This window comes from Nocardioides sp. YR527 (assembly GCF_900101045.1).
GTDB lineage: Bacteria > Actinomycetota > Actinomycetes > Propionibacteriales > Nocardioidaceae > Nocardioides.
The window spans coordinates 114,011-170,972 of sequence record NZ_FNFN01000008.1; the positions used below are offsets into that span (position 1 = coordinate 114,011).

Genomic DNA, 56,962 nt, shown 5'->3' on the forward strand with positions numbered 1-56,962 from the left:
GCAGCATGACGTCGTACTCGCCATCACGTGCCGAGGCGAGCGCCTGTGTGCCGGTCGCGACGGAGTCGACCACGCCGCCACGCTCGGTGAGCCCACGGGCGACGAGCGCGGCGAGCTTCTCCTCGTCCTCGACCAGCAGCACCCGCACACGCTCATGCTAGGTCCGCGGATGAGCGCCGGATGAGAGACTCATCCGCCCCTCATCCAGCCTCCGTAGCGTCGATGCCATGAAACTCACCCGCAAGCGCATCGCCGTCGTCGTCGCGGCCGCGGCCGTGGTCACCGCCGGAACGGTCGGTGCGGCACGTGCCCTCTCCAGCGACGACGAGACCCACGAACAGCCCATCCCCGCCTCCGAGCTCGATCAGGCCGAGCAGGCCGCCCTGGCCGAGACCGGCGGCGGCACCGTCACCGCGACCGAGGTCGACGACGAGGAGAGCAAGTACGAGGTCGAGGTGACCCTCGACGACGGCAGCCAGGTCGACGTCCAGCTCGACGAGAACTTCCAGGTCGTCGGCACCGAAGGTGACGACGACTCCGGCTCCGACGACTGACCCGAGGTCGTACGATGCCTCGCCTCCGCCATCTCCTCGTCTGCTGCCTCGTGGTGGTCGCCGGCTGTGGCACCGAGGGGCTCCCGCAGGCGGACGACCCGGTCGATCTCGATCCCGCCGAGTTCACCGCCGACATCACGAACCCGTGGTTCCCGCTCGAGCCGGGAACCCGCTGGACCTACCGCGAGACCACCGAGGACGGCGAGACCGTCGACGTCGACGTCATCGCCACCTCGGTGACCCGCGAGATCGCCGACGGAGTCACCGCCCGGGTCGTACGCGACACCGTCACCCGCGACGGCGACATCATCGAGGACACCCTCGACTGGTACGCCCAGGACGCCGACGGCACGGTCTGGTACCTCGGCGAGGACACCGCGGAGTTCGAGGACGGCGAGCTCACCACCCGCGAGGGGTCCTTCGAGGCCGGCGTCGACGGCGCCCAGGCGGGTGTGATCATGCCCGCCTCCCCGGAGGTCGGGATGACCTACCGGCAGGAGTTCTACGAGGGCGAGGCCGAGGACAACGGCGAGGTCCTCGCGCTCGGCCGCCGGGCGAGCGTCCCCGCCGGCGAGTACGACGACCTGGTGAAGACCGCCGACACGACCCCGCTCGAACCCGACGTGCTGGAGCACAAGCTCTACGCGCGAGACGTCGGGCTGGTGCTCACGGTCGACAAGAAGGCCGGCGGTCGCGAGGAGCTCCTCGCGGTCACGCACGTCTCCCCCGCGGAGGCACGTCGTGCCGGAGAAGCGCCGCTGGGCGAGGCGTACTGACCGCAGGCCCGGCGCGATGCGCCGGGCCTGCGGTGGTGGGGCTGCCGTCAGGAACGGGCCGCCGCGATCTGCGCGCTCACGTCGTAGGGGAACTCCGAGGTGATGCCGATCTTGTCGTACTCCATCTTCGAGGCGTCGAAACCGTCGTTCCAGTTGCCGTTGGTGACCTCGTTGCACTGGTAGGACTGGTAGGACTGGTCGGTGGTCTCACCGACCTCGATGTTGGTGAAGGAGAACCCGCAGCCGCCGGCGTCCATGTGGATGCCGCGCGTGCCGGAGTCGGGCATCTCCCCGACCGGGTCGGTCAGTACGTCGCCGATCACCATCTGCTCCACCGTGTTCTTGACGGGGTGCGGATCCTGGTTGGCCACGCCGTAGGTGTAGAACGCGCCCATGTCACCGGAGTCGAGGCCGGCGTTCTGGATCTCGATGTAACGGAAGGTGTTGTTGTCGGTGTACTGCTCGCCGTCGACGACCTCCGGACGCGACTCCAGGCTGATGCCGTACCGCGCGGAGTGGTTGACGAAGATGTTCTCGACCAGGTTGTTGCCGGTGTCCATCAGCTCGACCCCGGACGCGTCGCCGGGCACCAGCTCGCCGATGTGGTCGATGAACACGTTGGAGATCGTGTGCCCGTGGCTCAGGTCGCCCTCACCGGGCCAGCCACCCTCGATCTTGATGGCGTCCGCGCCGATGTTCTCGAACCAGCTGTTGGTGACCTTCAGGCCCTCGTTGGCGAACAGGGCGTAGACACCCATGAACCCGGTGTCGGAGACGTGCAGGTTGGTGAGCGTGATGTCCTTGGTGTTCTCCAGCGTGATCGCGCCGAACCGGTTGCGCGGCATCTCGATCTGCCGGTCGTACTCGGGATACTTGTGCGCGTCACCCGAGTCGCCCGCCGAGATCCACCCCGAGCGGTACCAGTCGGTGAAGTCGCTGTGCTGCAACCCGATGCCGTCGAAGGTGATGTTCTGCGCCCGGCGCTCCGGCGTCGCACCCTTGACGTCGATCAGCTTCTTCACCGTCGGCGCCATGATCCGCACCTTGCTGATGTCGCCCTTCGGCTTGTAGTAGACCTCGTTGTTGGCGTAGTCGAAGTAGTACTCGCCCGCCTGGTCGAGGAACGGCAGCGCGTTCTGGATGAAGTAGCGCGAGCCGCCGCCGCTGTTGACCAGCGCGTAGCGCGTCCAGTACTTCAGCGTGGTGAAGCCCTTGCGGTAGTCGGCCCCGCCGATCGGCACGATGTCGGTGAACCAGCTCCAGGAGCCGCCGGACCACACGGTCAGCTGGGCGTTGGCCAGGGGGTTGCTGGTCGGGGTGTCGTCCCATGCCGGGTCCCAGTCACCGTCCTCCCAGTAGAGCCACTGCCGTACGGCCTCCTTCTCGGGCTCACCGAGCTTGGAGAAGAGGTACGGCCCGTGGGAGTCCACCGACCCGCGGTTGGGGTAGCGGGCGACCTCGGCGCGCGCACCGTCCTCGAACAGCGTGTAGAACCGCTGGCCCGGCTCGACCTTGGTCTTGTAGATCCCGTCGCGGAACGGCTCCCACCCGGTCAGCTCCTTCGCACCGGTCAGCACCGCCTTGCCCGGCCCGTCCACCGACCGGTAGACGACGTCGTGGCCGTTGCTGCCGCTGTCGCGGTCATCGAGCTCGAGGGTGGAGTCCACCTGGTACTCGCCCGCCCGGACGTTGACCGTGACGTCGCAACCCATTCGAGCATTGAGCTTCTTGTCGCGAATCTGGTCGCGAGCACGCTCCAGGGTTGCGAACGGCGCGCTCTCCGACCCGGCCGCCTTGTCGCTGCCGTCGGGCGAGACCCAGAGAGCCTTGCACTTTCCTCCCGCCGCGTCGGCGGTTCCTGCGGTGACCGCGAAACCGGTGACCGCGACGACGGCCGCCGCGGCCAACGCGCCCAGGCGGCGCGTCATTGGTTGCTGCATGGTCCGTTCCCTTCTCTATGGGGGCGGAGCGCCCGGCGAGAGACAGAAGGACCACCCAGGGGTGGCCGTGCGGCCTCCGAGACGAGCTCCGTGTGACATGCGCCACCCTACTAGGGTGATGTCATACATATGACGTGTCAAGCCTTGGCTGGATGATGAGATGTCTCGAACGTCGACGCGGCACGGCCATGTCGCCGCTTCGGCGACGTACGATGTCCTACACTTCCGGGTATGCCGCAACCGCTCTCACGGACCACCACGGTCCTCTCTCAGCCGCGTGACCGGCAGCCGATGCTCGGCGTGGTGGTCGTCGACGAGCTCGTGGACGCGATCGTCTCCGGGCGCCTGGCGCCGGGCGACGCACTGCCGCCCGAAGGACCGCTCAGCGAACAGTTCGGCGTGAGCCGCACCGTCGTCCGCGAGTCCGTGAAGCGCATCGAGGAGAAGGGCCTGGTCACGATCGCGCGTGGGCGCGGCACCGAGGTGCGCCCCATGACCGCGTGGAACACGATGGACCGAGTGGTCCTCACCGCCCTGATCAAGCACGACGAGACCCTGGGCATCCTCGACGAGCTCAGTGTCGTCCGTGCCCAGCTCGAGTCGGTGATGGCGGCGGAGGCCGCCCAGCGCCGGTCGGAGGAGCAGGTCGCCGAGCTCGACCAGGCGATTCAGCGGATGCGGGAGAGCACCGCCGACGAGGAGGTCTTCCGCGCCGCCGACGTGGCCTTCCACGAGACCGTCATGGAGATCTCCCGCAACAGGCTGGCCAGCAACATCGCGCGCACGCTCATGGACCGGGCACTGGAGAGCTCGCGCTACCACGGGGTCGACACGCCCGACGCGTTCGCGGTGACCCTGCGCGAGCACGAGGCCGTGCTGGCCGCGATCTCCGAGGGCGACGCCGTCCGCGCCCAGGACGCGATGAACGACCACATCCTCGAGGCGTGGCGCCGCCGCCGGCTGCCACTGTCCGACGCCGGCGACCGCAAGGACTGAACCGGTCGCAGAACGAGGCTCGATGGCGTGGGGCGGTGTCGCGCCCACGCCATCGAGCACAGGTCAGCCCTTGACCGCCCCGGCGGCCATCCCGCTCATCACCCAGCGCTGGGTGAGCACGAAGATCACCAGGATGGGCAGCACGGCGAGCAGGAGCGTCGGGAACACCTGGGTGTAGTCGGCGGAGTACTCCCCCACGGACGCGTAGACACCCGTGGTGACCGTGTAGAGGCCCGAGCCGGGACCCAGGATGAGCTGCGGACTGGCGAAGTCGTTCCACACGCTCAAGGTATTCAGGATGAACACGGTCGCCAGGATCGGTTTCATCAACGGCAGGATGATCGTCCACAACGTCCGGTAGGGACCAGCGCCGTCGATCGCCGCCGCCTCGTCGAGCGAGGAGGGCAGCATCCGGATGAACCCGGTGAAGACGAAGATCGTGAACGGCACCGTCGCGGAGGCCATGAAGAGCACCAGACCGGGGAACGTCGACATCAGCCCGATCGCCCGGAGCACGAAGATCACCGGCACCAGGATCACCTGGGTCGGGATGAACATGCCCGAGATGAAGAACAGCAGCGCCGCCCCGAACACCGGGCGCGGGGAGCGCGCGATGACGTACGCCGCCGGCGCACAGACGCCTATCGAGACCAGGTTCACGCAGATGACCAGCGCGATCGTCACGGCGTAGCCGAACGCGATGTCGAAGTCCGGGTTGTTCCAGGCTGCAGCGAGATGCTCGAGCGTGAACTGACCGGGCGAGAGCGAGAACGGCCGGCTGATGATGTCGCGCTGGTCCTTGAACGCATTGACGACCAAGAGGTACATCGGCACCAGCATCACCACGCAAAGTGCCGTGACCGTGGCATACCAGAACGGCGTACGCCGCTCGCCGGTCGAGCTCCGCCGACCGGTCAGGGCTTGCAGCGCGCTCATGCCTGCGCCCCCTGGTCGTGACGGCGTCGCAGCGCGAGCACGCCGAACGCGAGGAACGCGGCCACCAGGATGAGGACCACTGCCTCGGCCGAGGCCAGCCCGACCTGCCGCTTGGGGAACTCCACGGCGAGGATCTGGTAGGCGAAGGTCTTCGTGGATCCTGCCGGTCCGCCGCCGGTCAGGGAGACGACGACGTCGTAGGTCTTGAGCAGCGAGATCATCGAGGTGATCAGGGCCACCGTCACCGAGGGCGCGAGGGCCGGCCAGGTGACGTGGCGGAAGGTCTGCCAGCGGTTGGCACCGTCCATGCGCGAGGCCTCCAAGAGCTCGGCGGGCACGGCCTGGAGCCCGGCGAGGTAGATGAGCAGCTGGACGCCGAACTGCGCCCAGGCGATGACGAGGATCAAGGTGGCGAGCGCCCAGGTCTCGTCGCTGAGGAACGGGAGTGGGCTGCGGCCCAGGTTCTCCAGCACCGAGTTGACCGCTCCCTGCGGGCCCAGGATCGCCGACCAGAGGAAGCCGACGACGATCAGGCTGAGCACGTGGGGGTAGAACATGACCACCCGGGCGAACGCGGTGAAGCGGGTGGTGCGCCACAGCAGGAGAGCCAGGCCCAGGGCCGCGGCGTTGACCACCATCGAGCCCGCGACCGCGACGATCGCGGTCACCACCATGGAGCCCCGGACGTCGGCGGACTCGAAGATCCGGACGTAGTTGTCGAAGCCGACGATCTCCGGGGTCTGGGTCGGGAAGCCGTTGTAGTCGGTGAAGCTGTAGTAGACGGCGTATCCGACGGGGACGACGAGGAGGCCGACGAAGACCACCAACGCGGGCAGCACCATCGAGGCCTCCACCCACCGCGACGTGCGCGGACGGGAGCCGGATGACCTGCCGGTCGTCCGGCGAGGCCGGGCCCCTCCCTCCCGCGGCAGGTTCGCTGCCGCGGGAGGGCTGTCGGTCTTGCTGGCGCTCATGAGAGCCATCATCGTTCTCCTCGTCGTGGCCCCGAGGGGTCACCCATTCTGTTCGGCCCAGTCGTCGAGCGCCTTCGCGGCGTCCTCGGGACTGGTTCCGGTGTAGAGGCTCTGCACGATCTCGGTGAACTTGTCGTTGAGGCCGACGACGGGCAGGCGGATGTCGCCCGCACCTTCGCCCACAGCCACCAGCGCGGGCGCCTCGTCGATGACCGCCTGGATCTCGGTCGCGACCGGGGACTGCTCGACGGCCGCGCCGGCACGGAACACGCCGTCGGCGGTCAGCTGGCTCTCGATCGCAGCCTCATCGGTCACGAGGTACTCGACGAGCTGAAGGGCCTCGTCGGAGTGCTCGCTACCGGCGTAGACCATGTAGGGGCTGGCCATGGTGGCGCCCTGGGGGCCGGGGTAGGCCATGCCGTCGTCCACCGGCGGGGAGAAGACGCCCACCTCGAAGGGAAGCTCGCCCGCGTTGTCCAGGCTCGCGACGAGCCAGCTCCCGAGCGGGTACATCCCGACCTTGCCCTCCATGAAGTTGGCGTCGGCGGTGGTCGGGTCGAGGCCGACATCGGTCTTCTTGATGTAGCCGTCGCCCAGCCAGGTGGCGTAGTGCTCGAACATCGGCTCGAAGGCGTCGCCGAGGGTCAGCTTCTCGTCGGCGACGGCCGACTGCCACTCGGGCTGCTCGGTGTTGAGCGTGGGGTGCCACAGCTGCTGGAGCTGGAGGCCGGTCTGCCACTGGCCCGCGGTCTGCAGCGGGGTGTAGCCGGCGTCGGCGAGCTGGCCGAGAGTGGCGTTGAACTCGTCCCAGGTCTGCGGCGTGGCCTTGATGCCCGCCTTCTCGAAGGCCGTCTTGTTGTAGTAGACGAGCGACTGCGCCTGGGAGCCGACACCGGCGACCAGTCGCTTGCCGTCGATGGCGTACGTGTCGACCATCGGCGTGTCCTCGACCCAGCTCTCCTCGGAGAGGTCGAGCACCTCCGGGGCGATCTGGTCGTCCGGGAAGATGGACTGCACCACGTCGGGAGCGGTGCCCGCCGCGAGCTGAGAGCTGAAGGTCTCGCCCACGTTGGTGCCGGTCGGGCCCTCGATCTTGACGTCGATGCCGGTCTCGTCCTCGAAGGGCTTCACCAGATCGTTCCAGAAGTCCTTGGTGAGGTTGTCGGTCAGGTTGACCAGCACCCGCACCTCCTTGCTGTCGTCGCTGGCGGCGCCGTTGCCTCCACAGGCAGCGGTCGCGATCAGGGGAAGCAGAACCGCTGCGACAGCACCCGCCCTCCACAAGCGTCGTGTCTCCACAGGAATCTCCGTTTCGTCGTCCGTCGATCTTCATGCGACGGAGGTTGTTCGCGTGGACTCTGGCGATTCGGACTGCCGACCACCGGAGTGAGGAAAGCGCTATCCCGGGCGCCAACGTGACGAAGATAACACATCTTATGTTTAAATGGGCAAGCCCAGATCCGGCCGTTTCCGAAACGGCCCCGACAGCCTCGACGACCCGAGAGGATCCGCCTCGTGCGCGCCGCCTTCGCGATGACTCCCCATCTCCAGCATCGGTTCTTCGATGCACCCCTCCTGGCCGAGCTGGGTGACCTCGTGGACATCGATGCCGACCAGGTGCTGACGTCCTACGACGACCCGGGTGCCGCCGACGTGGAGGTGCTCGTCACGGCTTGGGGCACACCCACCATCGACGCCTCGGCGCTCGCCCGGATGCCACGGCTGCGCGCCGTCGTCCACGCCGCCGGCTCGGTGAAGTACTTTCTCTCCCCCGAAGCCTGGGAGCGTGACCTCCGGGTCACCTGCGGCGTCGAGCCCAACGCCCGCCCGGTAGCCGAGTACGCCCTGGCCGCGGTGCTGTGGGCCACGAAGTCGGTCCTGCCGCTGACCGAGCGGTTCCGTGCCGACCGGGTGGCACCCGACCTCACCGTCGACGACACCATCGACGGTGCGTACGGCACGACGGTCGGCCTCCTGGGCGCCTCCGCCACCGGCCGGGCGCTCGTCGAGCTGCTCGCCCCCTTCGACCTCTCCGTCCTGGTCAGCGACCCGACGATCGACGCGGCCCGAGCCGCCGAGATGGGTGCAGAGCTCGTCGGCCTCGACGATCTCTTCGCACGCTCCCGGGTCGTCTCGCTGCACGCGCCGCTGCTGCCGCAGACCCGGCACCTCGTCGACGCCCGCCTGCTCGGGCTGATGGGCGACGGCACCACCCTGATCAACACCGCCCGGGGCGGCGTCGTCGACCACGACGCACTCCGCTCCGAGCTGCTCTCGGGCCGGCTGCGGGCGATCCTGGACGTGACCGAGCCCGAGCCGCTCCCCGCCGACGACCCGATGTGGAGCCTGCCCAACGTCACCCTGACCCCGCACGTCGCCGGCTCCCAGGGCAGTGAGCTGCGCCGCCTGGGCCGTGCCGCCGTGGACGAGGTGCGTGCCCTGATCGACGGCCGGCCGCCGCTGCGCCCGGTCGACCCCGCCACCCTGGCCACCAGCGCCTGACCACCATCGGAGACCCCCATGACGAAACCTGCTCCCGACCTCGCCCACCTCACCCGCTGGTTCCTGACCTGGGTCACCGATGAGGGGGCGATCAACGGCTTCCACAACCACAGCGTGTGGGGCACCAACCCCGCGACCTTCCTCGACTGGACCAGCGGCCACGCCGCCTTCTCCGCGCCGGCTCTCGGCGCCGTCGCACAGCTCCTCGCCGCGCGGCCCGATGACCGGGCCGCCGAGGTCTGGCGCCGGATGATGCGCTTCCAGAGCAGCGCCCTGCAGGACGACGACCAGTACAAGCACGTCGGCTTCCAGGTCGGGGAGTCGGCCACGACCGGCCTGATCCACAACGCGACCGGCAGCATCGGTCTGCTCCTCGGGCTCAAGCACGCCCGACACCTGCTCGATGACGCCGAGGTCGACCGGATCGTCGACGTCGTACGCCGCAACCTGGTCGCCCTGCACTCCTTCGGCGGCGGCCGCCCGGCCGAGGACGGCACCTGCAACCAGGAGTACGCCCGGGTGTGGGTCAAGCTGCTGCTCTCCGAGGTGACCGGCGACGACAGCGGCCTGGCCGAGATCGCCGAGGACCTCGACCTCCTCATCGCCCGCCACCACGAGCCCGGAGTCCCGGACGCCGACTCCTCGGGCACCTGGCGGCAGGCCGAGGATCGGGTCGCCGGCGGGATCCTCGAGCCCGCGGAGTACTACGGCCTGATGATCGTGCCGCTGCTGCTCGGCCACCTGCGCCTGGGTGAGCAGCGCTACCTCGACGAGGCCGTCCGGCTGTGCCGCCACGTCGCCCGCTCGGCGTGGACCGACGCGGACGGCCAGACCCGCTTCCACCGCTACTGGTACGTCGCACCCAGCACGACCCTGAAGAGCGACACCCCCATGCTGATCGCAGGCATGGGTCTGACGCTGCACGGCATTCGTGAGGTGTGCCGGGTGCGCCCCGACGCCGAGCTCGAGGAGTTCATGGCGCGTTGCCGGGCGACGTACGCGCACTATCAGGCGCCGGCCGGCTACTTCGCCTCGGCGACCCACTGGGGCACCGAGGCCGACGTCGCCCCGAGCACCGCGTGGCACGCCCACGACCTGGTGTTCCTCGCCGACGACGTCGAGGACCCGGCGCCGGACTTCTGGACGACGGTGCTCACGCCCGACGAGCGCCAGTCGGTGCTGATGACCAACCGGGCCGTCTGGGCCGAGCACGGCGTGCACTGGTGCATCCGCAGTCCCCTGACCGCGGGCGACCTCCACCTCTACGGCCGCAAGGACCGGGCGGTGTTCGGGCGCGACTTCTTCGCGTGGACCGACAAGGTGCCGCTCGACGACGAGCTGCGCTACCCCGAGGCGCCGCTCTTCCTCGAGACCAACGACGGCATGCGTCGCGTGGACACCTCCGAGCGCCCCACGGACGTCTCGACGCTGGGCACGACCTACCACGGCGGGCTCTGAGCATGCTGCGTCCCGGGTTGTGCTCGGTCACGGCACGTCATCTCCCGACGGACGGGGTGCTGGAGGCGGCCGCCAAGGCCGGTCTGGCCTGCATCGAGTGGGGCGCGGACGTGCACGCCCCACCGGCAGCCGACCTGCCCGACCTGGCTGCGGCGACCGCCGCGGCCGGACTGGCCGTAGCCTCCTACGGCACCTACTGGCGGGCCACGCCGGACGACGACGGGCTCGCGCTGATCGGAGCGGCCCGGGCGTTGGGGTGCACCCGCCTACGCATCTGGGCCGGCACCACCGGCTCGGCCGAGGCCTCCCCCGCCGAGCGTGCCGAGGTCGTACGCCGCGTACAGGGGCTGGCCGACGAGGCCGCCGGCCACGGGCTCGAGCTCGCCTTCGAGCACCACGACCTGACGCTGGCGGACACCGTCGAGTCCACTCTCGACCTCCTCGCCGAGGTGGACCGGCCGAACGTCGGCACCTACTGGCAGCCCCGGGTGGGCGAGCCGGCAGAGGTGGCCCTGGCCGGGCTGGCCCGGCTGCTCCCGCACGTACGGGCGGTGCACGCGTTCTCGTGGTGGCCACGCCACGAGCGCCTGCGGCTGGAGACTCGGGCCGACCTGTGGCCGCCGGCCCTGGAGATGCTGGCCGCGACCGGGCGGGCGACGGACGTACTGCTGGAGTTCCTGCCAGAGGACGATCTGTCGCTGCTGCCGAGCGAGGCAGGTCGCCTGCGCGAGTGGATCGCGCAGGCGACCTGAGGGCTCAGCCGGCGGCCGGGCCGCCCGGGAGGCCGATGCCCTCCCGGGTGACCAGCCGGTTCCAGTTCGCCACCCACTTCCGGCCGAAGGTCTGCGCGACCTCGCCGGTGTAGCTGAAGCTCAGCGTGTCGAGGTCGAGCCCGGCGGCCTCGAGCGAGGCGGGCTTGCTGAGGTTGGTGTTGATCGCGTCGCTCCACGTGGAGAGGCGATAGGTCGCGGCCGGGTCGGCGAACGAGTTCTCGCCGGCGCGGTACTCGCCGCCGCCGATGATGACCGAGCGGTCGATCGCGTTGCGGGCCGGCACGTAGAGGGAGTTCGGGTTCTCCCACACGGTGGCCCGGTCGCAGCCGTTGGTCGCGGCGGCCGCATAGTCGGCCTTCTTGCAGTCCTCGCCGGTCGCGGTGACGCGCGGGACGTACCAGTCCTTGATCTCCGGGAACACGATCGGCGTTCCGTCGGAGTAGCGGGCCCTGCCGTCGGTGTAGTGACGGTGCCAGCGGGCGACATCCTCCGCGGTGGCCGAGTACTTCTCCCCCGGCCGTACGTCGAGGAACGAGTTGTAGCGGCTCTGCACCACCCAGCCGTTTGGCACGGGAAGACCGGTCTCGCCGTTGCGGTGGTAGAGCTGGTCGTGGCCGGTCTGGTCGACGTCGATGAACACGTTGTCCGTCGCCTTGTTGCTGTGGCCCGACTGGAAGAACACGCCGGAGTGCGCGTTCTTCACGACGTTGTGGTGGAACCGCATCCCCGAGACGCCGTCGTCCATGTAGAACGCGTCGTTGGAGCCACCGATGGTGTCGAAGAAGTTGTACGCCACCTCGTTGCCCAGATAGGTGTAGTCACGCCCGGTGTAGACGACGCCCTGGTCGCCCGCGTTCTTCACCAGGTCGTAGAAGAAGTTGTTGTTGACCTTCATGTCGTTGCCCATGATCTGCACCGCCATGTGGGGCGCGTCGTGGACGTAGTTGTTCTCGAAGCTGTTCCCGACGCCGTAGAGGTAGCCGGCCGGCGTGTAGGTCGCCAGCCGCGAGAAGCGCGCGATCTCGTTGTTGCGGGCCACGTTGTCGCCGCGCTCCAGAGTCTTGCGGTCACCGCCGCCGAGCAGGACTCCGCCGCCGCCGAGATCGTGGAGGTAGGAGTTCTGCACGATGTTGTCGTGGCCGCCGCGTACGGTCTCGTAGTCGGGCAGCGCGGTGATGGACTCGGTGGTCTCGCCGATGCGGATCGCGTCCATGCTGACGTTGGAGATGTCGACGCCGTCGATCAGCGTCTTCTCGGCGTCGAGCAGCTGGACCGCGCTGATCAGCGAGTCCGACATCGACAGGCCCTTCAGCGTCACGCCTGTGGTGCCCTCGAGCCGGAAGATGTTGTCGTCGAAGGCGCGCAGCGTCGCGCTCTTGCCCTCCATCGTCCCACCCGCCGGCTTGTAGTAGACGACGTCGTTGCCCGCGTGACGGTCGATGTAGTACTCGCCCTCGGTGTCCATCTCGGAGAGGATGTTGAGCGCCTTGACCTTGGTGTAGTCGTTGCGGGGCCAGTACATCGAGGGGTACTTGGCGTACATCGTGGTGCCGCTCCAGGAGACCAGCCGCACCATGTCGTTGGCGTAGTTGTTGCCGAGGTAGCCCGAGAGCCACGCCTCGGTCTCGTACGTCGTGTTGTCGACGTCGGTGAGCTCCTGCGGGTCGGCCTGGACCGGGATGTTCGAGTAGGCACCGAAGCCGCGGGTGCCATTGTCGACGATCTCCGGGACTCCCTGCGGAGCCCAGCCCTGGTAGCGGTCGCCCTCGAGCAGCCGGCCACCGACCTCGTAGAGGGGAGGCGTCATCTTGCGCATCTCGTCCTGGGACCAGGTGTCGCGGTCCGCGGGGTTCGCGAGCTGCTGCTTCTTGTCCTCGAACTGCGCGCGCGGGGTGGTCCCGCTGATCGCCCAGTCCGGCTCCATCCCGAACCGGTCACGCAGCGTCCACTGGATGAGGTCGTTGGTCGCCGGGACCTTCCACTTGCCGCCGTCGCCGTAGAGGTAGCAGCTGCTGTCAGCTCCCGTGCAGTCGTTCGGGTTCGGGTACTGCGCCAGCGTCTGGGTCCCGCCGTCGACGACGAGCTCGGGCGCGAAGGGCTGCGGCAGCCAGTTGAACCCGTTCTTGTAGAGGGTGCCGGGATCGATGTTCTCGGCACCGAGGTCGTAGACCCACACGCCCTCGCGCAGGGCCGGCGAGTCGAGCCGAGTGTTCGAGGAGAACCGCGGCTGGGCGAGCTCGTCGGCAGACAGGTCCGCGAGCGGCCGCCAGCCCTGGGCACCCAGCGCGTGCGCGCCCGTGAGGCGGACCTTCTCCCCCGCCGCGGCGCGGTAGGTGACCCAGGAGTGCTCGGGACCGGTCAGGTCGATCGCGTCGTCGAGGACGTACTCGCCGCCGTGCACGATCACCGTGCCTCGGTTCTCCGCGGAGGTACGTCCGGCCAGCGCGTCGCGGGCCGCTTCCACCGTCCGCAGCGGCTGGCTCTTCGTGCCCGGGTCGGCGTCGTCGCCGTCGGGGGCGACGTGGATCGTGAGGGTCCTACCGGCCGCGGTGGCGGGCTGCGTACCGGTGACGAGGACCGTCGAACCGAGTGCCGCCAGGACCACGGCCACCGCCGCGCGGGCGCGGCGTGTCGTGCGAGTGTGCATGTCCGTCTCCTTGAGATATGACGTATGACATGTGTCTAACATCACAGACAAGGTTCGAGCAAGCGTTTTCCAATGTTTCCGGGGCGCGCGACGCCGATCAGGAGCCGAGGCCGTAGACGCGAGCGGCCGTGCCACCCCAGACGTCGGCGCGGCCGGTGTCGTCGAGCCCGGCGAGCACCGTGTCGGCCAGGTCGACCACCTCGTCGTAGGACGAGCGCAGCAGACAGACCGGCCAGTCCGAACCGATCATCGTGCGCGCGGCGCCGAAGACATCGATGACGTGCGCGGCCCAGGGAAGCACCGCCTCGATCGGCTGGTCCGGGGCGAGCTCGGTGACCAGGCCGGACAGCTTGCACGCCACTGAGTCGTGGCGGGCGAGCGCTGCGACGTGTCCCGCCCACTCGTCGAAGGCGGCAGGGTCGATCACGGGCTTGCCGACATGATCGAGCACCCAGCACCCGCCGGGGACCTGCTCGACAGCGCCGACGGCCGCCCGCAGCTGAGGCTGGCGCACCAGCAGGTCGTAGACCAGACCGGCATCAGCGACGGCGGTGAGCCCCCGCAGCACGTCCTCACGGAGCAGCCACTCGGGATCGGGCTCGGACTGCACCAGGTGCCGGATGCCGACGAGGAGGTCTCCCCCGGGCCCCTCGCGCAGTCCGGCGAGCCGATCGGCGACGTCGGCGGCGGTGAGGTCGACCCAGCCGACCACCCCGAGGATCTCGGGGGTGGCCGCCGCCAGCGCGAGCAGCTCGGGGGTCTCCTCCGCGACCGCGACGGTCTGGACGACGACGGTCCCGTTGATCCGGTGGTCGGCCAGATGGGGCCGGAGGTCGTCGAAGGAGAACGAGCGCCGGATGGCCGGGAGATCGCGCGTCCAGTCCTGGTCGCGTACCTCGAGGTCCCACAGGTGGTGGTGGGCATCGAAGCGGCGGGGCCCGATCGACGGCTCAGTCAAGATGGAAGACCTCGGTCATCGTGGACCACTGCTCGTCCTCGGAGGCGGTGGGCAGCCGCTCCTGGCACGGGGCGGTGACCTCCCACCACCGCTGGGTCACGTCGTGGGAGGCGATCGCGGCCATGTCCGCCTCGTAGTCCTCCCCGACGTGCTCGAAGTAGCTGAAGAGCCAGCCGTCGCGCAGGAAGATGGAGTAGTTGCGGATGTTGCTGGCGGTCAGGCGCTCGAGCACCTCGGGCCACACGGCGGCGTGCAGCTCGACGTACTCCGCCTCCTTCTCGGGGCGCAGTCGGACCACGGAGCCGTAGCGGGTCATGTGGGGGTCCTCTCGGTGTCTGATGGACGGACGGTCAGAGGTCGTCGACGAGGACGACGTGCAGGGTGCGCGGGCCGTGGACGCCCTCGACGCGGTCGAGCTCGATGTCGCTGGTCGCCGACGGGCCGCTGATCCAGGTCTGCGGGCTCGCCGGGTCGAGGCGGGCGACGGCCTGCGGGACGCCGGCCACGACCTGGGCGGCCCCGAGGACGCACACGTGCAGGTCCGGGACGAGGGTGAGCGCGCGACGCCCTTGGCCGGGGCCGTGGTCGAGCACGACCGTGCCGGTCTCGGCGATACCGAGCGCGGCCGCGGAGACGACCGCGTCGATCGCATCGAGCTCGGCGGCAGACTGCCCGGTGTCGTCGACGGATCCGGGGACCGGCCACGGCAGGCCCGGGGGTACGACGACGCTCCGGCCGGTGACCGCCGCCGCCAGCACCTCGGCGACCTCTGCCGCGCGGCACCGGGTGACCGTGGCGCGATAGTCCTCGACCCTCTCGACGAACCGGGCGAGCACGGCGGACCGGTCGAGGCCTTCGCCCACACCCCGGTAGCCGCGGGGCACCTCAGCGGTCGGGCGGGGCGTGTCACCGATCGCCTGGCGGACTCGGCCCAGGATCTCCTCACGGGTGCTCATCGCTCATCTCCTCCGGTGCGGCGCCACCAGGCGCGGAAGGACTCGGCGGGCGGGTCCGGCAGGTCGCGGGCCTGGGTCCAGGGGCGCGCGCCGACGCGGCGGGCGAGCCTGATGCCGGTGCCGGCGAGGCGCTCGGCGAGGCCGAGCCGGCGCCCGGACGCCAGCGTCGCCCCGGCGGCCTTCATCGCCACCGCCTCGGGCTTGGGTACGCCGCCGCGGTGGGCGTCGACCACCTGCGAGCGCAGCTCCACCAGCACCGAGGGGATGTCGATACGCACGGGACAGGCCTCGAAGCAGGCGCCGCACAGCGTCGAGGCGTACGGCAGGGAGTCGGTCTGGTCGTCGTGGCCCACGCCCTTGAGCAGCGGGTTGAGGATGGCGCCGATCGGGCCCGGGTAGACCGAGCCGTACGCATGACCGCCGGTGCGCTCGTAGACCGGGCACACGTTGAGGCAGGCCGAGCAGCGGATGCAGCGCAGCGCCTGCCGGCCGACCTCGTCGGCCAGCGCGCGGGTGCGACCGTTGTCGAGCAGCACCACGTGCACCTCCTGCGGACCGTCGTCCGGGGTGACACCGGACCACACCGAGGTGTAGGGGTTCATCCGCTCCCCCGTCGCCGAGCGCGGCAGGAGCTGGAGGAAGACGTCGAGGTCGTCCCAGGTCGGCAGGATCTTCTCGATGCCGACCACGGAGACCAGCACCTCGGGCAGGGTCAGGCACATCCGGCCGTTGCCCTCGGACTCGACCACGACGAGGGACCCGGTCTCGGCGACGGCGAAGTTGGCGCCGGAGACGCCGACCTTGGCGCGCAGGAACTTCTCGCGCAGGTGCAGGCGGGCGGCCTCCGCGAGCCGGGCTGGCTCGTCGGTCAGGTCGTCCGGAGCGGGACGCCCGACCTCACCCATCGCGGAGGCGAAGATCTCGCGGATCTCGGCGCGGTTGCGGTGGATGGCGGGGACCAGGATGTGGGAGGACAGGTCGTCGCCGAGCTGCACGATCAGCTCGGCCAGATCGGTCTCCCAGGCGTCGATCCCGCGGGCGGCCAGCGCCTCGTTGAGACCGATCTCCTGGGTCGCCATCGACTTCACCTTCACCACCTCGGTGGCGTCGTGTGCGGCGGCGATGTCGCCGACGATGCGGCACGCCTCTTCTGCGTCGCTCGCCCAGTGCACGGTCGCGCCGGCCTTCGTGAGCGACTCCTCGAGGCGTACCAAGTGCTCGTCGAGGTGGAGCAGCACGTTCTCCTTGATGGCCGCACCCGCCAGGCGCAGCTCCTCCCACTCCTCGACCTCGCCGACGACGGCGGCGCGCTTGGCGCGGATGGTGCCGGTGGCATGGGCGAGGTTGCGGCGCAGCTGGGAGTCGCCGACCGCCTCGCGCGCGGCCTTCGGGAACACCGGCATCCCGACGAACGTGCCGGTCACGAGGCGACCACCTTGGAGGGCTCGGTCTGCGCGAGCACGTCGGCCAGATGCATGACGCGTACGCCGGCACGCTGCCGTGAGAGCAACCCTCCGACGTGGGTCAGACAGGAGCGGTCACCGGCCACCAGCACCTCGGCCCCGGTCTCGCGTACGTGCCGGGCCTTGTCGGACCCCATGGCCACCGAGGTGTCGGAGTTCTTCATCGCGAAGGTGCCGCCGAAACCACAGCACTCGTTCGCGCCGGGCAGGTCCGTGAGGTCGATCCCGCGGACGTGCCGGAGCAGCCGCAGCGGCCGGTCGCCGACCGCGAGCATCCGCAGCGAGTGGCAGGTCGGGTGGTAGGTCACCCGGTGCGGGAAGTAGGCACCCACGTCCTCGACACCGAGGACGTCCACGAGGAACTCGCTGAGCTCGTAGACCCGCTGGGACGTCTCGCGGGACGCCGCCCGCAGGCCCTCGTCGCCGCTGCGGCGGGCCACCAGGTCGTGCTGGTGACGGGCCGATCCGGCGCACGAGCCCGACGGCGTCACGACGGCGTCGTAGCCTTCGAAGGCGCGGACGAAGGAGCGCAGCACCGGCACGGCCTCGTCGAGGTAGCCGGTGTTGACCATCGGCTGACCGCAGCAGGTCTGGGCCTGGGGAAAGTCCACCTCGACGCCGAGGCGGCGCAGGAGCCGGACCACGTTGCGCCCGGTGTCGGGGAACAGGGCATCGTTGATGCAGGTGACCATGAGGGCTACGCGCACGACGGCACCAGCCCCTGGTCGGCCAGGTCGGTCCACAGCGCCTCGGGGACCGAGACGGCCAGCCGATCGAGGTTCTGCTTCACCTGCTCGGGCCGGCCGGCGCCGGCGACGATCGAGACGACCCGTGGGTCCTGCAACGGGTAGTGCAGGGCTGCAGTGGCGAGCTCGACGCCATGGGCTGCGCAGACCTCGGCGATGCGTACGGCCCGCTCGAGGATGTCGTCGGGCACCTCGCCGTAGTTGTACATCGCGCCCCGGCGCGGGGTGGTGGCGAGCAGGCCGCTGGAGAACACGGCCGCCGCGACGATCCTGGTGCCGTGCCGGTCGCACGCCTCGAGCAGGCCGTCGGCGACGGACTGGTCCAGGAGCGTGTAGCGGTTGGCGACCATGACCACGTCGGCGAGGCCGGTCTCGACCGTCGCGGTGAGCGCCTGGACCGACAGGGAGCCGGTGCCGATCGCGTCGACCAGGCCCTCCTCACGGAGCTTCGCCAGGCCGGCGAGCGCGGTCTCGACGGCAGCCGGGTCACCGGACAGCTCGGGGTCGTGCACGTAGAGGATGTCGACGCGGTCCAGACCGAGCCGGGTCAGCGACTCCTCCAGGCTGCGGCGTACGCCGTCGGCGGAGTAGTCGAGGACCCGGTGCGAGCTGGCCGGGACGGCGAAGCCCATGTCGTCCTGGGACTGCCCGTCCCAGGACGGGTTGGGGCGTACGAGCCGGCCGACCTTGGTCGAGACGACGAACTCCGAGCGTGGCCGCGTCGCCAGGAACCGCCCGATCCGCTCCTCCGACAGGCCCAGCCCGTAGTGGGGCGCGGTGTCGAAGTGACGCACCCCTGCCTGCCAGGCGGCATCGAGCGTCGCATGGCAGTCCTCGTCCGTACGCGGCCGGAACAGGTTGCCCATCGGCGCACAGCCGAGTCCGAACAACGGGATCTCCATCCGTCCTCCTCACGCTCTGCCCCCGCGGTCGTCCGACCGCCATCACGAGGCTAGACATCTGATGTTTGGGCTGTCAATATGCATTGGTCGCCGCATTTGGCGGCTCAGGTTCACCGATAGATCAGATTACTCACCGCTGGAGGCCACCGCATGAAGTTCGCCCGCCTGGGACCCGTAGGGAAGGAAACGCCAGTTCTCGTGCTCGAGGACGAGGTGCGCAGCCTGGCCGATCTCACCACCGACATCGACGCGGCCTTCTGGGCCTCCGACGGGCCGGCACGGGCCGCCGCCGCGCACGCCGCGGGCGAGCTCCCTCTCCTCGAGGGGGCCGACACGCTCCGCGTAGGCGCCCCGATCAGCAAGCCCGGCGCCATCGTCTGCATCGGCATGAACTACGCCGCGCACGCCGCCGAGTCCGGCTCGGAACCGCCCACGGTGCCGATCATCTTCTTCAAGACCCCCAACACGATCGCCGGGCCGAACGACGCCGTCACCATCCCGCGCAACAGCACCAAGACCGACTGGGAGGTGGAGCTCGGCGTCGTGATCGGCAAGCGCGCGTCCTACCTCGACTCCCCCGACCAGAGCCTGGAGCACGTCGCGGGCTTCGTGGTCGCCAACGACCTCTCCGAGCGCGAGTTCCAGCTCGAGGTCTCCGGTGGCCAGTGGAGCAAGGGCAAGATCGCCCCCGGCTTCAGCCCCGTCGGCCCCTGGGTCGTGACCCCCGACGAGGTGGAGCACCAGAAGCTGGGCCTGCGCTCCTTCGTCAACGGCGAGCCGCGACAGGACTCGGTGACCGCCGACCAGATCTTCGACGTCGCGACGGTGATCCACCACCTCAGCCAGTTCATGGTCCTCGATCCGGGCGACCTGATCATGACCGGCACCCCCGAGGGCGTCGCGCTCTCCGGCCGCTTCCCCTACATCCAGCCCGGCGACGTCGTCGAGATCGAGATCGACGGACTCGGCCGCCAGCGCCAGGAGTACGTCGCGTTCGGGAGCCAGGCATGAGCGCCCAGGGAACGCGCGAGCTCGACGGGCTCGTCGCTCTCGTCACCGGTGGCGCGTCCGGCATCGGCGCCGCCGTCGTCGAGGTCCTGCTCGAGCGCGGCGCCCAGGTCGCAGCCCTCGACCTCGACCCCGAGGGCATCAACCCCAAGGCCCTCGGCATCCGCGCCGACGTCACCGACGACGCGAGCATCCGGGCGGCGGTGGAGCAGGCGGTCGCCGACTTCGGCCGGCTCGACATCGTCGTCAACAACGCCGGCATCGGCGCCCAGGGCACCGTCGAGGACAACCCCGACGAGCAGTGGCACGCGGTCTTCGACGTCAACGTCCTCGGCGCCGTCCGGGTCTCGCGCGCAGCACTCCCGCACCTGCGGCGCTCCCCTGCCGCGGCGGTCGTGAACGTGGCCTCGGTGGCCGCGACCACCGGCATCCAGCAGCGTGCCCTCTACTCCGCGAGCAAGGGTGCGGTCCAGTCCCTGACCCAGGCCATGGCCGCCGACCACCTCCGGGAGGGCATCCGCGTGAACTGCGTGAACCCCGGGACCGCCGCGACCCCCTGGGTGCAGCGTCTGCTCGACTCGGCCGACGACCCCGAGGCCGAGCGGGCCGCCCTGGACGCGCGACAGCCGCACGGCCGGCTGGTCAGCGCGGACGAGGTCGCCCTCGCGGTCGCGTACCTGGCCAGCCCATCGTCGGGGTCGACCGCCGGAGTGGCCCTTGCGGTCGACGGTGGCATGGCAACGTTACGGTTGCGACCGACCGAGTGAGAGGACCAGTATCCCGATGGCGCTGACCGACGAGGCGATCGAGAAGATCAAGGAGATGATCCTCGACGGCCGGCTGAAGCCGGGCGACCGTCTCCCGCGCGAGGCCGACCTGTCCACACAGCTCGGCATCTCCCGCAGCTCCCTGCGCGAGGCGGTGCGCGCGCTCTCGATGATGCGCATCCTCGACGTACGCCAGGGCGACGGGACGTACGTCACCAGCCTGACGCCGGAGATCCTGCTGGAGACGATGGGCTTCGTCATCGACTTCCACCAGGACTCCAGCGTCCTGGACCTCTTCGAGGTACGCCGGGCGCTGGAGCCGCTGGCCGCCGAGAAGGCGGCCATGCAGATGTCATCGGAGGAGTCCGCCGGCCTGCTCGCACTGGTCGACTCGGTCAGCCCCGAGACGTCGTTGGAGGAGGTCGTGGCCAACGACCTGGAGTTCCACCACCGGATCGCCCAGGCCTCCGGCAACACCGTGCTCTGCTCGTTCATCGACGGGGTCGCCAACCGCACCCAGCGGGCCCGGATCTGGCGTGGCGTGACCCAGCAGGACTCCTTCGACCAGACGCAGCGCGAGCACCGCGGCATCGCCCTGGCCATCGCGGACCGGCAGCCGAGCATCGCCGCCGCGCTGTCCCTGGCCCATGTCGCGGGCATCGAGAACTGGATCCGCCGCAGCCTCGCCGAGGACCAGAAGAAGGAGCAGGAGTGAACGAGCCGAACCAGGGCCGGCTGCACGTCAGCTTCCGACCCGCCGACCGCGCCCGCCAGGTTCTGGAGGCGCTGCCGGGGCCGGTGACCTGCGCCGAAGATTCTTCCGGGCAGAGCCGCGCGGAGCTGCTCTCGGACGTACGCGGGGCCGCCGCGCTCGTCTGCCTGCTGACCGACCGGGTCGATGCCGAGCTGCTCGACGCGGCCGGCCCGTCGCTGCGTGTCGTGGCCAACATGGCGGTCGGTCACGACAACGTCGACGTCGCCGCCTGTGCGGCTCGCGGCATCACCGTGACCAACACCCCCGGGGTGCTCGACGAGGCGACCGCCGACCTCGCCTTCGCGCTGCTGCTGGCCACCTCGCGCCGCGTGGTGGAGGCCGACGCGTTCGTACGAAGCGGCGAGCCGTGGTCCTGGCGGCCGGACCTCTTCGTGGGTCTCGACGTCAGCAGCGGCGCGACCTTGGGCATCGTCGGCCTGGGCCGGATCGGGCTGGCGATGGCACGGCGCGCTCGCGCCTTCGACATGCGCATCGTGGCGACCCCGTCCCGCTCCGCGGGCGAGGAGGCAGCGCGCCTGGGCGTCGAGACCCTGCCGCTGCCCGAGCTGCTGGTCGCCTCGGACGTCGTGTCCCTACACTGCCCGCTGACCCCCGAGACCCGGCATCTCATCGGCGCCGAGGAGCTCCGGCTGATGGGGCCGGGCTCGGTCCTCGTCAACACCGCTCGCGGTCCCATCGTCGACGAGGCCGCCCTGGCGGCCGCGCTGGCCGACGGCACGATCGGCGCTGCGGGGCTCGACGTCTTCGAGAACGAGCCGGCTGTCCACCCCGACCTGCTGGGGCTCCCCAACGTCGTCCTGCTGCCACACATCGGCAGCGCCGGCCGCGCCACCCGCGACCGGATGGCGATGCTCGCGATCGACAACGCCCGCGCCGTGCTCGCAGGCGAGCCCGCGCCGACCCCGGTCCACCCGTAGACGGACTCAGGCCGGCCGCGACGCGGCCGGCCTGAGTTGGTCCCTACTTGGGGACCACGGTGTAGGTGCTGCCGCGCCGGGTGCTGAACTCGACGACGTTCTCCTCCGGCCGGGAGACGTCCGTCCCCGCCACCTTGACCGGCTCCTGCGTACGCAGCCGGAGCCGGTTGCCGAGCAGCGACCGGATCCGCGCCACCTCGACCTTGCCGTCAGCCCACTTCAGGTCGACCTCGAAGCCACCGCGGGCGCGCAGGCCGCGGACCTTCCCCTGCGGCCAGGCCTCCGGGAGCGCGGCGAGCAGGAAGAGCTCGCCGGAGTGGCTCTGCATGATCATCTCCGTGATCCCGGAGACGGCTCCGAAGTTCCCGTCGATCTGGAACGGCGGGTGCAGGTCGAAGAGGTTGGGCGCCGTCCGGGAGGGGTGCAGCATGTGCTGGACGTGGAGGTAGGCGTTCTCGGCCTCGAGCAGACGCGCGCGGATGTTCATCTTCCACGCCAGCGACCACCCCGTGGTGATCGCCGGGCCGCGCAGCTCGAGCGCCTTGCGGGCGGCGTCGGCCAGCTCCGGCGTACGCAACGGGCTGATCTGGTCGGAGGGGAAGACGCCCCACAGGTGGGAGACGTGGCGGCTGCGCTCCAGGGCAGCCTCCTCCCAGTCGATCAGCCACTCCTGCAGCTGGCCCAGGTAGCCGATCTGGTTGGGCGGCAGCTGGTCGCGCATCGCCACGGCCCGGGCGACGAGCGGGTCGTGCTTGCCGAGCGCGGCGGCGGCCTTCTCGAACGCGGTGAACAGGTCGCGCAGGATCTGGCAGTCCATCGTCGGACCCGCGCAGATGCTGACCCCTTCGTCGTCCTGCTCGTGGTGCTTGATCTCCGGCGAGTGCGACGGGCAGGTGACCATGTAGCCGGACTGGTCGTCGCGGACCATCGTCTCGAGGAAGAACTCGACCGCGCCCCGCAGCGTCGGGAAGTGCTCGGCGAGGTTCGCCTTGTCGCCGGTGTACTCGTAGCGCTCCCAGAACAGCAGCGAGAGCCAGGCGCCGCCCATCGGCCAGACCCCGTAGTAGGCGAAGTCGACCGGTGCGGTGCCCCGCCAGCCGTCGGTGTTGTGGTGGGCGACCCAGCCCTTGTCCGAGCCCCACATCTGCTTGGCGGTGTTCCGCCCGACCTCCGCGAGCTCCTCGGTCATCGTGAACATCGGGTCCCAGCACTCGGCGAGGTTGGCCGGACCGGCGGGCCAGTAGTTCATCTGCGCGTTGATGTTGAGGGTGTACTTCGACTGCCACTCGGGCTGCATCTTGTAGTTCCACAGGCCCTGCAGGTTGGCCGGCTGGCCCGGGGTCCGGGAGGACGAGATCAGCAGGTAGCGCCCGAACTGGTACCACAGCGCGGCCAGCTGCGGGTCGCCGCCGTCACGGAACGCTGCCACCCGCTCGTCGGTCGGCTTCTCGATCGCCGCGGAGGTGCCGAGGTCGATGTCGACCCGGCCGAAGAGCTTCTGATAGTCCCGCACGTGCGCCGAACGCAGCTGGCCGTAGCCGCGCCCGGTGGCCGCCTCGAGGGGCTTCTCCGCGCGGCGTACGTGGTCGGCGTTGACGTCGGCGTAGTTGCGGTAGCTGGTCGCCATCGCGACCAGCAGCGTCACCGAGGTGGCGTTGCGCACGCGCAGCTGGGTGTCGGCGCACTGGACCGTGCCGCCGTCGGTCTCGGCGCGGACGAGGCTGATGAAACGGACCGCGCCCTCCATCCCCTCCGTGGCCCCGCTGATGCCCTCCAGGGCGAGCGTCCGCGCATCGTGGGGCTGCACGTCGCTCTGCTGCGGCGACTGGAAGGTGGCGTTGAACGAGACCTTCTCGGCCTGGTCGGCGGTGAGGCGGACGACCATCACCTGGTCCGGGTGACTGACGAACGACTCGCGGCGGTAGCGCACGCCGCCGACCTCGAACTCCGAGATCGCGGTCGCGGTCCGCAGGTCGAGCGAGCGCCGGTACGTCGTGGGCTCGCCGTCGAGGCCCAGGAACTCGAGCAGCAGGTCACCGACCGGCTGGTAGAAGGCCTGCTCGCTGGGACGCCCCATGAACTCCTTGTCGGCCAGACGCTGGGCGCCCACCCAGTTGTCCTCGAAGATCATCTTGCGGATCTCGGGGAGCGCCTCGGCTCCACCAGGCGGGTCATAGCTGTGCGGATGACCGGCCCAGACCGAGTCCTCGTTCAGCATCAGCTTCTCGCTGGCCACCCCGCCGAAGACCATCGCGCCCATCCGGCCGTTGCCGATCGCCAGCGCCTGGAGCCACTCCGCGGCCGGCTGGCGGTACCACAGCTCGAGCGGGTTGGTCTCCGGCTCGTCGGCGGCCGCGGCCGCCTGGGTCACGACCGGCTGCACCAGCGCGCCACCGGCCACCGCCGAGGCGGCCTGCAGCACCCGTCGTCTCGTGAAGTCCACCATCAGCTTCCTCCTGACTCATGCCCACCATTGGGCAAACATCGGTTGTTTCAATGTAATAGACATCACACGTCATGTCGATGGTTGCCGAGAATCAGGGCTGTTTTGACCGATATCGGCCTTGTCGATCAATCAGGACGAAGCAAATGATCTGATCTCTGATGGATCAGAGGGCTTCCTGAGCCGACGCCTCCGCGGCGGCGAGCCGCTGCTCGTCGAGCCCGTAGAAGCGGCGCGCGCTGCCGGCGTAGATCTCCTCGCGCTCCTGGCTCGACAGACCGGCCAAGGCGTCCTGGAGCCCGGCGAAGACCCGCTCGTAGCCTCCCGCGGCGGTGGAGATCGGCCAGTCGCCGCCGTACATCAGCCGGCTCGGGCCGAACACCTCGACCGCCCGGTCGACGAAGGGCTGGAGGTCGGCCACGGTCCAGGTGTCCGGGGCGGCACCCGGATAGAGCCCGGAGATCTTGCCGAACACGTGCGGGTTCGATGCCGCCCGCTCGATGAGGCTCCACCACGGCTCGCGCTCGGCCTCGCCGATCGGTGGCTTGGAGAGGTGGTCGACCACGATCCGCAGGTCGGGGTGGCGTTCGGAGAGCGTCGCGACGTGCTCGAGGTGGCGTGGCAGCACCGAGACGTGGTCGTAGGTGAGCCCGAGCCGTTCCAGCAGCCCGAGCCCCTCGGCGACGTCCGGCCGGAGGATCCAGTCGGGGTCGGGGATGTTGTGGATCAGGTTGCGTACGCCGACCACCCGATCGTCTCCTCGCAGCGACTCCAGCCGCTCGGCGGCCACGTCCGGCCGGTCCAGCGGCACGTAGACCACGATCCCCACGACCTCGGGGTGTCGGTCGGCGACCTCGATCATCAGGTCGGTGTCCCCGTCGTGGTCGTCGGACTGGACCAGCACGGTCGCGTCCACTCCCTGCGCCCGCAGCTGCGGCCCGACCTCGTCGAAGGTGAACGTGCGGTTGTACTCGGGCACGTCGGGACCGAGCCACGGATAGGGCGAGCGGGTGAGGTCCCAGACGTGCTGGTGACTGTCGATGATCACCCGAGGGCCTCCTCGTTGGAAGCCCAGTAGCTGCCGTTCGGATAGGCGTACGTCGCCACCGACTCGGGGTGCATCTGCGCGCTGTAGCCCGGCCGGGCCGGCAGCCGGTAGGCGCCGTCCTCGACGATGCACGGGTCCGTGAAGTGCTCGTGCAGATGGTCGACGTACTCGGTGACCCGGTCCTCGAGCGTGCCCGAGATGGCGACGTAGTCGAAGACGGACAGGTGCTGGACGAGCTCGCACAGACCCACGCCGCCGGCGTGGGGGCAGACCGGCACGCCGTACTTCTGGGCCATCAGATAGACGGCGAGGATCTCGTTGATGCTCGCCAGCCGCGCGGAGTCGAGCTGGCAGAAGTCGATGGCCTCCGCCTGGAACATCTGCTTGAAGAGCACCCGGTTCATGCCGTGCTCACCGGTGGCCACCCCGATCGGGGCAACCGCCCTGCGTACGGCGGCATGGCCGAGGATGTCGTCGGGGCTGGTCGGCTCCTCGATCCACCACGGCTCGAACCGCGCCAGCGCCTTGACCCACTCGATGGCCTGCGGCACGTCCCAGACCTGGTTGGCGTCGATCATCAGCTTCGCGTCCCAGCCGATCACCTCCCGCGCGATCTCGCAGCGCCGGATGTCGTCCTCGAGGTTCGCACCGACCTTCAGCTTGATGTGCCGATAGCCGGATTCGACCGCCTCGGTGGCCAGCCTGCGCAGCTTGTCGTCCGAGTAGCCCAGCCAGCCGGCAGAGGTGGTGTAGCAGGGGTAGCCGGTCTCCTCCAGGTGCCGGATCCGCTCCTCGCGGTGGGGGACGCCGGCGCGGAGGATCTCCAGGGCCTCCTCCCTGGTGAGGGCGTCGCTGAGGTAGCTCAGGTCGGCGACGTCGACCAGCTCCTCGGGGCTCATCTCGGCCAGCAGCCGCCACAGCGGCTTGCCGGCGTCGCGGGCCGCCAGGTCCCAGACCGCGTTCATCACGGCGGCGAGGGCCAGGTGCTCGACCCCCTTGTCCGGGCCCAGCCAGCGCAGCTGGGAGTCCGAGGCGAGATCTCGGTAGACCCCGCCCAGGTCACCCACCACGTCGCCGACATCGCGCCCGACCAGCGGCTCTCCGCGGCGCTGGGCCGCCAGGGTGCAGATGTCGTTGCCGCGCCCGATGGTGAAGGTGAAGCCGAAGCCGGACAGCTCCGGGTCGTCGGTGCTCACCACGACGTACGTGGCCGAGTAGTCACCGTCCTTGTTCATGGCGTCGGATCCGTCCATCGACACAGAGGTCGGGAAGCGGACATCGGTGACATCGACGGCGGTGATACGGGTCACGAGGGATCCTCCTGTGCGGATGGGTGGCCGTTGCGCTTGTTGACGAGGTAGAGGTGGGTCAGCACCAGCACCGTCTCGGCACGCTGGTTGGTCACGGTGACGAGCTCGTGGACGTAGCCGAGCTCGTCCGGCTTCTTCCGGTGCTCCGTCGTCTCGGTGATCTCGGCGGTGACGGTGATGGTGTCGCCGATGAACACCGGGCCGATGAACCGGATCCGGTCGTAGCCGTAGGACATCGACCGTGGGTTGATGTCGGTGGCGGTCATCCCGACCGCCACGGAGAGGATCAGCGTCCCGTGCGCGATCCGCTGTCCCGCCGGCTGGGTGGCCATCCACTCCGCGTCCATGTGATGCGGGAAGAAGTCACCCGTCTGACCGGCGTGCAGAACGATGTCGGCCTCGGTGATCGTACGTCCCAGGGTGGTCCTGGACTCCCCGACCACGTAGTCCTCGAACCAGCGTTCCTCGACTCTCACAGCGATGCTCCTTCCGGTACGAGCAGGCGCTCGGCGAGATCGCCGGCGCGTCGGATCAGCTCGGCGTCGGTCAGCTTCCCGGCCAGCGCCTCGGTCACCCATGGTGAGACGGTGTCCTGGAACTCCATGTAGCCGGCGGTCCGGGGCCGTACCCACGCGCCCTCGAGGGTCGCCCTGGTGCCACGGAAGAAGTCCCAGGAGTCCTCGTTGAGCCGGTCGTCGTCCCACGACGAGGCGTAGCCGGGCTGGCCACCGGCGTCGTAGTAGGTGCCCGCCTGAACCTCCGGCGAGGCCACCCACAGTGCATACGCGCGGGCGGCGTCGAGCTCTCTCGACCGGGCCGAGACGGCCACGCCGGCGCCCCCGAGCTGCGAGCCGGCCACTCCTCGGGGACCGGAGGGCATGTCGACGTACCTGAGGCGGTGCGGCCGGAAGCCGACCCGCGAGTAGTTGGTGTAGCCGTACATCAACGGCGCGTACGCCCACGGCTCGGCAGTGTCGCCGGCCAGTGCCTCGGCGACCTCGATCGGGTTCGCGGTCAGGCACCACGAGGGAATCCGGTCGCAGAGCCGGTGCATGAGGTCGAGCACGACCAGCGCGGCCTCCTCGGGCAGGAAGCTTCCGGGCTCGGCGTTGACCGGCGTCCCCCGGTTGGCCGCCAGGGTGCACAAGGTCGAGTAGGCGTCGATCGGCTTGGCCGGCCAGAGCACCCGGCCCTCGGCGGCCAGGTCGAGCACCTCCTCCCATGTCGTGGGAGGTGCCGGCAGACGGTCCGGACGGTAGGCGGCCACCTGTGCCGCGGCGTCGGTGGCCAGGCCGTACTGATGCCCCTGAAAGCGGTACGAGGCGTGGCTGCTGCCCACGGCATCGGCTGCCAGGGCGGCCAGCTGGTCGTCGTACCCGGCGCCGTCCAGAGGTGCCAGGGCCCCTTCCGTCGCGGCCAGGGGCACATGGGGGTGGTCGATGACCAGCAGGTCGAAGCGCTCGGCCAGCTCACCCAGCGGCGCGTCGGCGAACGCCTGCAGGGAGCGGTACTCCCAGCGCACCTCGACCCCGGTCCGGCGCGCGTACTCCTGGGCTGCCGCTACCTGGCAGTCGTAGCCGCGCGGGTGCTCCCAGGTCATGCCGTGCAGGACGGTCATCGGTCCCCCTCCAGGTCGTGCTCGCCCAGGCGTGGAGCCGGGCGCGGATTGGTCAGCCGCTCGCCATCGATGCGGATCGGGCTGCGGGTGGTCGTCAGGGTGAGGCCGTCGCGACGGACCTGCTGGGTCATCGCGATGGCCTCGAAGCCCTTGTGTTCTACGAGCTCGGAGAGGGTGAGCACCGGGGCGCACCACACGTCCTCGGCGTCCAGGACGGCCAGCCAGGCGTCCCGGGTGTCGCCCCGAAGACGGTCTCCGATCGCCTCCTCGATCTCCGACTGCCGGTCCCACCAAGTCTGCGGGTCGGTCATCGCCTCCAGCTCGGGGAGCCCGAGCAGCCGCCCGATGACGGGCACGGGGTTCATCGCGATCGCGAGGTAGCCGTCGCTCGTCGGGTAGATGCCGTAGGGAGCGGAGAGGAAGGCGTGGGCCGAGCGGGGTCCCTTGCGGCGTACCTCGACCGTCGGGTCGTTCAGCCTTGTCGTCAGCAGCTCGAACTCCAGGTCCAGCAGCGACTCCATCAGGCTCGTCTCGGTCAGCCCGCCCTTCCCGGTCCGGAACCGCCTGACCAGCAGAGCGGTGATGCCCTGGGCCAGGTGACAGCTGGCGAGGTGGTCGGCCACCGCCAGCCCGACGGGGACCGGCGGATCCTCGGCCGACCCGTTGAGCCAGGGCAGACCGGCGATCGCCTGGGCGAGCAGGTCCTGGCCGGGGCGGTCCTGGAACGGGCCGACGCCGCCGTACCCGGTCACGCTGCCGTAGACGATGCTCGGGTTGAGCGCCCGGACGGACTCGTAGTCGAGTCCGATCCGCTCCATCACCCCGGGGCGGAAGTTCTGGACGATCACATCGGCTTCCGCGACCAGTCCGCGTACGCGCTCGAGGTCGGCGGGATCCTTGAGGTCGGCCGTCACGCTCTCCTTGTTCCGGTTCATCGCGTGGAAGGAGAGGCTGTCGCCGTTCACCGTCCGCCCGGCGAAGGCCAGGCTCCGGCCCGCATCTCCCCCGGCGGGTCGCTCGATCTTGATGACCCGGGCGCCGAGGTCAGCGAGCCTCAGCGCCGCCACGGGGCCGGCCAGGAACTGGCTGAAGTCCAGGACCGTGACGCCCTCCAGGGGCAGCTCGGAGGCGCGGTTGAGTGTCATCGGGGTTCCTTTCGACAGAGCGGACCAGAGCGGACCACGGCGAACCAGGGCGAACCAGGCGGGGACGGGTGGCTACTGGTCATAGGGCGGCGGCGTTCCACCGCGGGCTGCGTCCGTGTACGCCGCCTCGACGACCGCCATGGTGCGGAAGACGTCCTCGACCCCGGTGGGCAGCGACAGGATCGACCCCTCGAGAAAGCGCTGGACCACGGCCATGGAGCCGATGAAGGCGTCGGGGAACCAGGACCCCTCGAACGGCACCGGCCGCCAGCCGTCGTCGAGCCGATCGTCGGTGACCAGCTCGAGCGAGTCCTCGCCACCGCGCGGGTAGTCCAGCAGCAGGCCGAGCTGTGCCCGGACGGCGCCGCGGGTGCCCTCCCACTTGACGAAGGACTCTTCGTGCCGGGGTCCGTAGTGGTGGTCGTGGTTGGTGGAGACGACGACCCTGATCGGTCGCTCTCCATAGCTCAGCGCGATGTCGGAGCGGCTGTTGGCGTGAGACTTCTCGGGGTGGCGCACGGTGACCGCGTGCACGCCGGTCGGGTCTCCCAGGAAGGAACGCACCAGATCCAGGTAGTGGACGCTGTGCATGTTGATCTCGAGCCGGTCCAGGTCGAGTACGTAGGGGAACATCTCCCACGGGGTCCGCACCGAGATCCGGACCTCCATGTCGTAGAGCTCCCCGATCGTGCCGGCGGCGATGAGCTCGCGAGCAGCGACGACGTACGGCGCGAACCGGAGCTGGGTGTTGACCGCCGCGACGAGGCCCTTGCGCCGGCACACCTCACGGGTGCGTACCCCCTCGGCCAGGTGGTTCCCCAAGGGCTTCTGCAGCAGGACGGCTGCCCCGTCGGGCAGCTGCTCGAGAACCTCGACGTGTGCCTCGGGGGGAAGGGCGACGTCGTAGACCGCGTCGGCCGGTGCCGACCGGACCGCGTCCGCGACGCTCTCGTGCACGGCGCCGATGTCGTAGCGTCCGGCGAGCTCCCGCGCGCGCTCGGGAACGAGGTCGGTGATGCTGGCGACCTCGAACCCCGCCTTCGCGTACGCCGGCAGGTGGGCGTCACGGACGATCCCGCCGGCGCCCACGAGCACGATCGGACGCGGCGTCGCCGGCATCTCGGCCGAGTAGCCGGGGTGCGGGTCGAGCTCCGGTGGCGGGTGCGGGGCCATCAGCCCTTCACCGCACCCATCGTCTCGCCACGCATCAGGAACTTCTGCGCGCCGAGGAAGACGATCAGCAGCGGCAGCATCGAGATGAAGGTCGCCAGCGCCAGCTGCGGCATGTAGAGCTTCACGTCCAGCCCTGCGGCGACGGTCGGGTTGAACAACGGGCTGGCGCCGATCAGCTGCTGCAGCCCGACGGGGAGGGTCTGGTTGTTCTGGTTGGAGGAGAGCAGCGCCAGCGGCAGGAAGAAGTTGATCCAGTTGGCGACGAAGGCGAAGAAGCCGACCAGCACCGCGGCCTGGCGGGAGATCGGGAGCGCGACCCGCCAGAAGATCGACACCTCGCCGAGACCGTCGATCCGGGCTGCCTCGACGAGCTCCTGGGGCATGGTGGTCATGAAGTGGATGTAGGCCAGGTAGACCCCGAACGGGAAGAAGCCCATGATCAGCCCCACCGGCCAGAGCTCGCCGACCGCGCCGATGGCATTCACCTCGAGGAAGATCGGGATGACCAGCACGGTGTTGGGCATCACCATCGTGATCAGGGTGATCAGGAGGACGGTCCGGCGGGCACGGAACCGGAGCCGGGCCAGCGCGTATCCCGCCGGCAGCGCGGCGATGACCGCCAGCAGGGCGCCCCCGCCGGCCACGGCGAGCGTGTTCAACAGCCAGCGGGTGTACAGCCCACCGCCGCCGGGTCCGAAACCGTTGACCTGCGACCAGCTGTACTGGGCGTTGTCCCATGACATGTCGCCGAAGCCGAACGGCCCGCCTGCCCCGGCTGCGACACCCTCGTTGGACCGGAACGCCATCGCGATGAAGCCGGTGATCGGCAGGACGAACATGCAGGCGACGAACAGCATGGTGACGACGCGTGCGGTCTTGCCGACGCTCCAGTCGAACATGCCTCGCTTCGCCACGGGCGCGCGGCGCCCGGCCGCTGTGGTCTGGCTCATCGGTGCTCCTCCTCGCCGAACAGGCCGGTCCGGAAGACGACCAGCAGGCCGATCCCCAGCGTGATCACGAGCAGGATCAGCGACATCGCGGCGGCTGCGGGGAAGTTGTAGTTGCTGAAGGCGAAGGCGTACCCCAGCTGGGTGGGCGTCCAATGATCGTCCAGTGCGTTGCTGGCGACCTGGTCGAGCAGCTGCGGCTCGAGGAACAGCTGGAACCCGTAGGCGAGGTTCATCAGCACCGCGTACCCGATCCACGGCCGGATGATCGGCAGCTTGACGTGCCAGGCCAGCCGCCATTCGTTGGCGCCGTCCAGCCGCGCTGCCTCGAGCGTCTCCTCCGAGATCCCGTTGAGGCCGCCGTTGACCACGATGACCCACTGACCGACGCCCTGGAAGAACATCATCGCGGCCAGGATGAACGGCAGGTTCCCGGGCCCGGCGACCGCCTGCTTGATGGTGTCGACGCCCAGCGCCTGCCAGAACCCCTCGATCGGGGACTGGCTCGGGTTGAGCAGGTAGACCCAGAGCACCAGGTTGGCGACGCCTGCCAGAGCCCCCGGGATGTAGTAGATGAACCGCATCGACGACCCGAACCATCCGGGGCTGGCGTGGACCAGCAGAGCCAGCCCGACGATGCCGATGGTCATGATCGGAAGCCAGACCACCAGGGTCGCGAAGATGTTGACGAACGTGTCGACGAACCGGTAGTCGGTGATGACGGTCCTGAAGCTGTCCACGCCCCCGAAACCCCCGGTGGGGTCCAGCGGCGTCGGCGCCTTCTCCAGCGATGTCTTGACCGCGTACGCGACCGGGATGATGCCCGCGATCATGAGCAGGACGAGGTACGGCGCCATCAGCACCCAGGCGCCACGCGTCTCGCTGGGCCGCGCCACGCGTCGTCGGGGACGACGCCGCGCGCCCGGTGCAGGCGGCGAGGTGGCGATGTCCTCCATCAAGGCGGTCGACATGTTGCTCCTCCGATGTGTCCGGGCCACCGTGAGGCCCCGATGTGACTGGGATGGCATCCCTTCGGCCCGGACGCTCCAGGCCGAAGGGACTCGTGCGCGGCCGGCTATTCGACCGTGTAGCCCATCGCCTTCGCCTGGCTGACCAGCTCCTCCCCGAAGGACGTCCAGGCCTGGTCGACGTCGCCTCCCGAGGCAAGAGCGGCGGCCATGGTCTCGGTCCACACCGCTCCGGTGTTGTAGAGCATGTAGGCGTGGCCGTCGACGACATGGTCGTTGGCCTTCTTCATCGCCTCGAACGTGGCCTCGTTGTCGGCGAAGTAGTTCGCCTTGGCCTGCTTCTCCGCCCACGCGTCCTGCACGGGACCGTAAGCCGGCAGGCCGGTGGAGAGCTCGACCTGCCACCTCGGGTCGGTGGCGACGAACTCGGCGAAGGTCAGCGTGTTCTCGAGCTGCTTGCCCGTGATGTGGTTCGAGACACCCCAGAGGCCCCCGCCCTCGTTGCCGGTGGAGGGCTCGCTCTCACCGTCCCACGCGAGAGGCTCCACGGCGGTCATCCCACCGGCCGGGATCTTCCAGGTCTGGTTGAAGAGGTAGTCCCCCCACCATGCGGCACCGGGGCTCATGACCAGGTCCTTGCCGACCTTGGCCGCGTCCGGGTCGAAGATGCCGACGGTCGAGAGCGCCTTGCCCCCCAGCATCGTGTCGATCAGGTCCACCGCCCGGGTGCACTTGGCGTCCGAGGTGTCGATGTGGACCACGGTCTCGGACTGTCGGTCGTTGGTCGGGCAGCCCGACCCCCACAGGTAGCGGTCGGGGGCGTACGCGTCGCCGGTGAAGCCGCTGATCTTGCCCGGGTGCTCCGCGGCGATCTTGACGGCCAGGTCGCCGTACTCCTCCCAGGTCTTCGGCACCTCGTAGCCGTTGGCGTCGAAGAAGGCCTTGTTGTACCAGAACACGTCGGGTGCCGCGTCGTTGCGCAGGCACCGGACCTGGCCGTCGATCTCGCAGGCGGCGTTGATCGAACCCTCGTAGCCGTCGAGCACGTCGGGCAGCTGGTCGCTCAGGTCGAGCGTGTAGTCGATCTGCGCACCGGAGGCCCAGGCGATGTCGTCGTTCGAGGGGAAGAAGATGGCGTCCGGCCAGCCCTTCCCGGCCTCGTTGAACTGGGCGAACTGCTGCTGGAGAGACTTGCCTCCGACGGTCCCGTCGATCTGGTTGATCTTGATGTCGATGTCGGGGTAGGCCTTCTTGAAGGCGTTCGCCGCGGGCACGCGCGGCGGGTCGACCCAGACGGTGATCGCGCCACCGGAGTCGGTCTTCTCGCCTGCGGCATCGCTCCCCCCGCCGGAGCCACAGGCGGCCAGCGCCGTGGCAGTCAGCAGGGTCACGGCGGCCACCAGGGCGGCCCGGTGACGTGAACCGAGTGGGTTTCGCTTCATGGACATGGCTCCTTCGACGATGTGTCCCGAGCGGATGCACTGTGACGCACAACACGTTTGCTCAAACGTTAGACCGGATCCTCCAGATGGTCAATCGTTTGATTCGTTCTTCTCGCCAGACCATGGAAAGCGCCTTCCATGATCGCTCGTCGGCCTTGACGGACCACCGCCGGGCGCGACAAAGTGACCGATGTCACTCAAACGATTGAGCAACTCAAACGATTGATCTCACTCAGTGGCCGACACGCTCCCCGACCGGGAGCCGGCTCGGGAAGAAGACGCATGCACCCCACTCGTTCCCTGCTCACCCTGACCACACTTCTCACGATGCTGGCGGCTCTGTTCGCCACATCCCCAGCGACCGCGGCCGACAGGACGGCCGCGGCGACGCGAACCACCTCGGCCTGGCTCCACGACTCTCTCCGGGTCGACACCGCCGACCTGCTGTCACGCTCCGACCTCGTCCTCGCCACGGCACCATGGCGTGCCGACCAGGCCGTACCGCTCGCCAACGGCGAGCTCGGCGCCGGCGTCTGGGCAGCCAACGGCTGGACCGCCCAGCTGAACCGTGGGGATACCTTTCCGGAGCTGAAGTCGGCCGGCCAGCTGGTGCTGCCGGGCCTCTACGACCTCTCCTCCGCCGAGGACTACCGCGGCCGCCTCTCGTTGCACGACGCGACGCTCACCCAACGCGGCAACGGCATGACGGTGCGCAGCTACGTGCGCGCCGACGCCGACCAGCTCGTCGTCGAGGTGGAAGGTGCCGACCCCGACGAGCAGCAGACCGCCGAGCTCGGCCTGTGGCAGGGCCGTACGCCGACCGTGTGGGCCCACGGTGACACGGCTGTCGTCGCGGAGACCTTCACCGACGAGTCGAACGGCCGCTCCACCGGGCAGCTGGCCGCGCTGACCGCCCAGGCACGCGACGTGCGGGCCGAGGTCATCGACGATCTCGGCGTACGGCTGAAGTTCCGCCCTGGTGCTGATGGGAGGTTCCGCATCGTGCTCGGTGTTCCGTCGTGGGCAGGCGAGGACGTGGCCCGCTCGGCGGCCGCTGCCACCCGGCTTCCGTCGAAGCCGCAGCGGAACCACCTCGACGAGTGGCACCGCTACTGGGAGGGCGCGGCGCCCATGCGCCTGGACAGCCCCGACGGATCCGCCCGCTACTTCGAGGCGCTCCGGGCCATGCAGCTCTACGTCGCGAAGGCCTCCAGCGGCGGCGCGGTGCCGGCCAGCCACGGCGGGGTGACCAGCCTCTGGTCCTCGTACCGCGACGACATCCACTGGTCCTCGGACGCGTGGTGGCACTTCAACCTGCGGCAGCCGGTGTGGGCGAATCTGGGCGCCGACACCGCCGACCAGAACGACCCCTACTTCGACCTCTACCTCGACAGGATCGAGGAGATGAAGGCGTGGACGCAGAAGAACTGGCCGGAGGCCGAGGGGATCTGCGTCCCTGAGTTCCTGGTGTACGACGGCACCGCCGAGGCGTGCGTGAGCGCGATGGAACCCTCGTGGCTCAACCGCATCCTCTCCACCGGGGCAGAGCTGGTCGAGAACGTCCGTCTCCAGGCCGACTACACCGGAGACCGCGAGCTCCTGCGCCGCGCCTATCCGCTGCTCGAGGGTGTCGCCGAGTTCTACCTCTCGGTTCTGGAGGAGGGCGAGGACGGCCGGCTGCACCTGCACCACGTCAACGCGCTGGAGACGCAGTGGGACACGACCGACCCGACGCCCGACGTGGCCGGCATGCGCACGATCTTCCCGTTCCTGGCCGAGGTCACCCGCGAGCACGGGGACGTACGCCTCGCCGAGCAGATCGAGGCGGCGATCCCCCGGCTCCCCGAGCTGCCGACGACGGTCCGCGACGGCAAGGAGGTGATCGCCTGGTCCGCGACCGACGAGGAGGACCACAACACCCAGAACCCCGACCTCGAGGCGATCTGGCCGTGGCGGGTGGTCGGCGCGGAGGACCAGATCGCTCACGACACCTTCACCACGCGCGTGTTCGACCAGACCCGGGAGTGGGCCTCGGACGCCCAGCAGGCCGCATGGCTGCACCGTGCCGACGACATGGTCGACCTGCTTGAGCAGGGCACGAGCGACTTCCAGGTGTTCGACAACGGCTTCGCCGCACACAGCAAGAACCACGACCCGCTGCGCGGCGGCGGCTTCTACGACACCTGGAACGCCGTCGTGGCCTCCACGGTCCAGGACGCCCTCGTGCAGGACGACCACGGGACGGTACGGGTCGCGCCCTCGATCCCGGAGGACTGGAGCGTCACCGGCGCCGTCCAAGTCCCGGGCGGACACCGGGTCTCCGTCGAGGTGCGGGACGGCGAGCCCACCCTCGTCGGGATCGAGGCCGGGAGCCGTGACCGGCTCACGATGGCCAACCCGTGGCCCGGCCAGCGGGTCGAGGTGCGGGACGCTCGCGGCCGGCTCGTCGAGCACGGCTCGGGGGACGTCATTCGGTTCGCCACCACCGAGGGTGCGTCCTACCGGATCACGCCTGCCGGGGCGAGCTATCGCTTCGTCGCTCTCGGCGGCTCTGCCGCGCAGGCCCCGCTGGAGCTGGGCTCCAGGACGTACGGCGTCGCAACGAGCACGCCCCAGGTGGTCAGCGACACCGTGCACGTGCTCGCACCGAGCAAGCTGCGGGCCATGTTGCGCGCGCAGGAGGGTGCGCCGATCTACGCGGATCGCGCGTACGTGGTCGACGACCTGCCTGACGAGCTCGCCGGGACGATCATGGTGAGGGGCGCCAACGACGACTCCAAGGTCGTCTCCGAGGAGTACCTCACCCTGGAGATCTCCGAACCCACCACGGTGTGGGTCGCGTTCGACGACCGCGGCGAGGGCGTGTGGTGGCCGCGATGGCTCACCGACGGCGGTTGGACCCGTACGTCCTCGACGCTGGGCACCACCGACCGGCAGATGGTGCTCTTCCGGAAGGAGGTGCCGGCCGGCACGCTCACGCTCGGCGGCAACTCGGGAGTCTCCGGACAGGGCGGATCCAGCTACGTCACGTTCGTACAGGAGCCCTGACCGGTCAGCGCGGCGGTGCGGTGGACTCCCGCACGACGAGCTCCGGGGCGGGGTCGGCGATCATCTCGTCGGCCATCTCCCCGGTCTCGATGCGGCGGACCACGCTGCGTACCGCCGCGCGGCCCATGTCGTAGAACTGCATCTTGACCGCGGTCAGCGGTGGCCAGGTGTTCTCCGCGGTCCAGGAGTCGTGCACGGTGGCCACGGACAGGTCCTCGGGGACCCGGATCCCGTCAGCTCGTGCGGCGGCGAGCAGACCGATGGCGGCGTTGACGTTGGCGACCACGATCCCGGTGGGCCTCGGCTCCCGCTCCATCAGCCGCCGCAGGGCGGTACGGCCGTTGTCTGCGGTGTAGCCGACCCGGGTCTCGTAGTCCGGTCGGACCGGTAGCCCTGCCGCGAGAAGGGCCTCCTTGTAGCCGACCCGCCGTCGCTTCGCCGTGAACGACCGGGGAAGGCCGTTGGCGAAGGCGATCCGCTCGTGGCCGAGGTCGATCAGGTGCTGGGTGGCGATCCGGGCACCGGTGCGGTCGTCGAGGGCGACCGAGCCGACGTGTCCCGGGTAGGTCGAGTTGATCAGCACGATCGGAGCGCCCGAGGCCAACAGCTCCCCCATCCCCGCCGGCGCGACACCGTCGCCCACCTGGATGACCATGCCGTCCACGCGCCCCTCACCGATGAGCCGGGCGATCATCTCGCCCCCGGGACGTACGTCGTCGGCGCGGCCGAGCAGCAGGGTGTAGCCCTTCTCGGCGGCCTCGTCCTCGGCTCCGTGCATGAGCTCGGTGAACAGGGCGTTGGTCAGGTCGGGCACAACCAGGCCGACCACCTGCGTGCGCGCCGACTTCAGCGCGCGACCGGCGAAGTTGGGGCGGTACTGGAGATCCTTGGCCGCTTCCACGATCCGCTTGCGGGTCGCCTCGCTCACCCGCGCCGACGGCGCGTCGCTGAGCACCCGCGAGACAGCGGAGATCGAGACGCCGGCAAGGGCTGCGACATCGCCGAGGGTGGCCATGGGCCGCAGCCTAGCTCTGCCCGGCAGCGGCGTCTTGGGACTCGACTGCTCCGGCGTGGCAGGAGCCGGTCGGCCGTCATCGGCCATGCGTGTCACCCCCGAGCGGATCGGCTCCGAGCGGGTCGGCGCCGTCGCGCAGGATGCCGTGCTCGCCGAGCCGGGGTGCGCCCCGACGATGGCGGAGGATCTCGCCGTCGACGCGGATGGGGCTCCGCGTGGTCGTCAGGGTCACAGGCGTGCCGCCCGGTTCCGGGGCCGAGCGCTCGACCTCCTGGGTCATCTCGAACGCGGCGAACTCCGGGGAGGCGAGCAGCTCCTCGAGGGTGAGCACCGGTGCGATCCAGGCACGCTCGTGGTCGGTCCGCGCGTCCATCCAGGAGGCTGTGGTGTCGCGGGCGAGGGCGGCGGCGATCCGGTCGCTCACCCGGTCGGGCCGGTCCTCGGCTTCTGTGGCCAGGTCCGCGTCACCCAGGGCGGTCGCGAGCTCGTCGAGGGGTGCTCCGGCGAGCGCGACGTAGCCGTCCTTCGTGGCGAAGATCCCGCTGGGTGCCGGGGCGGATGTCGGCGAAGAGCGAGGTTCGTCGTCGCTCTCTGGGCGGATCAGCAGCGTGGCCTGCAGGTCGAGCATGCCCTCGAGCAGGCTGGTCTCCACCAGCCCACCGCGGCCGGTGCGGGCGCGGCGTACGAGCAGTGCGGTCACGCCTTCGGCGAGGTGGCAGCTCATCAGGTGGTCCGCCAGGGAGAGGCCGATCGTCATCGGCCGGTCCGCGCCGGCGAGCCACGTCGCCCCTGACACCGCCTGGGCCAGGAGGTCCTGGCCGGGCCGGCTCGCCCAGGGACCGGTGTCGCCGTAGCCCGAAGCGCTCGCGTAGACCAGTGCCGGGTTGAGCTCGCGCACGCTCGCGTAGTCGAGGCCGATGCGTTCCATGACCCCGGGCCGGAAGTTCTCGATGAGTACGTCGGCGCGAGCGACGAGGTCCTTCACCCGAGCCAGGTCGTCCGGATCCTTGAGGTCGGCGACCACCGCCTCCTTGTTGCGGTTCATGGCATGGAACGAGAGCGTGTCCCCCGCCGCCGAGCGACCCGCGAACGCGAGCGTCCGGCCGATCTCGCCGGTACGGGGACGCTCGACCTTGATCACCCGCGCACCCAGATCCGCCAGCCTCAACGCCGCGACAGGGCCCGCCAAGAACTGGCTGAAGTCCAGGACCACGGTCCCGGCGAGAGGCAGATCCTCCGGTTGCATCGCCACTCCCCCTCGCGCGATCAATCGTTTGCGCAAAGCCTACGTCTCAGCCGACGTGGAGAGCAACCCATGTCGAGACGTCACCTACGTCGGGCGAGACGTCAGGCGCGTCGGGCGAGACGTCACAGCGCTGCCGACTCGGCCGGCGCGGCTGACCTCTCGGCCGAGGTGACGAGGCAAGCAGCGCCGAGGCGTCACGTACGTCAGTCGAGGCGTCACGTACGTCGGCCGAGCTGGCACGGCACTGCCAACTCGGGCGGCGCGGGTGACTTCTCGAGCGACGCGCGTGACCTTTCGGATGAGGTGACGAGCAAGCAGCGCCGAGGCGTCACGTACGTCGGCCGAGTTGGCACAGCGCTGCCGTCTCGGCCGACGCAGCTGACCTCTCGGCCAACGCAGCTGACCTCTCGGGCGACGCGGGTGACCTCTCGGGCGACGCGGGTGACGCCTCGGGTGGGTCAGACGTGCAGGGTGCCGTCGATGCGACGCGGAGTGCCGGTGTGGCCGTCGCGCAGCTCCTCGGGAAGCAGGTGCTCCGGCGCGTCCTGCCACACCAGCGGGCGCAGGAACCGGCGCATGGCGGTGACACCGACCGAGGTGTGCAGGGTGTTGGTGGACGGCCACGGTCCGCCGTGGTGCTGCGCCCAGGAGACGCGTACGCCAGTGGGGAAGCCGTTGAAGACGAGGCGTCCGGCGACCGGGGTGGCCGCCGCGACGAGTCGTCGGGTCAGCACGGACTCGTCGGGCTCGGCGTGGAGGGAGGCGGTGAGGGACCCGGGCACCTGCTGCAGCGCCGCGACGAGGTCGGCCTCGTCGGCGTACCTCACCACGACGGCGGCGGGGCCGAAGCACTCCTCGAGGAGCTCCGGAAGTTCCGCCGAGCCGGTCACCAGAAGGCCCGCGGCGGCCCAGGCGGGCTCGCTCTGCTCCTGCGCCGTCACGGCGGAGGTGACGCCGGGCGTCGAGGCGAGGCGGCCGAGGATCTCGCGGTAGGAGCTCGCGATGCCGATGTTGAGCAACGGCTGTGCGACCGACTCGGCCAGAATCGCGGCCAACTCCTCGACCAGCGCGTCACCGGCCTTCCCGGCCGGCACGAACACCAGTCCCGGCTTGGTGCACAGCTGCCCGCCCGACCCCGTGATCGAGGCGGCGAGGCCCTCGGCGATGGCCGCCCCGCGAGCCGCGGCGGCACCGAGGGTGACCACGAGCGGGTTGAGGCTGCCGAGCTCGCCGTAGAACGGGATCGGCTCGGGGCGGGCGTTGACCAGGTCGAGCAGCGCCCGTCCACCGGCGGGCGAGCCGGTGAAGCCGACCGCCTTGACGAGCGGGTGCACGACGAGGGAGGCACCGGCCTCGCGACCGTGGACCACACCGACCGTCCCCGGCGGCAGCCCGAGGTCCTCGACCGCGGCACGCAGTGCGTCGAAGGCGAGCTGCGAGGTCAGCGGGTGCGACTCGTGCGCCTTGACCACGACCGGGCACCCGGCCGCGATCGCGGAGGCGGTGTCGCCACCCGGCACCGAGAAGGCGAGCGGGAAATTGCTGGCCCCGAACACGGCGACCGGGCCGAGCGGCACGAGCATGCGGCGTACGTCGGGGGCAAGGCCCAGCGGCGTCTGACCTGCGTGGTCGATCGCGGCCTCGAGGAAGCTGCCCTCACGAACGGCCTCGGCGAAGAGACGCAGCTGGAAGGTGGTGCGGCCGACCTCGCCCTCCAGGCGAGGCCGGGCCAGCCCGGTCTCCGACATCGCGGTCTCGACGAGCCCGGCGCGACCTCCCTCGAGCCGGTCGGCCATCGCCTCGAGCAGGCGGGCGCGCCCCTCGCGACCCAGCGCCGCCAGCGCCGGCACGGCGAGATGGGCCTCCGTGACGACCCGGTCGACCTCCTCGCTGGTGGTGGCCTGCAGCTCGGTCGGGATCTCCTCGCCGGTGGCGGGGTTGTGGGAGGACAGGACGGTCACAGCAGGTTCCTTCCGGCGAGGTTGCGCATCAGGTCGGCGACGCCGAAGTCCCACGGCGCGCACTCCTCGCTCGCCCGGACGCGGTTGACGAGGGTGCCGAGCTCGGGTGCGGAGATCCGGACGACGTCGCCCGAGTGGTGGGTGAACCCCATGCCGGGCTCGTCCCGGTCGTCGGAGGGCGCGAACATGGTGCCGAGGAGCAGCACAGCCCCGTCGGGGTACTGGTGGTGCGGGCCGATCAGCTGGCCGACCAGATCCGCAGGATCGCGGCTGATCGCACGCATCGACGAGGTGCCCAGCATCTTGAAGCCGTCCTCGCCGAGCACCTCGAGCGAGACCGTCATGGCGCGCACGTGGTCGAGGGTGAAGCCGTCGTCGAAGAGCCGTACGAACGGGCCGATGGCACAGGCGGCGTTGTTGTCCTTGGCCTTGGGCAGCAGGAGCGCCGAGCGGCCCTCGACGTCGCGCAGGTTGACGTCGTTGCCCAGGGTGGCGCCGACGATCCGGCCGTCGGCGGCGACGACCAGCGCGACCTCCGGCTCGGGGTTGTTCCAGCGCGACGCGGCCAGCACCCCGACCTCGGTCGCGGTGCCGACCGCGGACAGCGGCTGGGCCTTGGTGAAGATCTCCGCGTCGGGCCCGATGCCGACCTCGAGGTACTGGCTCCACATGCCGCGCTCGCGCAGCACCTCCTTGAGTCGCAGCGCCTCCGGCGAGCCGGGGACCAGCTCGTCGAGCCCGCCGCCGATCGCCGCGGTGATCTCGGCCCGCACGGTGGCCGCGGCGTCGGCCTCACCCCGAGCGCGTTCCTCGATGAGCCGCTCCAGCATCGAGACCACGAAGGTCACCCCGGCGGCCTTGACCGCCTGCAGGTCGACCGGCGCGAGCAGCCAGGGGCGGGTGGCATCGCGGCCCTCCGGCGGCGTGTTGGCGAGCAGATCGGCCACCGTGGCCAGCGGCTCGCCGGGCACGTCGGCCACCGCGGCGGCGGGGTCGGTCTGCTCGCAGAGGTCGCGCACCGTCGCGAACCTCCCGCTCATGTCGTACGCAGCGCCGTCCCGCACGACGACGACGCTCGGGCCGCCTGCCGCCGGGTCCCAGACGCGTCCCACGAGCGTGGGGACGGTGCCATCGGGGGGTTGGGCGGCGGGCAGGGTGGCGGCCAGGTCGGGCCCCCAGTCGGTGGTGGCGGTCATCGGTGGTCCTCCGGTCAGGCTCGTACGAATCGGGGTACCCGCTTCTCGGCGAACGCGGCGCGGCCCTCGGCGGCGTCGGCGGTCGCGAAGCAGACGGTCTGGATGTCACGCTCGTAGGTGACCGCCTGCTCCAGAGGCATGTTGGCGGCGGCGGCGAGGTTGGCCTTGGCGGTCTCGACCGCGATCGGGGCCCGGCTCGCGATCGTCTCGGCGAGGTCGAGGGCGCGCGGGAGAAGCGCCGCGGGCTCGTGCAGCTCGCTGACCAGACCCCAGGCGAGCGCCTGCCGCGCGTCGATCGGGTCGCCGGTCATCAGCATGATCGCGGCGTTGCTGGGTCCGATCGAGCGGTCGAGCAGGGCGGACATGCCACCGCCGCCGATCCAGCCGAGTTTCACCTCGGCGGCGGCGAGCTTCGCGGTGGTCGACGCCAGCCGGATGTCGCAGATCAGCGCGGTCTCCAGGCCGCCGCCGAGGGCGTACCCGTTGATCGCGGCGACGACCGGCTTGCGCAGCACCTTGAGCGAGTCGCAGTAGTCCTCCCGGTTGCGGAAGGCCCACGGGGTGGCGTACTTGTCGAGCTCGGCGATGTCCGAGCCCGCGCAGAAGGCGCGGTCCCCGGCGCCGGTGAGCACCACGACCCGCACCTCGTCGGCCTCGTTGCACCAGCGCGCCAGCGCGACGAGCGCGTCGGACATCTCCTGGGTGACGGCGTTGAGCTTGGCGGGCCGGTTGAGGGTGATCACGCCGATGTGGCCGCGCTGCTCGAACAGCACCTCCGGGCAGGTCGACTCAGGTGCGGTCATCGGGCAGCTCCTTCCGGATTCGTGCGGCCGAGGACGGCCAGGTGGCGGTCATCGATCCGACCGAGGGCGGCCGCGATGCTGATCGAGCCGGCCAGTGCTTCGCGTACGACCTCGGCGGCCTCGGTCTGGAACGTCACGTATCCCGGGTGACGGGGACGGACCCACGCTTGCTCGACCGTCTCCAGGGTGCCGCGGTAGAAGTCGCCGACCGGCTCGTTCAGCGCCGGCGAGGTCCACGCGGCGCGTGCCGACGGCTGGCCGGCGTGCGCCGGGATGAAGCCCTGCTGCACCGGCCCGGACATGAGGTGGCGTACGTGGTCGAGCAGCTCAGGCGTGGCCTGGCACCGTGTGGTGAGGGCCAGGCCGGTTCCGCCGAGGGTGGAGCCGGGACGCGTGCCCAGGGCCAGCGTGGGCGCCTCGGTGAAGCGCACCGGTCGGTCGAGCGTGGTGTCGGCATAGGTGACGTAGCCGTAGACGAGCGGTACGTGGGCGATCGTGTCGTCCTCGGTCATCTCGGCGAGCAGGCCGATCGGGTCTAGGTCTGGGGCGCGACGCGGCGCCCGCGAAGCCAGGTCGGCCATCAGCTCGAGGGCCTGGCGTCCGACCTCGACGGAGACGAAACGCTGCGCGCCTCCGGGTTCCTCCCCCAGCGCGACGCAGACCGAGGAGAACGTCAGCAGGGCGTGCGGGCCCGCGAGCGACAGCGCGACGGGTGCCCGGCGGGACAGCGCGGCGACCTCCGACCACAGTCGCGGCACCCTGTCCACCAGGTCGGCGCGGGTGGCGGCGACCTGCGTCGCGGCGTCGAGGGGCACCGCCCACAGCAGCCCGTCCATGACGTACGACGCCAGGCTGGGGCCGACGGCCGCATCCGCCCACGCCGCGACCTGTTCGTGGCCCACCAGGTCGTCGAACGACTGCAGGCAGCCATGTGCGAGGGCGTCGCCGAGGTGCGGGTGGTCGAGGACGACGAGGTCGTAGCGGGCGGCGATCTCCTCGATCGGGGTGGACTCGAAGCCGCTGAGCGGGTGGACGTCCCAGGTCAGGTCCAGGTCGCTCGCCTCGGCCGCCGCGACCAGAGCGTCCCGGCCGCGCGGGTGGTCCCAGGTCAGGCCTCGGAAGGTCGGCTGACTCATGCGACCGGCTGGTCGGGGCTGGTCTCGGCGACCACGCCGTCGGCGGTCAGCGCCGCGATCTCCTCGTCGGTGAAGCCGGCCTCCGCGAGCAGCTCGCCGGTGTGCTCCCCGACCAGGGGAGCGCCCCGGTCGATCGCGGCCGGCGTGCGGGAGAAGGCGTACGGGAACCCGGGGGTCGTGACCCGGCCCTCGGTGGGGTGGTCGTACTCGACGAAGGTCCCGTTGTGCTTGATCTGCGGGTCATCGACCAGGGCCGCGTAGTCCTGGACAGGGCCGCACCAGATGCCGGCCGCACCGAGGGCGTCGAGCCACTCGGCCGTCGTACGCAGCGCCAGCCTGTCCGCGGTGCGGCGGTGGACCTCGTCCCGATGGGTCCAGCCGTGCACCTCCGAGCTCATCTCGGCGAACGCGGGCTCGTCGATGACCTTGCCCAGCGTCGGCAGGTCGGGCATGGCGAGGGCGAGGAAGCCGTCGGCCGTCTTGAACGTGCCGTAGGGCGCCCGGATGTAGACGTGCGCGTGCGGCTCCGCGCTGCGCTGCTGGGGCACCTTGCCGGCCACGAACACCGACAGCTCCTGCATCTGCAAGGTGGTGATCGCGTCCAGCATGTTCACCTTCACCAGCTGTCCCTCGCCCGTACGCTCGCGGTGGAGCAGCGCCGCCAGGACAGCCTCGAACGCGGTGGACGCGGTGACCGCGTCGACGAGGTACTGCCCCGCCGGCTGCGGCGGCTCGCCGTGGCGACCGGTCGACAGCATCGCGCCGCTGCGGGCCTGCAGCAGCAGGTCCTGCCCGGGCTGGTCGACGTCGGGGCCGTCCTCGCCGTAGCCGGACATCGAGACGTAGACGAGGCGCGGGTTGATCGCCGAGAGGGTCGCGTAGTCGACGCCGAGGCGCTCGGCCACGCCAGGCCGATAGTTCTGTAGGAAAACATCTGCGCTCTCAACCATCCGCAACAGAACGTTCTTGCCGGCAACGTTCTTGAGATCAACGGCCAGCGAGCGCTTGTTGCGGTTGAGCGAGAGGAACGAGACGTTGATCCGGTTGCCCTGCGCGCCACCGGCCGCGGCGTGGCGCTGCCACTCGCCGGTGACCGGCTCGACCTTGACGACGTCGGCGCCGAGGTCGCCCAGCCGCTGCGCGGCGAACGGGCCGGCCATGGCGATCGAGCAGTCGAGGACGCGGTAGCCCTCGAGGATGCGGGGTGTGGAGGTCATCGGTTCTTCCTTGCGTCGGTGGGTGGCGGATCAGTCGGGCTGGTCGCCGAGCGCGCGGATCGCGGCCCGGGACGCCCGGACGGCATCCGCGCCGTCGAGCACGCGGATCGTGGTGGAGTAGCTGCGCGAGTCGCCGTGCTCGAGCCAGGTCATCGACCCGTCCTCACGGGCGGCGGCGTCGCCGGCGACCGCATGTGTCGACGGCTCCAGCCCGATGGCGTACTGACCACTGCGGAGGTTCTGCCACTCGAAGAAGTGCGGCATCGTGGCTGAGTCCCACGACACCTCGACACCGAGGGTCTCGTCGCCGCGGACCAGCGCGACCCGGTGGCGCCCGTCGCCCTCGGCGACCAGCGTGTGCTCGTGGACCTGCTCGACGAACCGCGGCTGGGGCTCGGGAAGGGTGCGATAGGAGACGCCCTGCTCGGCGACGGAGTCGGAGCGCCACGGCGTCTCGCTGATCGCCGCGACGAACTCGGTGCCCGCATCGACCAGCGGCCAGCCGAAGTTCAGGTGGTAGAGGAACATGTGCGGCGTCGGGTCGAAGCCGAGGTTGTCGACGACGTCGTGGAGACGGATGTCGAGCCCGTCGAAGTCGACCTCGATCGTGCGGGTCAGGCGCAGGTGCTCACCGAAGGACGTCGCCTGGACGACCTCGCCTCGCACCCGCAGCACACACCGGTCGCCGTCCCACACCTCGCCGGCCTCGAGCAGCCGGCCAGGGATCGCGGTCAGCCGGCCGTGCAGGCCGTGGTTGACCGTCTGCTTCGGCGGATAGTTGTACGCCGAAGCATCCACGTCACCACCGAAGAGCGTGTGGTCGAGGCCGCCGGAGACCAGCAGGCCGTCGAGGGCCCGCAGCCAGGACAGACCGCCCTCGTCGTGGTGCTCGTGCAGCCCCGGATGACGGAAGCCGTTGCCGCTTCGCCACCCGAAGGGGACGCCCCGGAGGCGGGCCGCGCCGAGGTCGAGCGCGCGGTCGACCAGCACCTCGAGCTCCAGCCCGGCCGAGGTGCGCAGCTGCACCGCACGGACGCCGCGCTCGGAGCCGTTGTCGAGGACGACCTGCCGTACTCCGGCGACGGACTCGGTGTCGCCGGTGCGCTCGCGCAGCGCGCGCGGGGTGAGTCGGTGCCCGAAGATGTCCAGGCCGGTGTCGAGATCGCTCATTGCATGTTCCATCCGCCGTCGACGTTCAGGGTCTGCCCGGTCATGAAGGACGCGTCCGGCCCGACCAGGAAGGCGACGACAGCCGCCATCTCGTCGGGTCGACCACGCCGCTTGAAGGCCTGGTGGTCCAGCACGTGGGCCGTATAGGCCTCGGGATCCTCGTGGATCTCCTCGGCCTTGGTCGGGAAGGCACCTGGGGCGACCGCGTTCACCCGGATGCCGTGCGGACCGAGCTCGCGCGCGAGCGCACGGGTCAGCGCCACCGCCGCTCCCTTGGTCGAGACATAGCTGGCGAGCTTGTCCCAGCCACCGCTGAAGGTGATCGACCCGACGTTGACGATCGAGCCGTTCCCCCGCGGCGCCATCAGCCGGGCCGCCGCCTGGGCGGCCACGAAGTAGGCCCGCTGGTTGACCGCCACCACGTCGTCGTACTCGGTGACCGCGATGTCGAGGAACGGCGTGGCCGGATAGATCGCGGCGTTGTTGAGCAGCACCTCGAGCGGCCCCAGCTCGCGCTCGGCCTGCTCGAGGGCAGCGACGACGGCAGAAGCATCGCGGACATCCGTCGGCAGGGTGACCTGCCGGGCTCCGGTCGCCTCGACCTCGGCGGCCGTGGTGCTCAGCGCATCACCCGCCAGGTCGAGCAGGGCGAGCGAGAAGCCCTCCTGCCCGAGGCGTACGGCACTGGCGCGGCCGAGCGAGCCACCCGCTCCGGTCACCACGGCACAACCGCGGGTCTGCGTAGGGGACGTCATCTGACTGGTCCTTTCGTGGGTGGAGCGGGTCAACGTGGGGAGGCGCCCGGGGAACGCGGGTGGAGGGACGGCTTGCGCACGAGCCTGCGACCGGCCCGCTCCGGACGTACGTGGGGGCCGCCGTGGCGACCCCAGTCGGCGGCCTCGTTCATGCGCTCGATCGCGGCCTCGTCGACGACCAGGCCGAGACCGGGGAGGTCGCCGAGCACCAGGTGCCCGTCCTCGATCTCCTGGTCGGACGTGATACCGAAGGGCAGATGCAGGTCCTGCACCTCCAGCGAGAGGTGGTTGGGTACGACCGTGGCCGCATGGGCTACCGGGTTGGCGTTGTAGCCCACCGGGCTCATCGGCAGGTCGAAGGCGAGCGCGAGGGCGGCCACGCGCAGGAAGTGGGTGATCCCCCAGACGCTGCCGGTCTGCACGATGTCGACCGCGTTGGCCTGCAGCAGCGGCCGGAACTGCTCGAGTCCGGTGAGGTTCTCCCCGGTCGCGACGGCCGCACGCACCGACTGGGAGACCCGAGTCAGGCCGTCGACGTCCCACCGGCGCACCGGCTCCTCGACCCAGGCGAGGTCGACCGATTCCTCGAGGCGGCCGATGTGACGTACCGCCTCCTTGCGTGACCAGGACTCGTTGGCGTCGAGCATCAGCGCGGGCGCGGCGCCCGTACGGTCATGGAAGACGTCGCTCACGAGGTGGAGGCGCCGCAGGTCGGCTTCGACGTCCAGGCCGCCCTTGATCTTGACGGCGGTGAAGCCGTGGTCGGCGAATCGGGTCTGGAGCGCGGCCAGCTCGTCGTCGGTCAGCGGCCCGTCCAGACCGGAGGCGTACGCCGGCACGACCCGGTCGCGCCCGCCGAGCAGACGCCACAACGGCTGGCCGGCGGCTTTGGCCTTGAGGTCCCACAGCGCCATGTCGAGTGCGCCGATCGCCCCGAACACCGCACCTCCGTGCCCGGACTTGAAGACCCACGACAGCATCCGGTCGTAGAGCGCCTGCACGGCGCGCGGGTCCTCGCCCTCCAGAGCCGGGAAGACGACGTCGAGCCCCTGATGGTGGCCCAGGCCGATGCCTTCCAGTCCGGAGTCGGTGGTGAGCACGACGATCGGGACCGCCGTCTTGCCCGACCCGACGGCGCCGTTGACGTCGCCGATGGGACGCCCCCAGTCGTGCACCGTCGTCAGCGTGCGATAGCCCGTGATGCGCATGGTCTCGTCGGCCCCTTAGCCCTCGGCCGCGGCGGTGACGCCGTCGATGGTCTGCTTCTGGAGGTCGCCACCACCTGCGTGGTGACCACCTGCCGAAATCATCAGACATCATTTGTCTGTTGTCAACCGTCGGTTGTCTGCCGCCGAGCCACGACGCGCCTCAGAGGACGATCTCGGGCCTCACCCGTTTGGGCGTCCAGACCCGCTGCCGGCGGGCGCCGTGGCTGGTCAGCAGCAGCGCCCCGACGAGGAAGGCGGCCAGGACGAGGGCGTCAGCGACGACGCGCCCCGAGAGTCCGCCGTACATCAGCTGGCGCAGCCCGTCGACGGCGTAGCTCATCGGCAGTACGTGATGGAGCGGGTGCAGCGGCTCGGGGATCGTCTGCCAGGGGAAGGTGCCGCCGGCGGTGACGAGCTGGACGACCATCAGGACCAGGCCGAGGAACTGGCCCGGCGCCCCGAGAAGCGCGTTGAGCATGTGCACGATCGCGATGAAGGTCGCAGAGATCAGCAGCAGGAATCCCAACGTCCCGAGCCAGTTCACCGGGGTGATGTCGACGGCGAGACCGACGACCACGAGCACGACGACCATCTGCGCGACACCGATCAGCGCCGGCGTGATCCAGCCGCCCAGGGCGATCCGGAGCGGCGTCTGGTTGGCAGCCAGCGCACGGGTCGAGATCGGCCGGACGAGCAGGAACAGGACGTACCCGCCGATCCACGCGCCCAGAGCGAGGAAGAACGGCGCCAGCCCGGCGCCGTAGGAGGACGCCTTCGCCTCGGAGACCGAGTCGATGGCGACCGGGTCGGCGATCGTCGAGGCGATCTGGTCGCGCAGCTCCTCGTCGGTGGCCGGCGCCTGCGCGACGCCGTCCTGCAGCCCCTTCTTCAGGTCGCCGGCGCCGGTGGCGAGCGTGCCGGCGCCGTCGCGCAGCTCGGTCGCGCCGGCGCTGAGCTCGCCGGCGCCGTCGGCGGCCGTCGAGATCCCGGCGACCAGATCGGGCATCGCAGAGGCCAGCTTCTCGTTGCCGTCAGCCACCTGGTCCGCGCCGGTGGCGAGCTGGTTCAGCTGGTCGGAGACGTCGCCGACGCGCTGGTCGACGCGGTCGAGCGGGGCGGAGCCGCGGTCGTAGATGGCGAGGATGTCGGCTCGCTGCTGCTCGTCCAACCCCTGCGCCCGGAGCCGGGCGTCGAGGTCGTCGCGGGTCGAGTCATAGGCGGCCACGGCGTCGTCGACGGCGGTCGCCGCCCGCTGCCCGGTGGCGGCGATCTGGTCGTTCCCGTCGGCGACCTTGCGGGCGCCGGTGGCGAGCTCGCGCGTCTGGGCGGGCAGGTCGGCGACCTTGCTCTCGATGGTGTTCAGGCCGTCCTCGAGGTCGCCGGCCCCGGTGGCCAGCTTCCCGGCACCGTCGCGCAGCGTGCCCGCACCCTTCTCCAGCTTCGCGGCACCGTCGGCGGCCTTCGCCAGGCCCGAGCGGAGATCGGAGATGCCGAGCAGGAAGTTGGCCGCGGCCTGCTCGGAGACCTCGCTGGCGATGGCGTCGCGGACCTTGTCGGTGACGTTGGTCGCGATCGTGGTCGAAAGGTAGGAGTTGGCGTCGTTGGTGATGACCTGGATCTGCGCCTGCTTCGGGTCGAGCCGCTCCGCGCCGGTCAGCGTCCGGGAGAAGCCCTCGGGGATCCGCAGGGCGAAGTAGTAGTCGCCCTGCCGGATGTCCTCCTCCGCCGTGGCCGCGGAGACCTCCGACCAGTCGAAGTCGCCCGACTTCAGGAGCTTGTCGGCGACATCGCGCCCGGCCTCGATCTTCGTGCCGTCGGTCGTGGTGGCCCCGGTGTCCTCCACGATGAGCGCTGCCGGGAGCTCATCGAAGTGAGCGTACGGATCGTGGTTGGCGTAGAGGTAGAGCCCGGCGTAGAGCGTGGGAACGAGGACGAGCGCCACGATGACGAGCTTCGCCAGCCGTCCGGCCGTGATCCGGCGCAGCTCGGTCAGGGCGATACGCAGCGAGTTCATGCTTCCTCCGTCGGACCGATGGTGAACGTACGCACGCCGGCGGGGATCGAGACCGCAGCGCTCGCGGTGACCAGGACGCCGGGCCGGCTCTCGGAACCGGCGAGGTCCTCGGCGATGTCCAGCCACTGCGCGACCGGCAGGCCGAGGCGCTCGGGGTAGGTGAGGACGAGGTGGCGGGTGCCCGGCCGCAGCAGCGCCATCCTCGCGAGAATCTCCAGGCGAGGTCCCGGCGGGACCGCCTCCGTGGTGATGCCGGGCCCGAGGTCGTACTCCCCCAGCCAGCCGTCGATGGCTGCAGCACTCGGCTTGTGCTTCGCCATGGCGAGCTCCTCGCCGAGGATCGTGCGGAACGGCACCATCTCGTCGGGTTCGGAGACCCCCGGCACATCGACGAGCGCCACCGCGGCCTGCAGAGCCCGAGGCGACGCGTCACCGTCCAGCTCCACCCTGCCCGCATCCAGCCGGAGCCGCCCGGCGAGGGCCAGCGCCAACGACGTGTGCCCACCTCCCGGCGGGCCGACAGCCACCGCGACCTCTCCCCCGCGCAACGTCACCGACGTGGTCGGAAGCAGGTCCCGAGCCCCCTGCCGAACACGCGCCCCGAGGGCTCGCAGCCTCGTCGTCTCCTCGTCGACCACGTCCTCGCTCATGGCCAAACCCTGTCACCAAATGTCAGCAAAGAGCGTCAGGCACAACGATCCGGAGGCACTCCTAGCCCAAGGCGTCGAGCAAGTCCTGAGACAGGAGAGTGACGCTCTCGGCCACTCCCGCGGGTCACCGACCAGTTCTTCAGCGGCGCCTGCCATACGGGATCCGGGCGCAGCCGCACTGCGCGCAAACAGTTCGTCGAGGTAAGTCAACGCGTCGGCCGTCACTGAAGCGCCGACTTCGATGCCTTGAAGGCGACCAATAGCCGTGGCGAGGAAATCCGTCTCGACAGCCCGTAGGAGTCGGTAAACGTCGTGTGCGTCCTTGTTGTCCTGCCGCTGCCTCGCGCCCTCCGCATCGACTTCGGATCGTGAGGTGGCACACGAACTCCGCGGCGCCCGACAATAAGTGTTCGGGAAGTCATCTCGTTCCGCCGACAGCGGAGAGATGATGCTTACCCGAACAGCATCCACGAACCGGCGGGTCCGACATGTCAGGTCTCGAGGATCTCCTTGAGCTTGGCCAGGTCCTTGGTCGTCGCTCGCCGCATCGCCCGCTCCATCACCGGCGCAGCGACCCGAGAGAAACCGGACGGGTTGCCACGGTTGCGCAACGTCATCCGGGTTCCGCCCTCCCCCGCCGGCTTCCACGTGTAGGTCGTCTCCATCGGGAACGGTCCGTCCGCCGTACGCATCACGAGCCGCTCCCCGGGCACCCACTCGACCACCTCGTAGGTATAGGCCAGCCTGCGCCCCAGGAACTGCGCGACGAAGTCCATCCTCGACCCCACCCGCACCGGTGGCTCGGTGCGCCAGTCGACCGAGCGGATGTTGGCGTACCACGTCGGAGCGTTGCTCGGGTCTCCGGCGTACGCAGACACCTCGGCCGGCGATCGCCGAATCGCCGTCTCCACCAGCACGTCCACGCTCATGGACCCATCGTCCTCCGAAGTCGGGCCGTTGTCCTCCGCCGCGGCCGGCGCTCGTACGTTGAGCATTGTTCGTCCCTAAGACGCCTCGACCGGGGTCCGGATCTCTAGCGTATGTCGGGCACATTTCCATCTGCCGAGACTCCAGAAGGACTCCACCATGGATCGTCGCAACTTCCTACGTGCCGCCGTTGTCGGCGCTGGAACCGCCGCCTTCGGGTTCAGCGTCACTCGTCCCGCCATCGCCTACCCGGCCAAGACCGGGCCGAGCCCCTATGGCGCGCTCCTGGCCGCCGACGCCAACGGCATCATGCTGCCGGCCGGGTTCACCAGCCGGGTGGTCGCCCGATCGACCAAGACCGTCGCGAGCACCGGGTACACCTGGCACAGCGCCCCGGACGGCGGGGTCTGCTTCGCCGACGGAACCGGCTGGATCTACGTCTCCAACTCGGAGATGAGCAGCGGCGCCGGCGGCGTGAGCGCGCTCAAGTTCGACAGCAACGCCAACATCACCAACGCCTACCGCATCCTCGGCAACACCACCCGGAACTGCGCGGGCGGGCCGACGCCGTGGAACACCTGGATCTCGTGCGAGGAGCACGACGCCGGCTACAGCTGGGAGACCGACCCGTGGGGCGTCGAGCCCGCCGTACGCCACACCGCGATGGGCCGGTTCACGCACGAGGCCGCGGCCTGCGACCCGGTTCGCAAGGTCGTCTACCAGACCGAGGACAAGAGCGACGGCGGCTTCTACCGCTTCGTCCCGACCACCTGGGGAGACCTGTCCGCCGGCAAGCTGCAGGTGCTCACCACGAGCCTCACCTGGGTCGACGTCCCCGACCCCGACGGCTCCCCCACACCCACGCGCGACCAGGTCTCGACCATGAAGGCGTTCAACGGCGGCGAAGGCGCCTACTACCGCAACGACATCTGCTACTTCACCACCAAGGGCGACAACAGGGTGTGGGCGTACAACGCCGCCGCCGGCACCCTCGACGTCGTCTACGACGACAACCTGACCAGCAACCCGCCGCTCACCGGCGTCGACAACATCACCGGCGCAGCGGCGGGCGACCTCTACGTCGCCGAGGACGGCGGCAACATGGAGATCTGCGTCATCACCCCCGACGACGTCGTGGCGCCGTTCCTCCGGGTCACCGGGCAGAGCTCATCCGAGCTGTGCGGTGTGGCGTTCAACCCCGCCGGCAACCGTATGTACTTCTCCTCCCAGCGAGGCACGAGCGGCTCCTCCAGCGGCGGCATCACCTACGAGATCAGCGGCCCCTTCCGCTCGTAGCCGACCGAACCGTACGTCGCAGACCCGGCCAGGTCCGGCACCGTGGTCGGGATCTGCGATGTCGGTGGCACGAAGGGACTCGTCTTCGACATCATCAGCGGTAGTCCAGATGTCCTGGCCGAGATCATGGAGGCACTTGCATGAAGGTCCACCACCTCAACTGCGGCACGATGCACCCGGTCGCCACCCCCGGCAGCCTGGTCTGCCACGTCCTTCTCGTCGAGACGGAGAACGGCCTCGTGCTCGTCGACAGCGGTTTCGGCACGCAGGACGCCGCCGACCCGAAGGGCCGGTTCGGCGAGGCACGCTTCTTGATCCGCCCGACGTTCGACGTCTCCGAGTCCGCCCTCGAGCAGGTCACGCGGCTGGGCTTCGACCCGCAAGACGTACGTCACGTCGTACTCACCCACTTCGACGCCGACCACACCGGCGGGCTCGCCGACTTCCCCTGGGCGCAGGTGCACCTCACCGCAGCCGAGAACTTCGCCGCGCTGCACCCCCAGGGCGCCGTCGAGCGAGGCCGTTACCTGCCCAGCCAGCGTGCCCACGGCCCGGTGATCGTCGAGCACACACCTGACGAGGGCGAGTCCTGGAGGGGGTTCGCGGGGGCCAAGGAGCTCACCGAGATCTCTGCCGGCCTGGTGCTGATCAACCTGCCGGGCCACTCCCGCGGCCATGCCGCCGTCGCCGTCGCCGCCGGTGACCACTGGGTCCTGCACGTCGGCGACAGCTTCTACCACCACGGCCAGATCGACGGCTCCGGCCACGCCCCGCGAACCCTGACCCTGATGGAACGCCTCATCGCGCACGACCGGAAGAAGGTCCGGGCCAACCACGAGCGGCTCACCGAGCTCTGGGCCGCTTCCTCGCCCGACCTCGTCCTCGTCAACGCCCACGACCCCAGCCTGCTCCACCGCGCCGCCGCTCGCGCCACCCCAGCCTGAGCCCCGGTTCGACCGCCGAGGGCAGGTAGTCGAGCTGGAAATACACGAAGGCCCGGACCTCTCGGTCCGGGCCTTCGTCTTGGAGTAGCGGGGACAGGATTTGAACCTGTGACCTCTGGGTTATGAGCCCAGCGAGCTACCGAGCTGCTCCACCCCGCGTCGCAAGAACAACTCTACCCGCGAACTGAACCGAACCCCAATCCGGGCACACGGGTCGCGACAAGCCCGAAGCCAGCGCTACCGATGAGCAGATGCAGGTCGATACCGAAATCACGAAGGCCCGGACCTTTCGGTCCGGGCCTTCGTCTTGGAGTAGCGGGGACAGGATTTGAACCTGTGACCTCTGGGTTATGAGCCCAGCGAGCTACCGAGCTGCTCCACCCCGCGTCGCAAGAAGAACATTACACGCGAGGGGAAACGATCCCCTAATCGGAGGTGTCCTCACCCACCCGAGATGAGCTCGGCGGCCTGGTCGACCTTGTCCTGGGCCTCGGCGATGAGGCGCTCCCGCTCGGCGTAGTCGCCGGCCTTGCCGGCCTCGTCGGCCTGAGCGAAGAGGGCGCGCGCGTCCTCGAGGAGCTGGCCTACCTCACCCGGTGATTCACCGGAGGAGGGTGGGTTGGTCTCGGCCGGTTCCTCGTCGGGATCGGACGCCGTCGGAGGCGTCGGCTCGGCGCCGGTGAGCGCGACCTCGAGGGCCTCGTTCAGCGTCGTTCCGTAGCCGACCCGTCCGTCGTAGGAGACCAGCACGAAGGCCAGCTGGGCGTAGCCCGAGGTCGAGGCGGTCGCTCTTCGGGCGTAGATCGGCTCGACGTACAGGATGCCGTTCTTCGCCGTCGGGTACGTCACGACCTGGCCCCACACCGGCGCCGATCCGGAGCGGTTGAAGGAGGCCACCTCGTCGGCGATCGCCTTGTCCGTACGGAACTCGTTGGAGACCATGCCCGGACCCTGGGTGTCGTCGGGGAAGCCGGTGGTGATCCGGATCTTCCCGTAGTCCTCCGAGGTGGCATCCGAGTCGACCGACATCATCGCCGCCAGGTTGGGGCGGTTGTAGGGCACGAACGCGGAGGTCAGCGACCAGCGCGCCGTGCCGGAGCCGACGTCGAGGAACATCCGGTAGGGGGTCTGCTGGTGGTTGTCGTCATTCGGGTCCTCGGGCACGGCCCAGCGCTCGTTGCCGGAGAAGAAGACGTCCGGGTCGGAGACGTGGTAGCGCGCCAGCTGGTAGCGCTGCACCTTGTAGAGGTCCTCGGGGTAGCGAAGGTGCTCCAACAGCTCCTTCGGGATCGACGACTTCGGCATCACGGTGCCGGGGAAGGCCGCCTCCCACGTCTGCAGGATCGGGTCGGCCTCGTCCCACTCGTAGAGCGTGACCGTGCCGTCGTAGGCATCCACGGTCGCCTTCACCGCGTTGCGCATGTAGTTGATCTCGTCGGTCGGCAGCGTCTGCACCCCGGCCGAGGTCTGGGTGGCGTCGTCGGTCATCGAGGCGAACGAGTCACGCGCGGCCTGCGGGTAGCGGTCGGTGGTGGTGTAGCCGTCGACCACCCACTGGATCCGGCCGCCCACGATCACCGGGTAGACGTCGTCATCGAGCGTCAGCCACGGCGCCACCTTCTGCACCCGCTCCTTCGGAGAGCGGTCGTAGAGGATCTCGGAGTCCTCGGTGACCCGCGAGGAGAGCAGGAAGTTCGTGGAGCCGAACTGGATGGCGTACATCAGCTGGCGGAAGTTGGACCCGATCGGGATGCCGCCGGCACCTTCGTACGTCGTCCGGGTCTCGCCGTCCTCGGAGTTGTAGTCGAGCTCGACCGCGGCGCCCTTGTCGGCCTTGCCGACGATCGAGTACTCCGGCGAGTCCTCGCCGAAGTAGACCTTGTCCTGGAACTTGCCCTGGCCCGAGGTCAGGTCGTGCTGGCCGGTCCTGTCGCCCTCGGCCCACTGCATCTGGTTCGACTCGGTCTTGTCGTCGGCGCCGCGCATGTTGGCGTAGGAGGCGATCACGCCGTTGGAGTGGGTGTAGACCGTGTGCAGGTTGGTCCAGGTGCGGTCGGAGTCGGAGATGCCGGCCTGGTTGAGCTCGCGTACGCCGAGCACGACCGCGCGCTCCTTGCCGCCGACCTCGTAGGTGGAGATGTCCAGCGGCTCGTGCACCGAGTAGTAGGAGCGACCCTGCTGGACCTGCTCGAACTCGCGGTGGACCACCGCGGGGTCGACGATCGGCAACGAGG

General features: G+C 70.0%; 49 protein-coding genes and 2 tRNA genes (2 of these 51 cut by a window edge). 13 read left to right on the forward strand and 38 right to left on the reverse strand.

Annotated elements, in window-relative coordinates; translation table 11 throughout:
- Nucleotides 1-148: the start of a response regulator transcription factor gene (locus tag BLT25_RS23095; RefSeq protein ID WP_091051086.1), read on the reverse strand. 530 nt of this gene lie to the left of the window's left edge; only the first 148 of its 678 coding nucleotides appear in the window; the start codon lies at nt 146-148; its stop codon lies beyond the left edge, outside the window.
- 79 nt (nt 149-227) lie between these two features.
- On the opposite strand from BLT25_RS23095, the gene BLT25_RS23100 reads away from it, so the two are divergent.
- Nucleotides 228-554, forward strand: a complete 327-nt coding sequence (locus BLT25_RS23100; protein WP_091051088.1) for a PepSY domain-containing protein — start codon at nt 228-230, stop codon at nt 552-554.
- A 14-nt stretch (nt 555-568) separates the two neighbouring features.
- Complete coding sequence (locus tag BLT25_RS23105; RefSeq protein WP_143033833.1) at nt 569-1,330, forward strand: hypothetical protein; 762 nt, start codon at nt 569-571, stop codon at nt 1,328-1,330.
- A 47-nt stretch (nt 1,331-1,377) separates the two neighbouring features.
- Here the strand turns inward: BLT25_RS23105 and BLT25_RS23110 are convergent, their stop codons facing one another.
- A complete protein-coding gene (locus BLT25_RS23110) occupies nt 1,378-3,270 on the reverse strand; it encodes a right-handed parallel beta-helix repeat-containing protein (protein WP_091051091.1) in 1,893 nt (630 codons plus the stop codon).
- Nucleotides 3,271-3,501: 231 nt separating this feature from the next.
- Between BLT25_RS23110 and BLT25_RS23115 the strand changes: the two genes are divergently transcribed.
- Nucleotides 3,502-4,266, forward strand: coding sequence for a FadR/GntR family transcriptional regulator (locus BLT25_RS23115; RefSeq protein ID WP_218131456.1), 765 nt, complete (start codon nt 3,502-3,504; stop codon nt 4,264-4,266).
- Nucleotides 4,267-4,329: 63 nt separating this feature from the next.
- Here the strand turns inward: BLT25_RS23115 and BLT25_RS23120 are convergent, their stop codons facing one another.
- Genes BLT25_RS23120 through BLT25_RS23130 form a run of 3 tightly spaced genes read right to left on the reverse strand, consistent with a single transcriptional unit; the run spans nt 4,330 to nt 7,475 of the window.
- Nucleotides 4,330-5,202: a carbohydrate ABC transporter permease gene (locus BLT25_RS23120; protein ID WP_091051093.1), complete on the reverse strand. Its 873-nt coding sequence runs from the start codon at nt 5,200-5,202 to the stop codon at nt 4,330-4,332.
- Entirely contained in the window at nt 5,199-6,176 is a 978-nt protein-coding gene (locus tag BLT25_RS23125) for a carbohydrate ABC transporter permease (protein ID WP_091051423.1), read from the reverse strand. The genes BLT25_RS23120 and BLT25_RS23125 overlap by 4 nt, the downstream gene beginning before the upstream one ends.
- Before the next feature lie 39 nt (nt 6,177-6,215).
- Nucleotides 6,216-7,475, reverse strand: a complete 1,260-nt coding sequence (locus BLT25_RS23130) for an ABC transporter substrate-binding protein (RefSeq protein ID WP_091051096.1) — start codon at nt 7,473-7,475, stop codon at nt 6,216-6,218.
- A gap of 216 nt (nt 7,476-7,691) precedes the next feature.
- Between BLT25_RS23130 and BLT25_RS23135 the strand changes: the two genes are divergently transcribed.
- From BLT25_RS23135 to BLT25_RS23145, 3 genes are read left to right on the forward strand one after another with little or no spacing between them, the layout of a single operon-like run.
- Nucleotides 7,692-8,678, forward strand: a complete 987-nt coding sequence (locus BLT25_RS23135; RefSeq protein ID WP_091051097.1) for a hydroxyacid dehydrogenase — start codon at nt 7,692-7,694, stop codon at nt 8,676-8,678.
- Nucleotides 8,679-8,696: 18 nt separating this feature from the next.
- Complete coding sequence (locus tag BLT25_RS23140; RefSeq protein ID WP_091051100.1) at nt 8,697-10,136, forward strand: hypothetical protein; 1,440 nt, start codon at nt 8,697-8,699, stop codon at nt 10,134-10,136.
- A gap of 2 nt (nt 10,137-10,138) precedes the next feature.
- Nucleotides 10,139-10,888 (forward strand): sugar phosphate isomerase/epimerase family protein, encoded by a 750-nt coding sequence (locus BLT25_RS23145; protein WP_091051102.1) that lies wholly within the window; start codon nt 10,139-10,141, stop codon nt 10,886-10,888.
- Between the two features lie 4 nt (nt 10,889-10,892).
- Here BLT25_RS23145 and BLT25_RS23150 read toward each other — a convergent pair whose 3' ends face one another.
- The 7 genes from BLT25_RS23150 to BLT25_RS23180 all read right to left on the reverse strand — a co-directional run bounded on the left by BLT25_RS23150 (nt 10,893) and on the right by BLT25_RS23180 (nt 18,581).
- Nucleotides 10,893-13,556: a right-handed parallel beta-helix repeat-containing protein gene (locus tag BLT25_RS23150; protein WP_176884195.1), complete on the reverse strand. Its 2,664-nt coding sequence runs from the start codon at nt 13,554-13,556 to the stop codon at nt 10,893-10,895.
- Between the two features lie 97 nt (nt 13,557-13,653).
- On the reverse strand, nt 13,654-14,514 hold the full coding sequence (locus tag BLT25_RS23155) for an amidohydrolase family protein (RefSeq protein ID WP_091051106.1): 861 nt from the start codon (nt 14,512-14,514) through the stop codon (nt 13,654-13,656).
- Complete coding sequence (locus BLT25_RS23160) at nt 14,507-14,830, reverse strand: L-rhamnose mutarotase (protein WP_091051107.1); 324 nt, start codon at nt 14,828-14,830, stop codon at nt 14,507-14,509. The genes BLT25_RS23155 and BLT25_RS23160 overlap by 8 nt, the downstream gene beginning before the upstream one ends.
- Nucleotides 14,831-14,864: 34 nt before the next feature.
- The gene (locus BLT25_RS23165; RefSeq protein WP_091051110.1) at nt 14,865-15,470 is read right to left on the reverse strand and encodes a LutC/YkgG family protein; all 606 of its coding nucleotides are present in this window, start codon (nt 15,468-15,470) and stop codon (nt 14,865-14,867) included.
- Nucleotides 15,467-16,894 (reverse strand): LutB/LldF family L-lactate oxidation iron-sulfur protein, encoded by a 1,428-nt coding sequence (locus BLT25_RS23170; protein WP_256328746.1) that lies wholly within the window; start codon nt 16,892-16,894, stop codon nt 15,467-15,469. The genes BLT25_RS23165 and BLT25_RS23170 overlap by 4 nt, the downstream gene beginning before the upstream one ends.
- A complete protein-coding gene (locus tag BLT25_RS23175) occupies nt 16,891-17,640 on the reverse strand; it encodes a (Fe-S)-binding protein (RefSeq protein ID WP_371113353.1) in 750 nt (249 codons plus the stop codon). Before BLT25_RS23175 ends, BLT25_RS23170 begins: the two co-directional genes overlap by 4 nt.
- Nucleotides 17,631-18,581 carry an aldo/keto reductase gene (locus tag BLT25_RS23180; RefSeq protein ID WP_091051113.1) on the reverse strand — a complete coding sequence of 317 codons (951 nt, stop codon included), beginning with the start codon at nt 18,579-18,581 and terminating at the stop codon, nt 17,631-17,633. The genes BLT25_RS23175 and BLT25_RS23180 overlap by 10 nt, the downstream gene beginning before the upstream one ends.
- 150 nt (nt 18,582-18,731) lie before the next feature.
- Here BLT25_RS23180 and BLT25_RS23185 point away from each other — a divergent pair, with 150 nt between their 5' ends.
- From BLT25_RS23185 to BLT25_RS23200, 4 genes are read left to right on the forward strand one after another with little or no spacing between them, the layout of a single operon-like run.
- Complete coding sequence (locus BLT25_RS23185) at nt 18,732-19,592, forward strand: fumarylacetoacetate hydrolase family protein (RefSeq protein WP_091051116.1); 861 nt, start codon at nt 18,732-18,734, stop codon at nt 19,590-19,592.
- A complete protein-coding gene (locus BLT25_RS23190) occupies nt 19,589-20,356 on the forward strand; it encodes an SDR family NAD(P)-dependent oxidoreductase (RefSeq protein WP_091051117.1) in 768 nt (255 codons plus the stop codon). Before BLT25_RS23185 ends, BLT25_RS23190 begins: the two co-directional genes overlap by 4 nt.
- A gap of 16 nt (nt 20,357-20,372) precedes the next feature.
- A complete protein-coding gene (locus BLT25_RS23195) occupies nt 20,373-21,071 on the forward strand; it encodes a FadR/GntR family transcriptional regulator (protein ID WP_091051120.1) in 699 nt (232 codons plus the stop codon).
- Nucleotides 21,068-22,048 carry a 2-hydroxyacid dehydrogenase gene (locus BLT25_RS23200; RefSeq protein WP_256328747.1) on the forward strand — a complete coding sequence of 327 codons (981 nt, stop codon included), beginning with the start codon at nt 21,068-21,070 and terminating at the stop codon, nt 22,046-22,048. Before BLT25_RS23195 ends, BLT25_RS23200 begins: the two co-directional genes overlap by 4 nt.
- A gap of 43 nt (nt 22,049-22,091) precedes the next feature.
- On the opposite strand, the gene BLT25_RS23205 is transcribed toward BLT25_RS23200, so the two are convergent.
- The 10 genes from BLT25_RS23205 to BLT25_RS23250 form a co-directional block, all read right to left on the reverse strand.
- The gene (locus tag BLT25_RS23205) at nt 22,092-24,494 is read right to left on the reverse strand and encodes a glycoside hydrolase family 95 protein (RefSeq protein ID WP_091051122.1); all 2,403 of its coding nucleotides are present in this window, start codon (nt 24,492-24,494) and stop codon (nt 22,092-22,094) included.
- 163 nt (nt 24,495-24,657) lie between these two features.
- A complete protein-coding gene (locus tag BLT25_RS23210) occupies nt 24,658-25,539 on the reverse strand; it encodes an amidohydrolase family protein (protein WP_091051124.1) in 882 nt (293 codons plus the stop codon).
- Nucleotides 25,536-26,849, reverse strand: coding sequence for an L-fuconate dehydratase (locus tag BLT25_RS23215; RefSeq protein WP_091051126.1), 1,314 nt, complete (start codon nt 26,847-26,849; stop codon nt 25,536-25,538). The genes BLT25_RS23210 and BLT25_RS23215 overlap by 4 nt, the downstream gene beginning before the upstream one ends.
- Nucleotides 26,846-27,325 (reverse strand): MaoC family dehydratase, encoded by a 480-nt coding sequence (locus tag BLT25_RS23220; protein WP_218131457.1) that lies wholly within the window; start codon nt 27,323-27,325, stop codon nt 26,846-26,848. The genes BLT25_RS23215 and BLT25_RS23220 overlap by 4 nt, the downstream gene beginning before the upstream one ends.
- Nucleotides 27,322-28,467, reverse strand: a complete 1,146-nt coding sequence (locus BLT25_RS23225) for an extracellular solute-binding protein (RefSeq protein WP_091051130.1) — start codon at nt 28,465-28,467, stop codon at nt 27,322-27,324. Before BLT25_RS23225 ends, BLT25_RS23220 begins: the two co-directional genes overlap by 4 nt.
- Nucleotides 28,464-29,612, reverse strand: coding sequence for a CaiB/BaiF CoA transferase family protein (locus tag BLT25_RS23230; RefSeq protein ID WP_091051131.1), 1,149 nt, complete (start codon nt 29,610-29,612; stop codon nt 28,464-28,466). Before BLT25_RS23230 ends, BLT25_RS23225 begins: the two co-directional genes overlap by 4 nt.
- Before the next feature lie 72 nt (nt 29,613-29,684).
- The gene (locus tag BLT25_RS23235; RefSeq protein ID WP_091051134.1) at nt 29,685-30,785 is read right to left on the reverse strand and encodes a Gfo/Idh/MocA family protein; all 1,101 of its coding nucleotides are present in this window, start codon (nt 30,783-30,785) and stop codon (nt 29,685-29,687) included.
- Entirely contained in the window at nt 30,785-31,735 is a 951-nt protein-coding gene (locus tag BLT25_RS23240) for a carbohydrate ABC transporter permease (RefSeq protein WP_218131458.1), read from the reverse strand. The genes BLT25_RS23235 and BLT25_RS23240 overlap by 1 nt, the downstream gene beginning before the upstream one ends.
- Nucleotides 31,732-32,703, reverse strand: coding sequence for a carbohydrate ABC transporter permease (locus BLT25_RS23245; RefSeq protein ID WP_091051137.1), 972 nt, complete (start codon nt 32,701-32,703; stop codon nt 31,732-31,734). The genes BLT25_RS23240 and BLT25_RS23245 overlap by 4 nt, the downstream gene beginning before the upstream one ends.
- A gap of 104 nt (nt 32,704-32,807) precedes the next feature.
- Nucleotides 32,808-34,142 carry an ABC transporter substrate-binding protein gene (locus BLT25_RS23250; protein ID WP_091051139.1) on the reverse strand — a complete coding sequence of 445 codons (1,335 nt, stop codon included), beginning with the start codon at nt 34,140-34,142 and terminating at the stop codon, nt 32,808-32,810.
- Between the two features lie 282 nt (nt 34,143-34,424).
- Between BLT25_RS23250 and BLT25_RS23255 the strand changes: the two genes are divergently transcribed.
- Complete coding sequence (locus BLT25_RS23255) at nt 34,425-37,190, forward strand: glycosyl hydrolase family 95 catalytic domain-containing protein (RefSeq protein WP_091051142.1); 2,766 nt, start codon at nt 34,425-34,427, stop codon at nt 37,188-37,190.
- Nucleotides 37,191-37,194: 4 nt separating this feature from the next.
- Here the strand turns inward: BLT25_RS23255 and BLT25_RS23260 are convergent, their stop codons facing one another.
- The 13 genes from BLT25_RS23260 to BLT25_RS23320 all read right to left on the reverse strand — a co-directional run bounded on the left by BLT25_RS23260 (nt 37,195) and on the right by BLT25_RS23320 (nt 52,490).
- Nucleotides 37,195-38,205, reverse strand: coding sequence for a LacI family DNA-binding transcriptional regulator (locus BLT25_RS23260; protein ID WP_091051145.1), 1,011 nt, complete (start codon nt 38,203-38,205; stop codon nt 37,195-37,197).
- 76 nt (nt 38,206-38,281) lie between these two features.
- The gene (locus BLT25_RS23265; protein WP_091051434.1) at nt 38,282-39,451 is read right to left on the reverse strand and encodes a CaiB/BaiF CoA transferase family protein; all 1,170 of its coding nucleotides are present in this window, start codon (nt 39,449-39,451) and stop codon (nt 38,282-38,284) included.
- Nucleotides 39,452-39,909: 458 nt separating this feature from the next.
- Nucleotides 39,910-41,412 carry an aldehyde dehydrogenase (NADP(+)) gene (locus BLT25_RS23270; protein WP_091051148.1) on the reverse strand — a complete coding sequence of 501 codons (1,503 nt, stop codon included), beginning with the start codon at nt 41,410-41,412 and terminating at the stop codon, nt 39,910-39,912.
- A complete protein-coding gene (locus tag BLT25_RS23275) occupies nt 41,409-42,608 on the reverse strand; it encodes a fumarylacetoacetate hydrolase family protein (protein ID WP_091051149.1) in 1,200 nt (399 codons plus the stop codon). Before BLT25_RS23275 ends, BLT25_RS23270 begins: the two co-directional genes overlap by 4 nt.
- A gap of 14 nt (nt 42,609-42,622) precedes the next feature.
- On the reverse strand, nt 42,623-43,411 hold the full coding sequence (locus BLT25_RS23280) for an enoyl-CoA hydratase/isomerase family protein (protein ID WP_091051152.1): 789 nt from the start codon (nt 43,409-43,411) through the stop codon (nt 42,623-42,625).
- On the reverse strand, nt 43,408-44,547 hold the full coding sequence (locus tag BLT25_RS23285; RefSeq protein ID WP_091051154.1) for a type 2 periplasmic-binding domain-containing protein: 1,140 nt from the start codon (nt 44,545-44,547) through the stop codon (nt 43,408-43,410). The genes BLT25_RS23280 and BLT25_RS23285 overlap by 4 nt, the downstream gene beginning before the upstream one ends.
- A complete protein-coding gene (locus BLT25_RS23290) occupies nt 44,544-45,764 on the reverse strand; it encodes a CaiB/BaiF CoA transferase family protein (RefSeq protein ID WP_091051156.1) in 1,221 nt (406 codons plus the stop codon). Before BLT25_RS23290 ends, BLT25_RS23285 begins: the two co-directional genes overlap by 4 nt.
- A 30-nt stretch (nt 45,765-45,794) precedes the next feature.
- Nucleotides 45,795-46,934 (reverse strand): aldose 1-epimerase family protein, encoded by a 1,140-nt coding sequence (locus BLT25_RS23295; protein WP_091051158.1) that lies wholly within the window; start codon nt 46,932-46,934, stop codon nt 45,795-45,797.
- A complete protein-coding gene (locus BLT25_RS23300) occupies nt 46,931-47,689 on the reverse strand; it encodes an SDR family NAD(P)-dependent oxidoreductase (protein ID WP_091051160.1) in 759 nt (252 codons plus the stop codon). The genes BLT25_RS23295 and BLT25_RS23300 overlap by 4 nt, the downstream gene beginning before the upstream one ends.
- A 29-nt stretch (nt 47,690-47,718) precedes the next feature.
- Entirely contained in the window at nt 47,719-48,897 is a 1,179-nt protein-coding gene (locus BLT25_RS23305; RefSeq protein WP_091051162.1) for a mandelate racemase/muconate lactonizing enzyme family protein, read from the reverse strand.
- Between the two features lie 160 nt (nt 48,898-49,057).
- A complete protein-coding gene (locus BLT25_RS23310; protein ID WP_091051164.1) occupies nt 49,058-50,911 on the reverse strand; it encodes a YhgE/Pip domain-containing protein in 1,854 nt (617 codons plus the stop codon).
- A complete protein-coding gene (locus tag BLT25_RS23315; protein ID WP_091051165.1) occupies nt 50,908-51,561 on the reverse strand; it encodes an ATP-binding cassette domain-containing protein in 654 nt (217 codons plus the stop codon). Before BLT25_RS23315 ends, BLT25_RS23310 begins: the two co-directional genes overlap by 4 nt.
- Nucleotides 51,562-52,052: 491 nt before the next feature.
- A complete protein-coding gene (locus BLT25_RS23320) occupies nt 52,053-52,490 on the reverse strand; it encodes an SRPBCC family protein (RefSeq protein ID WP_091051436.1) in 438 nt (145 codons plus the stop codon).
- Nucleotides 52,491-52,647: 157 nt separating this feature from the next.
- On the opposite strand from BLT25_RS23320, the gene BLT25_RS23325 reads away from it, so the two are divergent.
- Together BLT25_RS23325 and BLT25_RS23330 are read left to right on the forward strand one after the other, a co-directional pair.
- Nucleotides 52,648-53,784 carry an alkaline phosphatase PhoX gene (locus BLT25_RS23325; RefSeq protein ID WP_091051168.1) on the forward strand — a complete coding sequence of 379 codons (1,137 nt, stop codon included), beginning with the start codon at nt 52,648-52,650 and terminating at the stop codon, nt 53,782-53,784.
- Nucleotides 53,785-53,924: 140 nt separating this feature from the next.
- Nucleotides 53,925-54,728, forward strand: a complete 804-nt coding sequence (locus tag BLT25_RS23330; RefSeq protein ID WP_091051170.1) for an MBL fold metallo-hydrolase — start codon at nt 53,925-53,927, stop codon at nt 54,726-54,728.
- A gap of 85 nt (nt 54,729-54,813) precedes the next feature.
- Here the strand turns inward: BLT25_RS23330 and BLT25_RS23335 are convergent.
- From BLT25_RS23335 to BLT25_RS23345, 3 genes are all read right to left on the reverse strand, one after another.
- Nucleotides 54,814-54,887, reverse strand: a tRNA-Met gene (locus BLT25_RS23335).
- A 154-nt stretch (nt 54,888-55,041) separates the two neighbouring features.
- Nucleotides 55,042-55,115, reverse strand: a tRNA-Met gene (locus BLT25_RS23340).
- A gap of 54 nt (nt 55,116-55,169) precedes the next feature.
- A protein-coding gene (locus tag BLT25_RS23345; RefSeq protein WP_091051172.1) for a UPF0182 family membrane protein crosses the window boundary here: on the reverse strand, nt 55,170-56,962 show its 3' portion. The gene runs 1,108 nt beyond the window's last position; only the last 1,793 of its 2,901 coding nucleotides appear in the window; its start codon lies beyond the right edge, outside the window; it ends in the stop codon at nt 55,170-55,172.

Bases quoted from the DNA above. Each gene is read 5' to 3' on its own strand.
- BLT25_RS23100 (WP_091051088.1), top strand. From the start codon at position 228: ATGAAACTCACCCGCAAGCGCATCGCCGTCGTCGTCGCGGCCGCGGCC.
- BLT25_RS23105 (WP_143033833.1), top strand. From the start codon at position 569: ATGCCTCGCCTCCGCCATCTCCTCGTCTGCTGCCTCGTGGTGGTCGCC.
- BLT25_RS23110 (WP_091051091.1), bottom strand. From the start codon at position 3,270: ATGCAGCAACCAATGACGCGCCGCCTGGGCGCGTTGGCCGCGGCGGCC.
- BLT25_RS23115 (WP_218131456.1), top strand. From the start codon at position 3,502: ATGCCGCAACCGCTCTCACGGACCACCACGGTCCTCTCTCAGCCGCGT.
- BLT25_RS23120 (WP_091051093.1), bottom strand. From the start codon at position 5,202: ATGAGCGCGCTGCAAGCCCTGACCGGTCGGCGGAGCTCGACCGGCGAG.
- BLT25_RS23125 (WP_091051423.1), bottom strand. From the start codon at position 6,176: ATGAGCGCCAGCAAGACCGACAGCCCTCCCGCGGCAGCGAACCTGCCG.
- BLT25_RS23140 (WP_091051100.1), top strand. From the start codon at position 8,697: ATGACGAAACCTGCTCCCGACCTCGCCCACCTCACCCGCTGGTTCCTG.
- BLT25_RS23145 (WP_091051102.1), top strand. From the start codon at position 10,139: ATGCTGCGTCCCGGGTTGTGCTCGGTCACGGCACGTCATCTCCCGACG.
- BLT25_RS23150 (WP_176884195.1), bottom strand. From the start codon at position 13,556: ATGCACACTCGCACGACACGCCGCGCCCGCGCGGCGGTGGCCGTGGTC.
- BLT25_RS23160 (WP_091051107.1), bottom strand. From the start codon at position 14,830: ATGACCCGCTACGGCTCCGTGGTCCGACTGCGCCCCGAGAAGGAGGCG.
- BLT25_RS23165 (WP_091051110.1), bottom strand. From the start codon at position 15,470: ATGAGCACCCGTGAGGAGATCCTGGGCCGAGTCCGCCAGGCGATCGGT.
- BLT25_RS23180 (WP_091051113.1), bottom strand. From the start codon at position 18,581: ATGGAGATCCCGTTGTTCGGACTCGGCTGTGCGCCGATGGGCAACCTG.
- BLT25_RS23185 (WP_091051116.1), top strand. From the start codon at position 18,732: ATGAAGTTCGCCCGCCTGGGACCCGTAGGGAAGGAAACGCCAGTTCTC.
- BLT25_RS23190 (WP_091051117.1), top strand. From the start codon at position 19,589: ATGAGCGCCCAGGGAACGCGCGAGCTCGACGGGCTCGTCGCTCTCGTC.
- BLT25_RS23195 (WP_091051120.1), top strand. From the start codon at position 20,373: ATGGCGCTGACCGACGAGGCGATCGAGAAGATCAAGGAGATGATCCTC.
- BLT25_RS23205 (WP_091051122.1), bottom strand. From the start codon at position 24,494: ATGGTGGACTTCACGAGACGACGGGTGCTGCAGGCCGCCTCGGCGGTG.
- BLT25_RS23225 (WP_091051130.1), bottom strand. From the start codon at position 28,467: ATGACCGTCCTGCACGGCATGACCTGGGAGCACCCGCGCGGCTACGAC.
- BLT25_RS23230 (WP_091051131.1), bottom strand. From the start codon at position 29,612: ATGACACTCAACCGCGCCTCCGAGCTGCCCCTGGAGGGCGTCACGGTC.
- BLT25_RS23235 (WP_091051134.1), bottom strand. From the start codon at position 30,785: ATGGCCCCGCACCCGCCACCGGAGCTCGACCCGCACCCCGGCTACTCG.
- BLT25_RS23240 (WP_218131458.1), bottom strand. From the start codon at position 31,735: ATGAGCCAGACCACAGCGGCCGGGCGCCGCGCGCCCGTGGCGAAGCGA.
- BLT25_RS23245 (WP_091051137.1), bottom strand. From the start codon at position 32,703: ATGTCGACCGCCTTGATGGAGGACATCGCCACCTCGCCGCCTGCACCG.
- BLT25_RS23250 (WP_091051139.1), bottom strand. From the start codon at position 34,142: ATGAAGCGAAACCCACTCGGTTCACGTCACCGGGCCGCCCTGGTGGCC.
- BLT25_RS23255 (WP_091051142.1), top strand. From the start codon at position 34,425: ATGCACCCCACTCGTTCCCTGCTCACCCTGACCACACTTCTCACGATG.
- BLT25_RS23260 (WP_091051145.1), bottom strand. From the start codon at position 38,205: ATGGCCACCCTCGGCGATGTCGCAGCCCTTGCCGGCGTCTCGATCTCC.
- BLT25_RS23265 (WP_091051434.1), bottom strand. From the start codon at position 39,451: ATGCAACCGGAGGATCTGCCTCTCGCCGGGACCGTGGTCCTGGACTTC.
- BLT25_RS23275 (WP_091051149.1), bottom strand. From the start codon at position 42,608: ATGACCGCCACCACCGACTGGGGGCCCGACCTGGCCGCCACCCTGCCC.
- BLT25_RS23280 (WP_091051152.1), bottom strand. From the start codon at position 43,411: ATGACCGCACCTGAGTCGACCTGCCCGGAGGTGCTGTTCGAGCAGCGC.
- BLT25_RS23285 (WP_091051154.1), bottom strand. From the start codon at position 44,547: ATGAGTCAGCCGACCTTCCGAGGCCTGACCTGGGACCACCCGCGCGGC.
- BLT25_RS23290 (WP_091051156.1), bottom strand. From the start codon at position 45,764: ATGACCTCCACACCCCGCATCCTCGAGGGCTACCGCGTCCTCGACTGC.
- BLT25_RS23295 (WP_091051158.1), bottom strand. From the start codon at position 46,934: ATGAGCGATCTCGACACCGGCCTGGACATCTTCGGGCACCGACTCACC.
- BLT25_RS23300 (WP_091051160.1), bottom strand. From the start codon at position 47,689: ATGACGTCCCCTACGCAGACCCGCGGTTGTGCCGTGGTGACCGGAGCG.
- BLT25_RS23305 (WP_091051162.1), bottom strand. From the start codon at position 48,897: ATGCGCATCACGGGCTATCGCACGCTGACGACGGTGCACGACTGGGGG.
- BLT25_RS23310 (WP_091051164.1), bottom strand. From the start codon at position 50,911: ATGAACTCGCTGCGTATCGCCCTGACCGAGCTGCGCCGGATCACGGCC.
- BLT25_RS23315 (WP_091051165.1), bottom strand. From the start codon at position 51,561: ATGAGCGAGGACGTGGTCGACGAGGAGACGACGAGGCTGCGAGCCCTC.
- BLT25_RS23320 (WP_091051436.1), bottom strand. From the start codon at position 52,490: ATGAGCGTGGACGTGCTGGTGGAGACGGCGATTCGGCGATCGCCGGCC.
- BLT25_RS23325 (WP_091051168.1), top strand. From the start codon at position 52,648: ATGGATCGTCGCAACTTCCTACGTGCCGCCGTTGTCGGCGCTGGAACC.
- BLT25_RS23330 (WP_091051170.1), top strand. From the start codon at position 53,925: ATGAAGGTCCACCACCTCAACTGCGGCACGATGCACCCGGTCGCCACC.